This is a genomic window from Corallococcus carmarthensis (assembly GCF_003611695.1).
GTDB classification, from domain to species: Bacteria; Myxococcota; Myxococcia; order Myxococcales; family Myxococcaceae; genus Corallococcus; species Corallococcus carmarthensis.
The window spans coordinates 1-41,216 of the sequence record NZ_RAWE01000072.1; the positions used below are offsets into that span (position 1 = coordinate 1).

The 41,216-nt window shown below is 70.5% G+C and carries 33 protein-coding genes and 1 tRNA gene; 20 read left to right on the plus strand and 14 right to left on the minus strand.

The features are described 5' to 3' along the window. Positions 1–120 precede the first annotated feature (120 nt). From D7X32_RS20275 to D7X32_RS20320, 10 genes are all read left to right on the plus strand, one after another. Entirely contained in the window at positions 121–1,389 is a 1,269-nt protein-coding gene (locus D7X32_RS20275) for a hypothetical protein (protein ID WP_120604214.1), read from the plus strand. A 137-nt stretch (positions 1,390–1,526) separates the two neighbouring features. Further along, positions 1,527–3,671 carry a glycogen debranching protein GlgX gene (gene glgX, locus D7X32_RS20280; protein WP_120604215.1) on the plus strand — a complete coding sequence of 715 codons (2,145 nt, stop codon included), beginning with the start codon at positions 1,527–1,529 and terminating at the stop codon, positions 3,669–3,671. A 35-nt stretch (positions 3,672–3,706) separates the two neighbouring features. Continuing rightward, a complete protein-coding gene (locus D7X32_RS20285) occupies positions 3,707–4,372 on the plus strand; it encodes a class I SAM-dependent methyltransferase (protein ID WP_120604216.1) in 666 nt (221 codons plus the stop codon). Positions 4,373–4,606: 234 nt separating this feature from the next. Next, positions 4,607–4,676: transfer RNA gene (locus tag D7X32_RS20290), tRNA-Leu, on the plus strand. Between the two features lie 268 nt (positions 4,677–4,944). Beyond that, entirely contained in the window at positions 4,945–6,069 is a 1,125-nt protein-coding gene (locus D7X32_RS20295) for a slipin family protein (protein ID WP_120604217.1), read from the plus strand. A gap of 126 nt (positions 6,070–6,195) precedes the next feature. Further along, entirely contained in the window at positions 6,196–7,491 is a 1,296-nt protein-coding gene (locus D7X32_RS20300) for an ATP-binding protein (protein ID WP_120604218.1), read from the plus strand. Further along, on the plus strand, positions 7,488–8,297 hold the full coding sequence (locus tag D7X32_RS20305; RefSeq protein ID WP_120604219.1) for an HNH endonuclease family protein: 810 nt from the start codon (positions 7,488–7,490) through the stop codon (positions 8,295–8,297). Before D7X32_RS20300 ends, D7X32_RS20305 begins: the two co-directional genes overlap by 4 nt. Before the next feature lie 145 nt (positions 8,298–8,442). Then, positions 8,443–10,956, plus strand: a complete 2,514-nt coding sequence (locus D7X32_RS20310; RefSeq protein ID WP_120604220.1) for a VIT domain-containing protein — start codon at positions 8,443–8,445, stop codon at positions 10,954–10,956. Positions 10,957–11,056: 100 nt separating this feature from the next. Continuing rightward, positions 11,057–12,874, plus strand: a complete 1,818-nt coding sequence (locus tag D7X32_RS20315; RefSeq protein WP_120604221.1) for an acyl-CoA dehydrogenase — start codon at positions 11,057–11,059, stop codon at positions 12,872–12,874. 78 nt (positions 12,875–12,952) lie between these two features. Then, on the plus strand, positions 12,953–14,623 hold the full coding sequence (locus tag D7X32_RS20320) for a ligand-binding sensor domain-containing protein (protein WP_120604222.1): 1,671 nt from the start codon (positions 12,953–12,955) through the stop codon (positions 14,621–14,623). 6 nt (positions 14,624–14,629) lie between these two features. Here D7X32_RS20320 and D7X32_RS20325 read toward each other — a convergent pair whose 3' ends face one another. Next, the gene (locus D7X32_RS20325; protein WP_120604223.1) at positions 14,630–15,721 is read right to left on the minus strand and encodes a putative NPN-dependent ornithine cyclodeaminase; all 1,092 of its coding nucleotides are present in this window, start codon (positions 15,719–15,721) and stop codon (positions 14,630–14,632) included. Between the two features lie 233 nt (positions 15,722–15,954). Here D7X32_RS20325 and D7X32_RS20330 point away from each other — a divergent pair, with 233 nt between their 5' ends. From D7X32_RS20330 to D7X32_RS20340, 3 genes are all read left to right on the plus strand, one after another. Continuing rightward, complete coding sequence (locus tag D7X32_RS20330; RefSeq protein ID WP_120604224.1) at positions 15,955–16,272, plus strand: hypothetical protein; 318 nt, start codon at positions 15,955–15,957, stop codon at positions 16,270–16,272. A 238-nt stretch (positions 16,273–16,510) separates the two neighbouring features. Beyond that, positions 16,511–17,206, plus strand: a complete 696-nt coding sequence (locus D7X32_RS20335) for a C40 family peptidase (protein ID WP_120604243.1) — start codon at positions 16,511–16,513, stop codon at positions 17,204–17,206. Positions 17,207–17,449: 243 nt separating this feature from the next. Further along, a complete protein-coding gene (locus D7X32_RS20340; protein WP_120604225.1) occupies positions 17,450–17,833 on the plus strand; it encodes a response regulator in 384 nt (127 codons plus the stop codon). Here D7X32_RS20340 and D7X32_RS20345 read toward each other — a convergent pair. Together D7X32_RS20345 and D7X32_RS20350 are read right to left on the minus strand one after the other, a co-directional pair. Further along, a complete protein-coding gene (locus tag D7X32_RS20345) occupies positions 17,827–19,740 on the minus strand; it encodes a sensor histidine kinase (RefSeq protein ID WP_244239098.1) in 1,914 nt (637 codons plus the stop codon). The two genes, D7X32_RS20340 and D7X32_RS20345, sit on opposite strands and share 7 nt — an antisense overlap. 105 nt (positions 19,741–19,845) lie before the next feature. Continuing rightward, complete coding sequence (locus D7X32_RS20350; protein WP_147450196.1) at positions 19,846–20,106, minus strand: hypothetical protein; 261 nt, start codon at positions 20,104–20,106, stop codon at positions 19,846–19,848. A 190-nt stretch (positions 20,107–20,296) separates the two neighbouring features. Between D7X32_RS20350 and D7X32_RS20355 the strand changes: the two genes are divergently transcribed. After that, on the plus strand, positions 20,297–20,983 hold the full coding sequence (locus D7X32_RS20355; RefSeq protein ID WP_120604227.1) for a response regulator: 687 nt from the start codon (positions 20,297–20,299) through the stop codon (positions 20,981–20,983). A gap of 7 nt (positions 20,984–20,990) precedes the next feature. Here the strand turns inward: D7X32_RS20355 and D7X32_RS20360 are convergent, their stop codons facing one another. Genes D7X32_RS20360 through D7X32_RS20370 form a run of 3 tightly spaced genes read right to left on the minus strand, consistent with a single transcriptional unit; the run spans position 20,991 to position 26,181 of the window. After that, positions 20,991–23,897 (minus strand): bpX6 domain-containing protein, encoded by a 2,907-nt coding sequence (locus tag D7X32_RS20360; RefSeq protein WP_120604228.1) that lies wholly within the window; start codon positions 23,895–23,897, stop codon positions 20,991–20,993. A 17-nt stretch (positions 23,898–23,914) separates the two neighbouring features. Then, a complete protein-coding gene (locus tag D7X32_RS20365) occupies positions 23,915–25,720 on the minus strand; it encodes an LpqB family beta-propeller domain-containing protein (RefSeq protein WP_120604229.1) in 1,806 nt (601 codons plus the stop codon). Next, positions 25,717–26,181 carry a bpX5 domain-containing protein gene (locus D7X32_RS20370; RefSeq protein ID WP_120604230.1) on the minus strand — a complete coding sequence of 155 codons (465 nt, stop codon included), beginning with the start codon at positions 26,179–26,181 and terminating at the stop codon, positions 25,717–25,719. Before D7X32_RS20370 ends, D7X32_RS20365 begins: the two co-directional genes overlap by 4 nt. 107 nt (positions 26,182–26,288) lie before the next feature. On the opposite strand from D7X32_RS20370, the gene D7X32_RS20375 reads away from it, so the two are divergent. Next, the gene (locus D7X32_RS20375; protein ID WP_120604244.1) at positions 26,289–26,759 is read left to right on the plus strand and encodes an SRPBCC family protein; all 471 of its coding nucleotides are present in this window, start codon (positions 26,289–26,291) and stop codon (positions 26,757–26,759) included. Here the strand turns inward: D7X32_RS20375 and D7X32_RS20380 are convergent. The 3 genes from D7X32_RS20380 to D7X32_RS20390 form a co-directional block, all read right to left on the minus strand. Beyond that, positions 26,751–27,506, minus strand: a complete 756-nt coding sequence (locus D7X32_RS20380) for a hypothetical protein (protein ID WP_120604231.1) — start codon at positions 27,504–27,506, stop codon at positions 26,751–26,753. The two genes, D7X32_RS20375 and D7X32_RS20380, sit on opposite strands and share 9 nt — an antisense overlap. A 19-nt stretch (positions 27,507–27,525) precedes the next feature. Continuing rightward, the gene (locus D7X32_RS20385) at positions 27,526–28,122 is read right to left on the minus strand and encodes a globin family protein (RefSeq protein ID WP_120604232.1); all 597 of its coding nucleotides are present in this window, start codon (positions 28,120–28,122) and stop codon (positions 27,526–27,528) included. Positions 28,123–28,253: 131 nt separating this feature from the next. Then, on the minus strand, positions 28,254–29,405 hold the full coding sequence (locus D7X32_RS20390; RefSeq protein ID WP_120604233.1) for an AAA family ATPase: 1,152 nt from the start codon (positions 29,403–29,405) through the stop codon (positions 28,254–28,256). A 45-nt stretch (positions 29,406–29,450) separates the two neighbouring features. Between D7X32_RS20390 and D7X32_RS20395 the strand changes: the two genes are divergently transcribed. The 3 genes from D7X32_RS20395 to D7X32_RS20405 all read left to right on the plus strand — a co-directional run bounded on the left by D7X32_RS20395 (position 29,451) and on the right by D7X32_RS20405 (position 31,582). Beyond that, positions 29,451–30,071, plus strand: a complete 621-nt coding sequence (locus D7X32_RS20395) for a hypothetical protein (RefSeq protein WP_120604234.1) — start codon at positions 29,451–29,453, stop codon at positions 30,069–30,071. 24 nt (positions 30,072–30,095) lie between these two features. Then, entirely contained in the window at positions 30,096–30,806 is a 711-nt protein-coding gene (locus tag D7X32_RS20400) for a YqiA/YcfP family alpha/beta fold hydrolase (protein WP_120604235.1), read from the plus strand. Between the two features lie 62 nt (positions 30,807–30,868). Next, a complete protein-coding gene (locus tag D7X32_RS20405; RefSeq protein ID WP_120604236.1) occupies positions 30,869–31,582 on the plus strand; it encodes an esterase family protein in 714 nt (237 codons plus the stop codon). A gap of 136 nt (positions 31,583–31,718) precedes the next feature. Here the strand turns inward: D7X32_RS20405 and D7X32_RS20410 are convergent, their stop codons facing one another. The 5 genes from D7X32_RS20410 to D7X32_RS20430 all read right to left on the minus strand — a co-directional run bounded on the left by D7X32_RS20410 (position 31,719) and on the right by D7X32_RS20430 (position 39,307). Beyond that, the gene (locus D7X32_RS20410) at positions 31,719–32,357 is read right to left on the minus strand and encodes a LysM peptidoglycan-binding domain-containing protein (RefSeq protein ID WP_244239099.1); all 639 of its coding nucleotides are present in this window, start codon (positions 32,355–32,357) and stop codon (positions 31,719–31,721) included. Between the two features lie 108 nt (positions 32,358–32,465). Further along, complete coding sequence (locus D7X32_RS20415; protein WP_120604238.1) at positions 32,466–33,869, minus strand: MATE family efflux transporter; 1,404 nt, start codon at positions 33,867–33,869, stop codon at positions 32,466–32,468. Positions 33,870–33,947: 78 nt separating this feature from the next. Next, positions 33,948–36,089, minus strand: coding sequence for a beta-propeller domain-containing protein (locus D7X32_RS20420; RefSeq protein WP_120604239.1), 2,142 nt, complete (start codon positions 36,087–36,089; stop codon positions 33,948–33,950). A 125-nt stretch (positions 36,090–36,214) separates the two neighbouring features. Next, positions 36,215–37,387, minus strand: a complete 1,173-nt coding sequence (locus D7X32_RS20425) for a TIGR02266 family protein (RefSeq protein WP_120604240.1) — start codon at positions 37,385–37,387, stop codon at positions 36,215–36,217. 93 nt (positions 37,388–37,480) lie between these two features. Continuing rightward, a complete protein-coding gene (locus D7X32_RS20430; RefSeq protein ID WP_120604245.1) occupies positions 37,481–39,307 on the minus strand; it encodes an Hsp70 family protein in 1,827 nt (608 codons plus the stop codon). A 245-nt stretch (positions 39,308–39,552) separates the two neighbouring features. Between D7X32_RS20430 and atpH the strand changes: the two genes are divergently transcribed. Both atpH and D7X32_RS20440 read left to right on the plus strand, forming a co-directional pair. Next, entirely contained in the window at positions 39,553–40,095 is a 543-nt protein-coding gene (gene atpH / locus D7X32_RS20435) for an ATP synthase F1 subunit delta (protein WP_120604241.1), read from the plus strand. A gap of 160 nt (positions 40,096–40,255) precedes the next feature. Then, on the plus strand, positions 40,256–41,216 hold a 961-nt coding region (locus D7X32_RS20440; protein WP_147450197.1), incomplete at its 3' end, for a PAS domain-containing protein.

Below are 41,216 nucleotides of genomic sequence, written 5' to 3' on the forward strand. Positions count from 1 at the left end.
CTCCCCCGCCCGCATGCCCCCCGGCCCCCGGAATGCGTTTCTCTTGGATGACAGGGAGCGGCCGGGGGCTTATCCAAAGAGGTCCAGGCATCGCGCACCCGAACCGAGAGCGTCCAACGCATGAAGCTGTTGCTGGCAGGCCGACGAGGAGCAAGCGACCCGCTGTTCGCCCCCACGGAGGCGTCCCTGCCCTGGCTCCAGCGCGTGGAGGCCTGGGTGCGGCAGGTGGCCGAAGGGGTGCTGGAGGGCAGCCGCATCGAGGACGGCCCCCAGGGCGCTCCCGTACTGCGCCTGCGCCTGCACCCGGCCGCCGCGGAGGTGTCGCTGCTCGCGGCGACCCAGGAGCGCATCGTCGTGTCCGCGGACACCAGCGCCGCGGGCCCCGGCTACCACCGCTACCTGGTGGAGCTGCTCAAGGCCCTGGGCGACCTGCACGGCATCAACTGGGCCCCACCCGACGAGGACGTGGGCGTGGGCGACGCCGCGGGCTACTTCCACACCGGCGACGCGAGCCGGGTGGAGGAGCATTTCCTGGGATGGCTCCAGCACTCCGTGGGACAGGTGCTGCGCATGCGCAGCCTGGGCAGCTCCGGCTTCGCGCTGTCCATGCGCTTCGGCCACACGTTCCAGCACCCCGGCGCGCTGCTCACGCCCATGGGGCCCCGCGACGAGCGCTGGCTGCGCACCGTGGCCGAGGATCCGCGGCAGGGCACGGACGTGTTCCCCTGGTGGAACCCCGGTGTGGACGCGCGCGAGCGCTTCACGCGCGCCCTGTCCCGCCTGTGGACGGACGTCGTCTGGCGCTCGCCGCTGCTTGAGGAAGAGCGCCAGCGCCTGCGCGACGTGGCCCGGCTGCTGGAGCAGGCGTGGCGCGAGGACCCCACGCTCCCCTACCCGTGGCGCGAGTGGCAGGAGGTGCTCGGCTATCTGGGCAAGGGGGGAACGGTGGCGGAAGAGGTCCACCGCCGCGCCCTGGAGTCGCCCGGCGTCGGGCCATCGATTGGCTACCGGCGGGGCTCCATGCAGGTGGCGCTCCCGGAGGGCTGGGAGATCCGCATCCCCGGCTCGCTGGCCGAGACGCGCCTGGGTGACGGCAGCTGGGTGGCTCGCGACCATCGCCGCAGCGTGCGCGTGCTGCCACTGGAGGACTCCGTGGAGGAGCACCTGGCGCCCACCAGCCCGGAGCGCCATGCCCTGGAGCTGGAGCACCACGGCGCTCGTGTCAGCGGCCGTGCGTCCCTGCACATGGGCCCCGGCGAGTGCCGGCTGACGGCGTTATGTCGCTCTGGAAACCGCCGCGCGCTGTGCGTGGTCAGTTTCGATGATCCGGACGAGCGGGACTGGGCCCTGGGGACCTGGCGCTCGCTGGACCACGCCGTCGCCGCCTGACATCGCAGGTCGTTTCAGGACCTACCACTTGTCAAATCGCTGTCCGGTGGACAGTCAGCGGGCCCGTGCGTCTTGCCGCACCGCAGGGTCGCACCCACATTGCGCCGGCACCTTCCCCACGGAATCGAGTGAGACGCATGAGCAGCAAGCGGGAGATCTGGCCGGGCAAGCCCTGGCCGCGTGGCGCGACCTTCGACGGGTCGGGAACCAACTTCGCGGTCTACTCCCAGGTGGCCACGCGCGTGGAGGTGTGTCTCTTCGACCGGGCGGACCCGACGAAGGAGGTCGAGCGCTTCGACCTGCCGATGAGCACTGAGTTCGTCTGGCACGGCTACGTGCCGGACCTGGAGCCCGGGACGCTGTACGGCCTGCGCGTGCACGGGCCGTATGAGCCGGAGAAGGGGCACCGCTGCAACCCGCACAAGCTGCTGGTGGACCCCTACGCCAAGGCGCTGCACGGCGAGGTGGACTGGAAGCAGCCGGTGTTCGGCTACCCCCTGGATCATCCGAAGAAGGACCTGATGCGCGACGAGCGCGACAGCGCGGCCGGCATGCCCAAGGGCGTGGTGGTGAGCGACTTCTTCGACTGGGGCAATGACCGGCGCCTGGACATCCCGTGGCGCAAGACGGTCATCTACGAGGCCCACGTGCGCGGCCTCACCATGCGCCACCCGGGCGTGCCGGAGCACCAGCGCGGCACGTACGCGGGCCTGGGTTCGCCGGCCATCATCGAGCATTTGCAGAAGCTGGGTGTCACGTCGGTGGAGCTGTTGCCGGTGCAGGAGTTCGCGGACGACTCGTTCCTCAACGACAAGGGCCTGTCGAACTTCTGGGGCTACAGCACGCTGAACTACTTCGCGCCCGAGCAGCGCTACGCCAGCCGCAAGACGCCGGGCGGCGCGGTGGCGGAATTCAAGTCGATGGTGAAGTCGCTGCACGCGGCGGGCATCGAGGTGATTCTCGACGTGGTCTACAACCACACGTGCGAGGGCAACCACCTGGGGCCCACGCTGTCGTTCAAGGGCATCGACAACGCGTCGTACTACTGGACCATGCCGGAGGCGCGGCACTACCTGGACTTCACCGGGTGCGGCAACAGCCTCAACGCCTCCAACCCGCAGACGGCGCGCTTCATCGTGGACTCGCTGCGCTACTGGGTGGAGGAGATGCACGTGGACGGGTTCCGCTTCGACCTGGCCACGGTGCTGGGCCGCACGGGCAAGGGCGGCTACGACCCGAACGCCCCCATCTTCCAGATCATCAACCAGGACCCCGTGCTGGGCCGCGTGAAGCTCATCGCGGAGCCGTGGGACGTGGGGCTCGGCGGCTACCAGGTGGGCGGCTTCCCGTCGCCGTGGCACGAGTGGAATGGCAAGTACCGGGACGCGCTGCGCAAGTACTGGAAGGGCGACGAGAACCAGGCCGCGGAGGTGGGCTACCGGCTCACGGGCAGCGCGGACCTGTTCGCGGCGGCGCGCCGGCGTCCTCAGGCGTCCATCAACTTCGTCACCGCGCACGACGGCTTCACGCTGCACGACCTGGTCACGTACAGCAGCAAGCACAACGAGGCCAACGGCGAGCACAACCGCGACGGCGCGGATGACAACCAGGCGTGGAACTGCGGCGTGGAGGGAGAGACGGACAACAAGGACATCATCTCCCTGCGCGAGCGCCAGAAGCGCAACCTGATGGCGTCGCTGTTCCTGTCCACCGGCGTGCCCATGATTGTCGCGGGCGACGAGATGGGCCGGACGCAGAACGGCAACAACAACGCCTACTGCCAGGACAACGAGCTGTCGTGGGTGGACTGGAACCTGGACAAGACGCGCCAGGACCTCCTGGAGTTCACGCGCAAGCTCATCCAGTTCCGCCACGGGCAGCCGGTGCTGCAGCGCCGCCGCTTCTTCCAGGGCGAGCACCTGTGGGAGTCCGAGCACAAGGACCTGGCGTGGTTCAAGCCGGACGGCACGGAGATGGGGCCGGAGGACTGGCAGAAGCCCTTCGTGCGCTCGCTGGCGTTCCTGCTGGGCGGCGACGCCATCCCCACGCCGGACGAGCGCGGCCAGCGCGTGAACGGCGACTCGCTGCTGGTGCTGCTCAACGCGCACCACGACACGGTGGCCTTCACGGTGCCGCCGCCGGGTGAGGGCGGCGCGTGGCGGCTGGAGCTGTACACGGCGGACGACAAGCGCGGCAACGAGGAGATGAAGCCCGGCAAGTTCGAGATGGCCGGGCGGTCGCTGGCGGTGTTCCGCAAGCCGGGGAACAACAACACGCCGTGATAACGTGCCGGCGCTTTTGAGCAGGAGCGCACGGCATGGCGGGTGAGGGAGACGACGGCAGGCGCGGTGAGGCCGCCGTCGCGCGGGTGTACGGGGAGATCGCCTCCTCCTACGAGGTGCTCTACCCGTCCCTGCATCGCTACGGCGACCGCGTGGAGCGCTTCCTCGCGGGCGTGGTGAAGCCGGGCCTGCGTGTGCTGGACGTGGGCTGCGGCCCGGCGCTGCACACGCGCGGGCTGGACGCGGCCGTGGACGTGGTGGGCCTGGACGTGGCGCCGGAGATGCTGGAGCTGGCGAAGCGTGCTCGGCCATCGGGTACGTGGCGCGTGCACAGCTACCTGGATCCGGTGCCGGAGGACCTGGGCCTCTTCGACGTGGCGCTGGCCATCGGCTGCCTGGACTTCTGTGACGACCTGCCGCGCGTGCTGGGGCACCTGGGCCGGGCGCTGAAGCCGGGCGGACGGATGTTGTTCACGGTGCTGGAGCGCAGGCCCGGGCTGGAGGCGCACGAGGCGGCCACGCGAGCGGTGCGCACGGCGGACACGGACGTGACGCTGCACCTGTGGAGCGCGGTGGAGACAGCGCGCGCGGTGGACCTCGCGGGAATGCGCACGGACTTCTACCTGCACGCGCCCGGCTGGGAGCTGCTCGCGGAGGAGCGCGTGATGTGGTTCGGCTGGTGGTACGTGAAGCGCGTCTGAGGCGCCGTCAGGATTTCCGCACGCCCGCGTCTGCTGGCCCCGTCGGCAAGCTTCAGGGGGCGCACGGGGTTGTCCCGAGGCATCCGGATCCACGCGGTGGCGCTTTGCGCCGGGGCATGGAATTCGGACGTTCCTCACGGCCATTACCTCCGGGTGTTCCTGCCACCATCGAAGGCCGTACCGGTCGCGCGCCACCGTGAGGCGCGCATCGAGGCCCTTGGCTGGGCATCCACACGAACTAGCTCAACGGTAGAGCACGAGACTCAAGATCTCGCATTCGAAGGTTCGACTCCTTCGTTCGCCGGGACCCCGTCGTTTCCGCTGGTGCCAACGCGAGTCCACCGCGTCCTCCTCCCCTCTCCGCACACTGGCCGGCCGCCAGGGCCTCCGGAGGCTTCCGTGCTGTTCGCGGAACGCTCCGGTCGCCGTCCGTGGCCGGTATCCGGTGTGGATGTTCGGGAGGCTGAACGCGGATCCGGACGGTCTGTTCGCGCGACGCGCCCGTGGGGCGGCGGGGTCCTTTTCTCCAGCAGCCGGGCTGCACTCTTTTCTTGTCGTCGAGGTGACGTGTCATGGGCATCGGTCGGGTGGAAGTGGCGCAGAACGAGCGGCTGTTCGTGGTGGTGAACGGGCGGGCGGAGCAGTACCTGGGGCCGGGCCGGCACTGGGTGGTGCGTCCGTTCCAGCACGTCCGCTTCGAGCGCGTGCCGCTGGAGCCACCCGTCACCCGCCTGGACGAGGCGAAGCTCGCGTTGGTGCCGGAGAAGGACCTCCAGGTGCTGGAGCTGGGCGCGGACGAGCGCGCGGTGGTCTTCCATCACGGCCAGCCGGTGCGGTGGCTGGGGCGGGGACAGCACCAGGTGTGGACGGCGCAGCGGCTGCCCGGTCGTACCGGTCGGCCCGAGACGCCGACCGTGCGGGTGGAGCGCGTGGACGTGTCCGGGGTGGCGACGAATTCCCCGCGGGACGAGGTGCGCGCGCTGATTCCGGCCAGTGACTACGTGGAGGCCACGGCCACGGAGGGCACGGTGGCGCTGCGCTACGTGGACGGCGTGCTGGACGCGGTGCTGCCGCCGGGCCGGCACGCGGCGTGGACGGTCGCGCAGAAGGTGCAGTTCGCGGTCATCGACCTGCGCGAGAAGCTGCTCCACGTCACCGGCCAGGAGGTGATGACGAAGGACCGCGTGTCACTGCGGCTCAACCTGTCCGCGGCGTACCGGGTGGTGGACGCGCGCCGGCTGGCGGTGGTGGCGCGGGCGCCGGATGAAATCCTCTACCTGGCGATGCAGCTCGCGGCGCGCGAGGCCGTGTCCACGCGCACGCTGGACGAACTGCTCGCGGCGCGCGAGGCGGTGTCCGAGGAGCTGAACGCGCAGGTGAAGTCCGGGGCGGAGGGCGTGGGTCTGGAGCTGCTGCGCTTCGGCATCAAGGACGTGGTGCTGCCGAAGGAGATGAAGGACCTGCTCAACCGGGTCATCCAGGCGCAGAAGGAGGCGGAGGCGAACGTCATCCTGCGGCGCGAGGAGACGGCGGCGACGCGCTCCATGGCGCAGACGGCGAAGGTGCTCGCGGAGAACCCGCTGCTCGTGCGTCTCAAGGAGCTGGAGGCGTACAAGGACCTGGCCGCGAAGGTGGGTCAGGTGCACCTGGTGCTGGGTGAGGGCGCGGTGCCCACGCTCCAGCTCAAGGGGGGCTGAGCCTGCTGTGACTGTTGGGGCCCTCGGACCGGAAGCACGGTCCGGGGGCCTTCGTGCGTTCAGCGGGTTTCGTAGCGACGTGGCTACCGGTTGACCCCTCCCCCTGTTTCGGGCGAGCTAGGGCGCATGTACGTGAAAGAGGTCCACCTCTCCAACATCCGGTCCATCGAGTCGCTGGTTTGGGCACTGCCGGATCATCCGGGGCCCGGGTGGCACGTCATCATCGGTGACAACGGTGCCGGTAAGAGTTCGTTCCTGCGGTCCATCGCGCTCGCGCTGGTAGGACCAGATGAAGCCAAAGCTCTGCGCCAAGACTGGAACGAGTGGCTGCGAGGGAATGAGCTGAATGGGTCCATCCGGCTCCAGCTTGCTCCAACACCGGACTACGATCTCATTGTGGGAATACCGGAGACTCCTAACGCTCCGTACTTCCTCGATCTGAGGTTCTCGCGCAGCTTGACCGAGGTCCGGCCGCTTCATTCCTCCTCGGCGACCTCAGCTCCCGAGCATTCCGTTTGGGGAAATGGCTCGGGCTGGTTCAGCGCTTCATACGGTCCGTTCCGACGGTTCACGGGTGGCGACTTGGAGCAGGAGAAGCTGTTCCATCTGAATCCAAAGCTGGCCCGGCACTTGTCCGTATTCGGCGAGTCCGTCGCACTCTCGGAAAGCCTCGAGTGGCTCAAGCTTCTCCAATTCAAGAAGCTGGAGAATGACTCTGAGGGAAACCTTCTTGAGCCATTGAAGCAGTTCATCAACCAGCCCGACTTCCTACCCAACGAAGCCCGACTTGAATCCATCTCGTCCAAGGGGGTCCGGTTCGTCGACGGCAATGGTTGCGCGGTTCCCGTCGAGAATCTGAGCGACGGCTACCGCTCCATCCTGAGCATGACCTTCGAACTGATCCGCCAGCTCGCGCGCACCTATGGTGGCAACGAGCTGTTTGCCCCCGGGGACGCAACGACCATCGTTGTTCCTGGTGTGGTACTGATTGACGAGATCGACGCGCACCTGCACCCGATGTGGCAGCGCCGTGTGGGACGGTGGTTCCGCGAACACTTCCCCAACATCCAGTTCATCGTCACGACCCACAGTCCCCTTATCTGCCAAGCCGCGACCGTGGGCAGCGTGTTCCGTCTCCCCAGGCCAGGGAGTGACGAAGAAGCGGAAATGATCACCGGAGTCGCGCTCGATCGATTGCTCTACGGCAACGTCCTGGACGCGTACAGCACCGGGGTTTTTGGCGACGTGGTTCTGCGCTCGGACGAAGGAATGGAGAAGCTCGAGCGGCTGGCAACGCTCAATCAGAAGGAACTCGCGCAGGGACTTTCGTCCGAGGAGCAGGCGGAACAGCAACAACTGCGCGCCCAACTTCCCACTGCGTCGAGCCCTCTTTCGTCCAGCACGGAGGTGCCGCAGCCTTGATTCGCCTCCCGAATTTTCCTCTGCCAGAGCCCGCCAATTCGCAACTCGCCGGATACCAGCACGAAATCGATTCGCTCCCCGACTACGAGACGCGCGTCAAGCGCGCAAAGGAGCGATTCAGCAGGCTGAACAGGATAGGCGACCCGACCTTCGATATCGTCAAGGCGACCCTGTCGAAGATGTGCGTGGGAGCGCAACGCTGCGCCTACTGCGAGGACTCACTGGCCGACGAGGTGGAGCACATCCGGCCCAAGGCGCTGTATCCGGAACTGGCCTTCGCCTGGATGAACTACCTGTATGCCTGCGGCCCTTGCAACAGCCCGAAGAGCAGCAACTTCGCGGTTTTTGCCTCAGAGACTGGTGTCCCTACGGACGTGAGCCGTCGTCGCGGCGCGCCTATACTTCCACCCGTCTCGGGTACTCCAGTACTGCTCGATCCTCGCGTAGAGGATCCGATGAACTTCATGAAGCTAGATCTCCTGGGAACCTTTCTGTTCAAGGTCACTTCGGAACCTGGCACCGTGGAATACCAGCGCGCGAAGTACACCATCGATCTTCTCAGGCTCAACAGGCGCGAAGCACTCCAGACTGCACGCCGCAGCGCCTTCGGGGACTTTCACGCTCATCTCACAAGGTATGCCCAAGAGCGTGCCCGCGGCCACGCTCCCGAACACCTCCAGCACCTCGCACAGGACATCCAGACACGGCAGCACGCCACGGTCTGGCGGGAGATGAAGCGCCAGCACCTGCTCATCCCGGAGCTGAAGCGACTGTTCGAAGCGGCTCCCGAAGCCCTCAACTGGTAGTGCCGGACCCTGTGGCCCTGTAGCCACGGGCCCGCGCCTGGACTGTCTCCCGGCGCCCCCACTCCTAGCGTTTCCAGAGGGAAACCTGCGTTGGCCCGGGGGCTGCAATGTCCCCGGGCACACCCTGAAACCAAGGTTCCCGACCATGCGAGTCCTGCTCGCCACGCTCTTCGTCTGCCTTCTGTCCGCCCCGGCCTCCGCACAACCCTGTCCTCCCGCCGCGTCGCCCACCGCTGGCGTGGCCCAGGGCACCCTTGTGGCGCGCTTCCGTGCGCAGCCGCAGCAGGCGGACTCCACGGCGTGCCCGGACATGGAGCCGCGCACCTTCAGCCTCAAGCACACGGAGGTGGACGCGGAGGTCAGCGGCTTCCTCGCGTCCGTCACCGTGACGCAGGTGTTCGAGAACCCCTACGCCTCGCCGCTCGAAGCGCTCTACGTCTTCCCGCTGCCGGAGATGGCCGCCGTGGACGGCATGGAGATGCACCTGGGCGAGCGCGTCATCCAGGGCGTCATCCAGACCCGCGAGCAGGCCCGCGACACCTACGAGCGCGCCAAGGCCGAGGGCAAGACGGCCGCGCTGCTCGACCAGGAACGCCCCAACATCTTCACCCAGTCCGTCGCCAACATCCTCCCCGGCGAAACCATTCGCGTGCGCATCCACTACGTGGAGCGCCTCACCTACGACGCCGGCACCTACCGCTTCAGCTTCCCCATGGTCGTCGGGCCCCGCTACATCGGCGGCACCCCGCTGCCCACGCGCCAGGGTGAAGGCGAGGAGCCGGACACCACCACCGTCCCCGACGCGAGCCGCATCACGCCCCCGGTGCTCACCGACACGCGCAGCGGCCATGACATCCAGCTCACCGTGCGCATGGACGCGGGCCTCCCGGTCCACTCGCTGCGCTCCACCACCCACCGCGTGGACGTGACCCGCAACGGCCAGTCCCGCGCCACGGTGAGCCTGGGCCGCGACGACCGCATCCCCAACAAGGACTTCGTCCTGGAGTACGTCGTCGCCGACGCGCTCATCCGCCCCGCCGTCCTCATGCACCGCGACCCCGGCGCGGACCACGGCTACTTCCTGGTGATGCTCAACCCGCAGCTGTCCCCCACCGAGAAGGAGATCGTCCCTCGCGAGCTCTACATGGTGCTGGACACGTCCTGCTCGCAGTCCGGCCTCGCGATTGAAAAGTCCAAGGCCATCACCAAGGAGGTCCTCAACCACCTGATGCCGGAGGACACCTTCCAGGTCCTCAACTTCGACACGCAGGTGACCAAGTTCGCCCCCACCGCCGTCCCCGCCACGCCGGAGAACATCCAGAACGCCCTGCCCTACGTGGCCAACTTCTGGGGCGGTGGCGGCACCGACGTGAACATCGCCGCCCGCGAAGCCATGCTGCCCGCGAACGACCCGGCCCGCCTGCGCATGGTGCTCTTCATGACGGACGGCCTCATCGGCGCGGACGAACAGGTGCTCGCCACGCTCCAGGAGAACCTGCGTGAAGAGACGCGCATCTTCTCCGCCGGCGTGGGCTCCAGCACGAACCGCTACCTCATCACCAAGATGGGCGAACTCGGCCGCGGCGCCTCCACCCTCGTCAACCTCAACCGCCCGGAGGAAGACGTCGCCCGCGAATTCGAGCAGCGCATGCGCGGCCCCGTCCTCACCTCGCTCGTGGTGGACACCGACGGCCTGCCCGTCAGCGACGTGTACCCGAAGTCCGTGCCGGACCTCTTCGCCGGCCAGCCGCTGTTCCTCGTGGGCAAGTTCACCGGCACCGGCGACGGCGTCCTCCGCATCTCCGGCCGCGTGCGCGGCGAGGTCCGCCGCTTCGACGTGCCCGTGCACTTCCCCGAAGCCGCCCCGGAGCACGACTCGCTCAAGAGCCTCTGGGCCCGCCAGCGCATCGAGGAGCTGACCGTGGAGGGCTACCGCGGCGAGACGCCCGAAGTCGTGCAGGGCATCACCGACACCGCGCTCCAGTACCACCTCATGAGCCGCTACACGTCCTTCGTCGCGGTGGAGCAGGTGGCCCGCACGGCCCCCAACGGCGAGACGGTGCGCGAGATGGTCCCCGTGCAGCTCCCCGACGGCATGGTCGCGGGCGCGCTCAGCCGCGAGGAGATTCCGCCCGGTGACCCCATCATCTCCGTGCGCGCCCCGCGCAACGCCCGCCGCGTCACCGCCTACTTCCCCTTCGGCCTGGTGAAGCCGCTCACGTTCGACACGCTCACCCGTTCGTGGCGCGGCCGCTTCCTGGTGCCGCTGGGCATCGAGGATGGCTACTACACCGTGTTCATCATCGCGGAGCTGGCGGACGGCCGCGTGGAGCGCAGCGAGGTGCGCTACCGCCTGGACTCCAAGGGCAATGACTTCGACGTCGTCCTCTCCCAGAAGGAAGTGGCCCCCGGTGACACGCTGACGCTGGACGTGGACGCGGTGGAGGCCACGCAGGAGGTCAGCGTGTACGGCGACCTCTTTGGCGACGACCAGCAGTTGCTCGACACGCAGGACCCCCTGCGCTTCACGAAGGCGCTGGTCATCCCCGAGGGCACGCCGGCCGGCACGTATGAGCTGGTGTTCGTGGCCCGCGACGCGGCAGGCAACCGCTTCGAGCGCCGGGAGACGCTGCGCGTCATCCACGCTCGGCGTGACTGACCCGCGAATCAATCTCGGGTACCCTGACGGTCCGTTTCCGGCCCCGCGCCTTCACCGGCGCGGGGCTGTTTCTTTCGCACCGGCCGCGAGGAGTCTTCCGATGTCGTCGTCGTCCCTGCACTACACGCCCAACCTCCGCGATATTGAGTTCAACCTCTTCGAGTTCCTGGACATCGGGCGCACGTCGTTGGGCAAGGGCCCCTTCGGGGACCTGGACGAGACGGCGGCCCGGCAGACGCTGGAGACCTTCGCCCAGCTGTGCACGCAGGAGCTGGCGAAGAGCTTCGACGAGTCCGAGCACAACCCGCCCCAGCTGGTGAACGGCGAGGTGAAGCTCCCCCCCGGCCTCAAGGCCGCGATGGGCGCGTACTACGACGCGGGCATGCACCTCTTGGAGACGCCCACGCACCTGGGCGGCCTGGGCGCGCCGCCGTCGCTGGGCTGGGCCGCGTTCGAGCTGCTGCTGGGCTCCAACCCCTCGCTGGCGTTCTTCACGCTGGGCAACCTGCTCGCGCGCGTCATCGACAAGCTGGGCACGGAGTCGCAGAAGAAGCGCTTCCTGCCGCACATCCTGGACAAGCGCTGGAGCGGCTCCATGGTGCTGACGGAGCCGGACGCGGGCAGCGACGTGGGCGCCGCGCGCACCAAGGCCCGTCAGGTGGACGGCGACATCTGGGAGATTGAAGGCGTCAAGCGCTTCATCACCAACGGCGAGTCGGACATCGCGGAGAACATCATCCACATGGTGCTCGCGCGTCCGGACGGCGCGGCGCCGGGCACCAAGGGCCTGTCTCTGTTCGTGGTGCCCAAGTTCTGGGTGAACGAGGACGGCAGCCTGGGCGAGCACAACAACGTCGTCTGCACCAAGCTGGAGAAGAAGATGGGCCTGAAGGGGTCCGTCACGTGCGAGCTGACGTTCGGCGACAGCAAGCCCACGCGCGGCCTGCTGCTGGGCGAGGTGCACGACGGCATCCGGCAGATGTTCCACATCATCGAGAACGCGCGTATGGCGGTGGGCCTCAAGTCCATGGCCGCGCTGTCCGCGGGCTACTACCGCGCGCTGTCGTTCGCGAAGGACCGCGTGCAGGGCAGCGACCTGGCGAAGGCGCGCGACAAGGCGGCGCCGCGCGTGAACATCCTCCAGCACCCGGACGTGCGCCGCATGCTGATGGCGCAGAAGGCGCACGCGGAGGGCCTGCGCGCGCTGGCCCTGTTCACCGCGTCCGTGCAGGACCAGGTGGAGTTGCAGGGCGGCCACCGCTCCACGGCGGCGGGCGAGGCGGACGTGCTCAACGACATGCTGCTGCCGCTGGTGAAGGGGTACGGCTCGGAGAAGGCCTACGAGCTGCTGTCCCTGTCGCTCCAGGTGCACGGCGGTTCGGGCTTCCTGACGGACTACCCGGTGGAGCAGTACATCCGGGACCAGAAGATCGACTCGCTCTACGAGGGCACCACGCACATCCAGGCGTTGGACCTGCTGATGCGCAAGGTGGCGCGCGACGGCGGCGCGACGCTGTCAGGGCTGCTGGGACGCATCCGCGAGACGGTGGAAGGCAATGAGGGCGGCCCGGAGCTGAAGACCGAGCGCGCCGCGCTGGCGGAGGCGCTGGGGCACCTGGAGACGCTGCTCGGCACGCTGATGGGCAAGCTGGGCGAGTCCGTCTACCACGTGGGCTTCCAGGGCAACCGCGTGCTGTTCGCCGTGGCCGAGGTGGTCATCGGCTGGCTGCTGGTGCGCCACGCGGCCGTCGCGCTGGAGCGGATGAAGACGAACCCCGGCGACAAGGCGTTCTACAGCGGCAAGGTGGCCAGCGCCCGGTGGTACTGCCACGAGGTCCTGCCCGGCATCGCGCACGCGGCGCGCATGGTGGAGAACGGCAACCTGGACCTGATGGACCTGGCGGAAGAGTCGTTCTAGGCCCGCTGGCCCCGGGCCACGGGTGTGGCTCCGGGGAGACACACCGCGCTGGCCCGGAGTTCGCAGTGGGGGTGGAGCATGATGCTCTCCACCCTCACCGCGCTGGCCCTGGCCGCCACCGTCACCAACACCGAGACCGTGCACGACCTGGAGCCGTTCGGCGGCCATGTCGTCGCGTGCACCGAAGGCGGCCTGGAGCTGTTCACGTCCTCGGGCCGTCCGGTGCGCGTGCTCACGGTGGAGGACGGGCTTCCGAGTCACTACTGCCGCGCGCTGGAATCCACGGGCGACCGGCTCTTCGTCGCGACGGATGAAGGGCTGGTGTCACTGGACACGGGCTTTCATGTGACGCCCGTGCTGGACGTGCGCTGGCAGGCGCTGCCTCCCGCCGAGGACGCGAGCACCCCGGACTACGTGAGCCGGCTGGAGTCGCTGGCCACGGTGCTGCCTCCGGGCGCCACGTACACGGCGTTCTCGCCCCGCTTCGCGGGCACGGCGGAGGGGCGCCTGTTCGAGCTGGGCACCGAGCGCGCGTGGTCACTGCCCGGACCGGTGCGCTTCATCTCCGACACGCTCGACGGCGTGGACGTGGGTACCACCGAGGGCGCGTTCTCCATCAATTCACACGGCCGGCTCTCCGCGCTGCGCGACGTGCCCACCGGACCGCTGTCGTTCGCCGTCACGGAGCAGGGCGTGCGCATCGTGGGGAGTCACGGTGAGGTTCACGCGTGGGAGACGGAGTCCGTGCCACTCCAGGCCGTGAGCGTTCCCAAGGACGCCACCGTCTTGCGCGATGGCTGGGCGGGCACGCGGACCTCCGGCGTGTTCCTCCAGGACAAGAAAGGCTGGCGCCGTGTCACCGCCACCGGGCAGATCTGCGGCAATCACATCACCGCGCTGGCCCGGCATCAGGGACGGCTCGTCGTGGGCACGTTCGACCGGGGCGTCTGCATCCAGCGCGAGGACGGCCGGTGGCAGACGGTCCGCGCGCCTTCGCTCCCCAGCGACCAGGTGCTGGGCATCACCAGCGACGGACCGAACCTCTACGTCGCGACCACGTATGGCCTGGGATTCCATGACGGGAAGACGTGGACGCCCATCGCATACGGGTCTCGCAACCCCGTGGCCCTGGGGAAGCTGTCCGTGCTCAACGTGTCGCGGATGGATGACGGCATCGCGCTGGTGGATGGCCGGGGCATGTCCCTGGTCACTCCCGGGACGTCTCCCCTGTCCCTCGTGAAGCGATTGCCGCTGCCGAAGGAGTGGAGCAAGCACCCTTCCGTCGGTGAAGCCTCGGGCCGCTTCCTGTGGATGGGCAGTGAGGACCGGGGTCTGCTGCGCTGGGATGGCGCGAAGTGGCAGCGCTTCCACGACGGCCGCGACCTCACCGACAACTGGATCACCGCGCTGTCCACCGACGCGCAGGGACGCGCCGTCGCGGGCACCTGCCAGGACGGCTTCAGCTACTTCGACGGCGCGAAGTGGACCCGCGTGCGCGCCGCGTCCGGCCTGCCCTCCTCCGCCATCGTCTCCACCGCGCTCGTGCCCGGCGGGGCGCTGGTGGGCACGCTGCTCGGCGCGTCGTACTTCGACGCGGGCACCGGGCAGGTGCATGCGCTGCCGAAGCTCGCGGATCCGCGCGTCTACGCCGTGCTCCCGGAGGGCGACTCCGCCCTCTTCGGCACCGAGGGCGGCTTGTCGAGCGCGGCCTGGAAGCCCCTGACCGCTCCCGCGCTCAGCCGGCGCTGAGGTGTCTCAGGCCGGCTTCGGCGCCGCCAGCTCGCGCTCCACGTACAGCCGCAGGATGTGCATGAAGTCCTGCGCGTTGGTCACCACGCCGAACGCCTGGTGCGTGCCCCGGTCCTTCAGCTTGCTCACCACGAACTCGGACGAATCCACGCAGATGGTGGGCAGCTCCCGCAGGCTGCCGTCCTTCTCCGTCACGAACGCCGGCAGCATGTTCCCCGTCGCGATGGCGTGCAGCGCCGTGGCGACGAGCACCGCCATCGTCGCCTTCACCGAGTGCCGGCGCATCGCGTCCTGCGCCGCCAGGTTGTCCGTCACCACGTCCGGCAACGGCCCGTCATCCCGGATGGATCCCGTCAGCACGAACGGCACCCCGTGCTTCACGCACGCGTGCATGATGCCGTTGGTGATGATGCCCGCCTCCACCGCCTTCGCGATGGAGCCCGCCTGCCGCACCTTGTTGATGGCGCGCATGTGCAGCCCGTGCCCGCCCGACGTCGCCTCGCCCGCGCCGCTCATCCCCAGCGTCGTGCCGTAGATGGACGCCTCGATGTCGTGCACCGCCACCGCGTTGCCCGCGAGCAGCGCCCCCACGAAGCCGTTCTCCACGAACCACGTCATGTCCGCCCGCGCCCGCGAGTGCACCAGCGCCGGCCCCGTCACCCAGATGGGATAGCCGCCCCGCTCGCGCTCCTCCACCAAGAGCCGCGCCATGTGCCCGTAGTCGATGGGCTTCTCGCGCGAGACCTCGCTCGTCATGAACTTGAACTCGCCATCCCCGCCCTCCGCCAGGTAGGCCATGTTCACGTAGACGCCTTCACTGCCGTCCTCCGCCTTGCCCACCACCACGCGCTCGCCCGCGCGCACCCGGCGGCCCTCGCGCACCCAGAGCTCGCCCTGCGCGTCCAGCACCAGCGCGCCGTCCATGCGCGGCTCGCGCGGCATCCGCCACCGCCCGTCCACCCGCACGTACGTGGGCAGGTTCGTCGTCGTGAAGAAGCCCTCCGGCAGCACGCCGTCCGCCGGCGCCGGAGTGAAGCGCGCGTCCGGGTAGGGGGTGAACCGCGCCGCCGTGAAGTCGGGATGAGCAATGGTCGTCACCCCGCCACCATGCGCGGGCCTTCCCACCCGTTCAAGCGTGCCGCACGCCTCCATCCCCTCGGAATGTTTCCCCTTTCATAAGGGCCACCCACCTGGACGCACCCCGTCAAGACATGGCCCCGCAACCGCCGCGCGAAACCCGGGTTCAACCCTTCATGGAAGACGCGGGGGCCAACCCCCGCGCGCAAACGACGCGCTGGCACCAACGCCCGCGCACATCAGGAGGACTCACCATGGTGAAGCGCAACGGACTGGGAATGCTCGCGGCGGTGCTGGGCCTGACGGTGGCGCTGCCGGCCGTGGCCGCGGAGGCCGACAAGCGACAGGTGAACCAGCAGCAGCGCATCAACCAGGGCGTGAAGAGCGGCGAGCTCACGGGCCGCGAGGCCGTGCGCCTGGAGCGCCAGCACCGCGCGGTCCAGCGTGAAATCCGCCAGGACCGCCGGGACGACGGCCACCTGGACGCCGCCGAGCGCGCCCGCATCGACGCGAAGCAGGACGCCCTCAGCCGCCGCATCGCCCGCCAGAAGCACGACGGCCAGAGCCGCTAAATCCCCGTAAATTGCGCACCGCGACAGGACCTCCCCGGGCGGCCCACCGGGTGTCCTGTCGCCGGTGCGCGACCTTTTCAGGTCCAGATTCCGCTCCGGGTGCGCGACTTCGCCCACATGTGCGCGCCTGGAGTGAAAAGTAGATGGGGACGCAACCCCGGTTCTTGAATGCCGAGAATGGAAACAATCGCAGCCGGTGACCGAGGTCGGGTCACTGCTCCCACTCTCGGAGCCCCCCATGAGCTACCGCATCCAATCTGGCGACACCCTCTCTGGTCTGGCCAAGCGCTACGGCACCTCCGTGGACGCGCTGATGAAGGCCAACCCGGAGATCCAGAACAAGGACCTCATCTACGCCGGCCGCAGCCTGAACATCCCCGGCTCGCGTGACAGCTTCGAGCCCGGCACCCAGGGCGTGCGCGGCGGCGGTTCCAGCGGCTCCAGCAGCGGCAACGTGACGGCGCCTCCGGGCGGCGCGGGCCCGGGCACGCGGGGCCCCGGTGGCAGCCCGTTCGACATCGCGGTGTCGCACCTGGGCAAGAACGCCGGCTCGCTGAAGCTCGAGGGCAGCGGCGTGGGCGCGGACATGGAGGACTGGGTCCCCAACAACGTCAACTGCGCCAACTTCGTCTCCGCGTGCCTGGAGCAGGCCGGGCAGATCAAGGACAGCCAGCACAGCGCGTCCGTGATGACGCTCCAGGCGAACCTGGACCGCGACCCGAACTTCAAGCGCGTGGACCTGAAGGACGCCAAGCCCGGCGACGTCGTCTCCATGAAGGTGGGCAGCGGCCAGCACGTGGTGATGTTCGCGGGCTGGAAGGACGGCAAGGCCCAGTTCATCGGCTCCAACAACGTGAACTCGGACGGCTCGCAGCGCATCAGCTACTCGTCGATGAACTACCCCATCATGTCCGTGCACCAGTACCGGGGCTGAACAGACCTGTAGCCGCGGGTCTCCTGATGGGGCTTTCGCCTTCCGCGCTCCGGCGCCTGGAAGGGGGAGGCCCCATCCGCTTTTCGCGGGGTTGGCTCCGGGGTCCGCCTGGACGCCTGCCCTCCAAGGCACCCGGACTGGCGCCGGCCGCACATTGCACGTGGCCTACCGTCCAGGGTTGGACGTTCCCTGGACACGGGGTCTTTGCGGCCGGGGCCAGACGGGAGGAGGCTCCCCGGAGCCATGCGAAGCCTCATCCTCCTCGTGGAAGACCATGTCGACAGCCGTGAGATGCTGGAGGAGTTCCTCACGCTGGAAGGGTTCGCCGTGGAGGTCGCCGGCAACGGGCTGCACGCCTGGGAACGCCTCAGGCGCGGCCCCACACCGGACGTGATGCTGCTGGACCTGATGATGCCGGTGATGAGCGGCTGGGAGCTCATGGAGCGCGTGCAGAAGGAGCCGCGCCTCAAGAACCTGCCCGTCATCGTCGTGTCGGGCGCGGGCGCCACCCGCCCCGTGCCCCAGGGCATCCGGGCGTCCATCCCCAAGCCGCTGGATTTGGACGACCTGATGCGCGCGCTGGAGCCGTTCCGCTCCGCGCAGTCGCAATTAGCCGCCGCCTACTGAGCCTGCGCCGCGGGCTGCGCCGGTTCGCGCGGCAGGAGCACGCGGAAGACGGTGCCTTCGGACGCGCGCGAGCGCACCTCGATGCGGCCCCCGTGGCCCTTCACCACCTGTTCGACGATGTAGAGCCCCAGCCCCAGGCCGCCGTGCGTGTTGCTGCCCGCGCCGCGCCGGAAGGGGTCGAACAGGCGCGGCAGCATGTCCGGCGGGATGGGGTCTCCGCCGTTCTGCACCTCCAGCACCACGTGCGCGTCCGCGTCCGTCAGCGAGAAGCGCACGGTGGAGTCCGGCGGGCTGTACTGGAGCGCGTTGCCGCCCAGGTTGCTCACCACCTGCAGCAGCCGGTCCGCGTCCCAGGAGCCGTCGTAGCGGCCCGGGCCCACGTTCAGCGTGAGCGAGCGCTCCGGCCACGCCGCCTCCAGCTCCTCCACCGCCTGGCGCACCACCATGCGCACGTCGCCGGGCACCCGTTCGATGGGGATGCCGCCGCCCAGCCGGCTGCGGGTGAAGTCGAGCAGCTCTGAAATCATCCGCGCCATGCGCTCGCCAGAGCGCGCGATGCGGGACACCGCCTTGCGGTCGCGCTCCTGGAGCGCGTCGCCGTGCAGCAGCCTGGTGACGGACAGCTGGATGGCGTTGAGGGGGTTGCGCAGGTCGTGGCTGACGATGGCGATGAGCCGCTCGCCGAACTGGGCCGCTTCGCGCGCCGCCTCTTCCGCGCGACGGCGCTCGGTGACGTCCACCAGCGTGACGACGCCCGCGACGATGTGGTCATCCCGGTCGCGCACGGGCGCGCTGGAGCCCAGGAGGTGCGCGGTGGTGCCGTCCGGCCGGCGCACCTGGAGCGGCTCCGCCTGACGCGTCTCCCCGGTGCGCAGCGCGCGGGCCATGGGCCACGCGTCGTCCGCCAGCGGCTCGTTGTCCGCGTTGAACATCTGATGCGACGACTCGTAGTCCGCCAGGCTGGACGAGGGCCGGAAGGGATGGCCCAACAGCGACTCCAGCGCGCGGTTGCCCAAGAGCAGCCTGCCGCTGGGCGCCTCCGCGATGAGCACGCCCGCGGGGAGCTGGTCCAACACCGCCGCAAGCCGCGCGCGCTCCGCCTCGATGGTGGCCAGCAGGCGCTGCCGCTCCGCTTCCGCCTGACGGCGCTGCGTGATGTCCAGCACCGTGGCGGCGCGGCCCACGCGGCGGCCCGTCGCGTCCCTCAAGGAAGTCACGTGCACGAACGCGGGGAAGCGGCTGCCGTCGCGGCGCAGGTGCAGCGCTTCGTATTCGTGGAACGGCTTGGAGCTGGCCGCGGCCATGTGCCGGGGCAGCGCGCCGCGCGACTCGGGCGCCACCAGGTCCTCCAGCTTCAAGCCCTTCAGCGTTTCAGTGGGCTGCCCGTGCATGCGCGCGAGCGCGGGGTTCGCCGCCACGAACGAGCTGTCGTCCGCGCCCATCACCGCCACGCCCACGCCCAGGTGCGTGAAGATGTCCTCCCAGCGCTGGGGCCCTGGTACGTCCGAGGTGCCCTGTTCGCGCGCCGCTTCCGCCGCCTCGCGCGACGCGAGCAGCCGGGCCTGGACATGGGCCTCCAGCGCCGCGGCCTCCACCGCGTCCACCGCGTCGTGGAAGCGCTCCACCTGCTCAGCGTCCTGACCGCCCTGCTCGCGCCACAGCCGCAGCACCATGTCGCGCAGGCGCCGGAAGTTCGTCGTCGTGGGGTGCCCGTCGGAGCCCTGCACCAGCAGCGACAGCTCGCGCGCCAGGGCGTCGGAGACGCGCGCGTCCGGGTTCGCCATCCGGGCCGCCACCGCGGACAGCCCGTGGGCGAAGGTGTCACCGGAGCCTGGGGCTTCGTGGAGCCATGCGTCCTGGAGGACGTCGCGGGACTGGAAGAGGAAGTCGGCGAGGGGCAGGGACACGGTGCGCGGACTCGGGGGCGAAGGGCCTTGGGGGCAGCCGGGAAGAGGAGGTCCCTCCGACTTAGGCGCCCGCTTCGGATGCGACAAGGACCGTCTGGCGACGTGTCAGGAGGAAGGCGAACGGACCAGACCCAGCGGCCGCAGGGCGGTCAACCGCAGCAGCCCCGCGCCCGGCTCCACCCGGTAGCGGACCTGGAAGCCGCAGGCGAGCACCGCCGCCCCCTCCCGCCCCGACGGCATCACCGGCAGCGACGGCATCCGGCTGGCGAGCGCCCCCAGCTCCTCCTGGAGCCGCTCGCGCACCGCGGGCGTACACGCCGTGAGCGTGCGCACCACCGGAGGTTCCAGCTGGCAGCGGTAGGCCATGAACGCCGCCAAAGGTGCGCATCTACAGCGTACCTGCAAGATGACAGTGCAGCGGTGAGGCTGGCTGTCGGGTGCTGGGCGTCTGGGGGGAACAGTCCCCGGGGTGCACTGTCGGACGCGCGACTCTGGGACTCCCACTAGACCCGGGGTCCACTTCAAGAAACCAAGGAAAAGAGAGTCAAATGGAGGGATGGCCCTCGGCGTCCATCACCTGATGCTCGTCGAGGACGATCGGACGTGGCGGGAAGGCGTGGGCCGGGCCGCGAGCGAAGCGGGCTTCCTGGTGTCGTCCGTGTCGGACGGCGCGGAGGCGCTGCACTGGCTGCGTCATCATCCGCGCGCGCAGCATCCGGACCTCATCCTGCTGGACGTGGTGTTGCCGCGGTTGGATGGATGGGAGGTGTACGGCCAGTTGCGCACGGACGCGCGGCTGCGGCACCTGGTGGTGATGATGATGTCCTCCGGGAGCGGCACGCCGGACGTGCCGCTGCACGGCGTGGTGGGCTTCCTGCACAAGCCGCCCCAGCCGGAGGCGCTGGTTCGGGAGCTGGCCGCGCGGCTGCGCGAACTGCCCGGGCGTCCGCCCGAACCGCCGCGCATGCCGTACGCGCTGCGGCTGACGGACGAATCGCTCTATGCATTGCATGCCCTGCCCGCCCCGGTCCGTCACGCGGTGCGCGTGCACCTGCTCCGCGCCGCGGAGCTGTCCGCCACGGAGCTGCCGTTGGCGTCGTCGTGGCTGATGGCGCTGCACAGCGAGCAGCCCTCGCTGCTGGTGACGGTGGAGGGCGTGCGCGTGGTGCTGGTGGTGGACGACGCCGCCTGCGCGCTGACGGCGACCATCGTCATCGTGCCCAGCCACCTGCGCCGCGCCTGACGAAGGCTCACACCACCGGCACGCGGTGGACTTCACCCGAGTGCAGGTCCAGCCACACCACGCGGCCGAACAGGTCGTGGACGACGCACCAGTCCTCCGTGAGGCGCACGACCTGGGGCGGGGTGCCGGAGAACTCCACCGTGGCGCGCGCGTGGCCGGCGAGGCCGCGCAGGACGGACGTGTGCAGCTCGCGCTTCTGGAAGCGCGCCACGCTCCAGGCCTGCGCGAGCACCACGCCCGCGCGCTCCTCGTCCTGCCGGGACGGGAGGTGGAAGCGCCGCGCGGCGATGGGGGCCAGATAGGGCCAGGGTCCGGACTCCATGTCCTTGGGGAGCACGATGCGCTCGGCCATCGCCTCGCCGTCGGGCGTGAGCGCGAGGGCTCCCGGCGCCCCCCGCAGGTCCGGCATGTTCGCGCGCCCGCGCAGGGTGGGGCCGCCCGCCAGGCTGTAGATCCAGCGCTCCAGGTGTTCGAAGTCCTGGCCCGGGGTGAGGTGCATGACGAGGAAGGACAGGTGTTGCGCGTCCGCGGCCAGCTTCAGCACGGTGCCGCCCACCTGGGTCACGCGCCACAAGGAGCGCGGCTCGGCGGCGAGCGTGTCCACCATGCTCACGGTGTCGCGCGCGGCGATGAACCACCGTTCCCCGTCGTAGGTGGGAGCCCACGCGTCCAGCTCCGTGTCGCACCAGCGCGTGGCGCGCCGCTCCACCAGGTCCAACCGCGACAGGCGCCACAGGTCGCCCCGGCGCGCCAGCGCGAGCGCGCGGTTCCCCTGCTCGGACACGACGAGTGAGTACGACGGCACGTCGAAGTTCGCGAGCGTGCGGCCGTCCGGGCCCACCAGCCGCGCGCCCGCTTCCCCCAGCGCGAGCAGCACGCGCTGTCCCGGCAGCACCACGGCGTCATGCACGGCGTGGGCGCCCGCGTCGTTCCGGTCCATCCACACGCGCACCGGCGGCAGGTCGTTCGCTTCGGCCCAGGGGCGCCGTTGGGAGGCCTGCGGCGTCGGAAGGTCCGTGCGCAGCGCGGCCATCGCAGGGTCCTTCAGGGCGCGCAGCTGCTGGAGGAGCTTGGAATGGGGAGGGAAGATGTCCGCCGCTTCGTCGCGCATCAGCGCGCGCGTCACCGGGACGAGGAGCGCGCTCCGGGCATCGGAAGCGTCCTCGCGCAGCAGCTCCATGGCGAAGGCCAGGCGTTCCGGGGCGCGTGCGGGGGCGTCGTCCGACAGCAGGGTCTGGACGTCCTCGCGCGCGGCGCCAAAGCCGTCCGGGAACCCGAGCGCCAGACGTGCCAGGAGCTTCGCGCCGCTCGCGCCGCCGGCCTGGATGCCCCGGTCCACCCAGGCCCGTGCGATGTGGCGCGCGGAGCTGACGGGCCACACGGCGTCCACCGCGCGCGACCAGTCTCCGGCCTCCGCGAGCGACTCCGCCCACAGCAGGCGCAGGGCCTGGGCTTCAGCGGGATGGGTCTTCTCCAGGCGCAGCACCGCGTCCGCGAACACGCCCGAGCGCCGTGCGATGGACACCGCGCGCTCCACGTCCTTCGCGAGGAACCACTGGCGCACCACGAGGCTCGCGGGGAGGCCGCGGCCCTCGGCGAGCTCCGCCGCGAGCTGGAAGCGGCCGTGGCGTTCCAGGAAGGACACGGCCTCTTCGATGGCGCCCAGCAGCTCCGCGAGGACGAAGGCGGCCTCGTCGATGCGGCCTTCGCGCTCCAGGCGGCGGAAGGTCTCGCGGTAGCGCTCGCGCAAGGCCTCGAACACGGCGGGGCCACCGCCGAACGATTGCGCGGCACCGCTCCGGCCCTGCGGCTGGATGCGCAGCTCCTCGCGCGGTCCGGGGACTCCCAGCGCGAGCCGTGCGCGTTCGTCCAGGTCCTTGGTCAGGGGGATGGCGTGGCGCAGGGCTTCGTCGAGCTTGCCCTCATCGAAGAGTTCGAAGAGGCGGCGGAGGTAGTCGCCCTTGCGCTGCCCGACGAGCCGGCCCAGGAGCGTGTTCTGGAGCATCCACGCCTTCAGCTGCTCGAGCGCACCGGGGCCTTCCGGTTCGGCGGGACGTGTGCCAGCACCGGGTTCGGGCAGTGAGGCCTGTCGTGAAGCCGTGGCGCTGTCGCGTCCGCGCATCCCGGCGAGCAGCCGCGCGAACCAGCCAGGCCGCCCCCCGGTGCCCGGCGTGGTCACGGAGCTCGAACCGAAGAGGCGCTGCCACAAGCTGGGGCTCGATGCGTGCGAATCCGATGCGCCTCCCGTCTCCGCGCGGAAGGCCTTGCGCAGGCGTGAGAACAATCCCTCACGGCGCACGGTCAGCGTTGCTTCACCGGGCTTCTGGGAGAAGGCCCGTCGCAGCCTCGCGAAGAAACCCTCGCGCACCACCGGGACCTCCCGCCCCTCCATGCGCGCCAGCATGCGCTCCGCTTCGGGTGCGAGCGTGGGCACCTTCGGTCCGAACGACTCCCGCGTGGGCGGAGGCAGGGGCTCCAGTGCAACCTTGATGGGTGGAGGTGGCGCGCCCAATCCCTTCACTCGCACGCGCCGCCACTCCGACACGTCCAGCCACGCTCCCGGATCCACCTGGCGCAGCTCTCCGGGCACGTACATCCGCGCGACGCCCGCGTGCACCAGCACGATGGCTCCATCTGGCGGCGCCAATCGCTCGCGTTCTTTCGCGCTCAGCGGTGCGCTGGTGAGCACGCCGGCCTCCAGCACCAGGGGCAACCCGGGCGCGGCATCCACCGCGCTCTTGCGAGGCGCCGCCAGTTTCAGCAGATGGCCTCCCGCCAGCGCCCAGACCGTGGCGCCGGGGCACCATGCCGCCAACACGCGGCGGCGCGCTTCAGCCTCTCCCAGCGTTTCAGGATGGAACCAGTACGCCGCAGCCACCACGGTGCCCCGGTGCACGTGGGCACGGGGACGCATGACTCCAGACGCGCGGCTCACGGCGTGGCCTCCGGGACGGAGCGGTACAGCACCGCCTGCTCCATCAGGTCCCACAGCACGAACTCTCCCGCCTGCGTCAGCCATCCGAACACCGGCTGCCCGTGGCTCGCCGCGGCCTGCACCACGGGGCCGCTGGCCGTCACCAGCACCCGTGGCGACTGGTTCGAGAAGAAGTGGAAGGTGCGTTGATCCGGGCCCAGCGCGACCAGTCCCGGCGGCGAAGGAGCGGGAGGCTTCACCACGCCCACCACGCGGTAGCCCTCGGGCACGGGGAGTACCGACACGCCCGTGTCCAGGAACAGCCTCCAATCCAACTCCCTGTCACGCACCGCGAGCAGCCCCGCGTCAGGATGCGCTCCCGACGGCGAGTAACCGAAATACGCGTCACCGTGACGCGCGTTGAGCGGGACGGCATGGGCCGGCCCTTCGCTCAGCACCCGCAGCCGCGAGATGACCGCCCCTCCGCTCTGGGGCCGCAGCACGCAGACCGGGCGCGACTTCACCTCGGCTATCGCGGAGACCTGTTCGTTCTCCAGGACCAGTGCCGACGTCCCCTCCGAGGACGGAGGCGCCAGCAAGAAGAGCCGGTCCTTTCCGTCCTTCATCCACAGGTATTCCTGCCCACGCGGATCCACCCAGCTCACGACGCTCAGCGGGAGCGCGCCGGGCGCGGGATCCGGCCGCACGGAGTCATCCGTCACGTGGTAGCGCGCCTTCCGGAAGCCCTCCGGGGTACGCACCTGCCCGTGCATCACGTAGGTGTCCCCGTGGCGCGCAAGAACCAGCAGGCCACCCGAGTAGCGCCATCCCGCCGCGACCACGCGGTGCCCGGGATGCACCTGGACGCGCCGGGGCTTGGGCACGGTCGCGCGCGGTGAATGCGGCACCGCCATGGCCTCGACGGCGCCATCCGCGGAGAACAGCAGCACGCGCCGGCCATCCCCGGAGAAGGAGAACTTCACGATGCGCCGGTCCGCCTTGCGCGGCATCCATCCGGAAGACCCCTGATGCGAGCTGAACGGATTGCGCAGCAGCCGCAGGCAGTCCTCCGGCGGAGGAAGCTCCAGCACCACCGAGCGCGGAACACGGGCCGCGGGCCGCACGTCCACGGTGAGCCGGTGCGCGCCGGGCTCCATCGGTTCGGAGACCTCCACGCGGGACATCCCCTCCGAGCCCTCCAGACGGCCCAGGCGCGAGGAGCCCACGAGCCACACGTCCTCGGGCGCTCTTGAAAGCTCCAGGGCCTCGCGCCACGCGGACAGGTGCCGCGACGACGCGGGGGTGGTGGACCGGGCTTCCAGCCACGCGAGGAGCGACGTGCCGCCCAGCCCCGTATGGGTGGCGCGAGCGGGTTCGGTCTGGAGCGCGCCCCAGGTGAACGCCGCGCCCACGGCCTCTGCACGGCGCGCGAGCACGACCAGCAGCGCGAGGTGCGCGATGCGCGGCAGGCCCAGTTGATCCGGTCCCACGTCCAGCAGCACCACGGTGCGCCGGGCCCCCTGCGGTTGCCGGAACGCGGGCTTGAGGAACGACAGCTCACCGAAGGCCGCGCGGCGCACCAGTTCGTCCGGTGCCTCCAGGGCCCAGAGCCATTCACTCACGAGCAGCCGGTCGAACGTCCCCCGGCGCGACAGTCCGTCATAGCCCTGCGGTTCACCCCCCTCGGCCTCACCGCGAGGCCGCAGCGTCCCGAGCGCCGCCGACAACCGCGCCACGTGCGGCCCCAGCTGCCGCGCCAGGTCCTCCGGAAAGAGGGACAGTTGCGTCGCCCAGGGCCGCAGCGCGGGAGGCAGCGCGGTCACGAAGCGGCCTCGGCGCCATTCGCCGCGGGCAACCACGCCACCAACGAAGACCGGTCGACAGGCTGCGCCCCGCCCACGGACACGAGCACGCCCGACGCAGGCAGCACCGCGAGCGGCGCATCCCCCTCCCCCGCGAGCAGCGCGCGCTCCAGCAGCGAAGGCGCCACGTCCGGCTCCAGGGCACAGGGCAAGAGCAACGCGGGAGCCAGCGGGTCACGCCCCAGGTACACCGCGCCATCCACCCACGGCAGCGAAGTGGAAGCCCCCAGCAGCACGAGCACGTCCGGCCCCGCGACACCGGTCCACGATGCCAGCGTCGCGTCCTCTGTTCGGAGAGCGCGGTGTCCCAGCGCGAGCGCCACGGGACCCACGCCCGCCACGGCCACGGGCTCCAGGGGCAGGACCCGGGGACGCCAGCGCACGGGAAGCCCCGCGACAACAGGTTCCGGTGGCGGCCTCATGACATCCCACGCCCATTGCTCACCCCGCCACTCTAGAACGCCTCCCCTGGAGGACGTGAGCAACTCCCGCTGTACAGCGCACGGAGCCATTGCCCATGCTTCCACGCATGAGCACGACCCGGATCCGCTCCCACGTGAAGGCCCCCCGCTCGCGCGTCTACCAGGCCCTGATTGACGCCCGAGCGGTCGCGGCGTGGATGGTGCCCGACGGCATGACCAGCCACGTGCACGCGTTCGAGCCCCGCGAGGGCGGCGCGTTCCGCATCTCGCTCACCTACGACGCGCCCACGGAAGCCGGCAAGACGACCGCGCATACCGACACGCATCACGGCCGCTTCGTGAAGCTCGTGCCGGACGAACAGGTCGTCGAAACCACCGAGTTCGAGACTCCCGACCCCGCGCTGCGCGGAGAGATGATCATCACCTTCACGCTCACGGACGCGGAGGACGGCGGCACCGACCTCCTCGCCGTGCACGAGGGGCTCCCGCCCGGCGTGCCGCCCTACGACAATGAACTCGGCTGGCGGATGTCCCTGGCGAAGCTCGCGAAGTACGTCGAGCACTCCGGCTCAGCGTGACGGAAGCTCCCGCGCCGCGACCTTCGGCAGGGCGCGGTACTCCTCCGTCAGCACGAACCCGTCCCCCATGTTGGTGACGCGGGTGAGCGCGTAGAAGTCCTGGAAGCGGTACTCCGCGCTCGCCTGCCGCAACAGTCCCTGTCGCAGCTCCTCCACGCTGCCGTCCCCGGCCTGCATCATGGGCGGGCCCGCCAGCGTCGCGAGCGTCACGTTCGCCGCGCGGAACGTCGCGCTGACGGGGGCGGGGTCCACCGCACGGCTCACGGCAATCAAAGACACCAGCCGGCCATCCGCGCCGAACGTCACCCACATGTTCCGGATGGAGGCCTCGCGCTTCAAGCCCGGGAACAGCGCCGCCGGCACCTCTTCACAATCCAGGTCCCCCTGGCTGCGCGGCACCGAGCACTTCACGCCATGCGCCTCCGCCCACGCGAGCAGCGAGTCGCGCGTGGTCTGCTCCAAATCAAACCCCAGCGCGGGCCGGGCCAGCGCTGGGCTCTCTCCCCGGTAGGTGGCCGCGAAACGCTCTCTCGCGGCCTCCTTCTGCTCGGGGCTCTGCTTCACGTCGTACCCCAGCGGGCACCCCGCCGCGGACGCGGCCTGCGGCATGGACATTCCCATCCACTTCAGGAGCGGGCGGCCAGACGGCGTATGGGCGAAGCCCATCACCGCCGTGAACAGCCCGGCCACTCCCACGGTGGAAACCAGCACGCGGCGCACGCCACGCGGCAGAACGATGCGAGTCATGGTGCCCTCGAGGGAGTGACTACTTGCCGACGATGGACGCCTTGAACGCGGCGTCCGTCACGATGGGAGCGAAGCAGGAGGACACGTCCGCGGACGTCACGCCGTTGTCCGTGAGCGCCGGCACCACCATGTTCGCGATGAAGTAGTCGTACTGGGAATTCGTGATGGCCATGCCCACGTGCGCCGCCACCATGTTCTGCGGGCCCGTGTACGTCTTGCCATCCGTGTACGTGATGGATTCCGGACCGCCATAGGCATACACGAGGAACGCCGCCAGCTTGCCCTCGAAGGTGGCCGCGTCGTCCGCGTACGCCGGGCCCTTGCTCGCGTCACCGATATGGGTGAAGGACTCGCCCAGGTTCGTCGTGCCCTTGGGGCCATTCAGCTCCGCCAGCGTCTTCGCGACGATGGCCTTGTTCACCGCGACGAACGCGTTCGCGCCGAACGTGTCCCACGCGTTCTTGTTGCTGCTCGTGCAGCGCAGCGACGTGCCCGGGCCCGTGCCCGTGGGCATGTAGCCCGTGCCCGCGTCCGGCATGTTGTTGTCATCATCGTCTCCGCAGCCCGCCAGCAGGGCCGCCGAGGCAATCGCCAACGCGGCGAAGGTGTTTCGCATGAGGTGTCCTCCCGAGGATGGAATGCCCACGGCACGCCGCACCGAGGGCGGCCGTCCCGCTGGCAACCACCCATACGGACTCCCGCATGCGTTGGATTCCGCCGGAATTCAGGAAGGACTTCCGGACCGCGTCACGCCGCGCGAGTGCTCACGTCCTCCAGCACCGCCGCCACCGCGCCGCGCAACGCACGCAGCGTCTCCGGCAACGCTTCCGGCGCGAAGCCCGCGTCCATCTCGCGCGCCACGCCCTCCAGCTTGAGCCGCCACGCGGCCAGCGCGGCCGCATCCGCGGGCCGCGACTCCAGCAGCGCATGTCCCGCCTGCGCGATGCGCTGCGCCCGAGCCAGCGGCCCCGCGCTCGCCTCCAGCGCCGCGGCCGGCAGCGCCGTGTTCTCCGACGCGGACAGCACGTCGCGCAGGACGTCGCGCGCCAGCGCCTGCGCCTCCTTCGTGGGCACCGCGTAGACGAGCGGCCACAGGTCCGCCACGCCCGGCGTCGTGCGCCCCGCCAGCGCCGCCGCGGACGCGACCAGCCGCTGCACCTTCACCGCCCGCCGGTCCGACAGGGCGATGCCCGCGGCCCGCAGCGTCCGCAGTGCCTGCGCCAGGTGCGGCCGCACCGGCCCCAGGTCCGCGCGCCGCGCCGCCTGGGAAACCACGTCCAGGGACTGGAGCGACGCCACGCGCGGCGCCGCATCCGCCCACAGCGACGCGCCCCCTTCCAGCAGCTCCTCCAGCCGGGGGTCCGGCACCGGCTCCACGAAGATGCGCGCGAGGAAGCGGTCCGCGAACGCGGCCAGCGCGTCGTCCTCCGGCAGCGCGTTGGACGCGCCCACGCATACCCGCAGCGGACACTGCATGCGCGTGTGGCCGCGCCGGAAGGTGCGCTCGTTGAGCAGGCCCAGCAGCGTGTTGAGGATGGCGGTGGAGCCCAGGAACACCTCGTCCAGGAAGGCCACCTCCGCCTCCGGCAACATGCCCGCCGTCTCCGTCTCCACCAGCCCCTCGCGCAGCTTGCGCAGGTCCACCGGCCCGAAGATTTCGGACGGCTCCGTGAAGCGACCCAGCAGGTATTCGAAGTAGGAACCGCCCAGGCCGCGTGACGTCCTGCGCACCGCCTCGCTCTTCGCCGTGCCCGGCGGGCCCACGACAAGCAGGTGCTCGCCCGCCACCGCCGACAACGCCACCAGCTCCACCATCGCCTCGCGCTCGACCAGCCCCCGGCTTGCGTCGGTGAGCGCGTCGCGGACCTCGGCCGCCGCGACCTCGAAAGATACGGACATGCCCCGGAGCCTAGCCTCGCCCCCGGTCCGGCATACAGTGCGGCCATGGATACGAAGTGGAAGTGGCTGGCGCTGGCGGGCGTGCTGGGCGCGGGGCCAGCGGTCGCGGACGGCTGGCACGGCTATGCCTCCGTGGGCGCGGGCATCACCCTGGATCATTTCAGCGAATGGCGCGCCAAGGGCCCCGCCCTCCAGGCGTGGCTCGCCGTGGAGACGCCCCCCGGCCTGTCCCTGGGCGCCGTCTTCGAGACGACCCAGACCTGGGGCCAGCAGTTCGCGGAGGCCCAGAACCCCTCCGAGATGAGCCGCGTGCAGCTGGACTACACGGCCGTGGGGTTGGAGGCCCGCCTGCGCTTCCTGGGCGACAAGCCGGTGACGCCGTGGGTGGGCGCGCGGCTGGCGAAGAGCTGGTCGCAGCCCTTCACCCCCAACAGCCTGGGCCAGCTGCGCCGCGAGGACTTCGACGTCACCAGCATGGCGTTCCGCGTGGGCCTGGACGGATGGATTTCCGACCGGTGGGGCATCTCCATCGCCACCGCGCTCCAGTTCTGCGACGTGAAGTTCACGAAGGACACGGACGACACCAGCGCCAGCGCGGGAGTCAGCGTGAACATGTGCGCCAAGCCGCTCCAGAGCATCGTCGCCGGGCCCGTGCTGCGCTTCTGACGGGCGCGGGTACAGTGCGCGCCCATGAACGCGCCGCCCCCCACCTCCGGTCCCCGCTGGCTCTACCTGCACGGCTTCGCCTCCGGCCCCGCCTCCGCCAAGGGCGTCTGGCTGGACGCGCACTGGGCGAAGCAGGGCATCCCGCTGGAGCGCCTCAACCTGCGCGTGCCGTCGCTGGAACACCTGGGCCTGCACGCCATGCTGGACACCGTGCGGGACGCGCTGGGCGCTCCCAATGACCGCGCCGTCGTCATCGGCTCCAGCCTGGGCGGGCTCGTCGCCGCGCGCACCGCGGAGCAGGACTCGCGTGTGAGCGCGCTGGTGCTGCTGGCCCCCGCCTTCCACTTCGTGGAGCAGCTCCAGCGCCGCATGGGCCCCCACGCATGGGCGGAGTGGAAGCGCACGGGCTTCCTGGAGACGGACGACCACGCGGAGAAGCGCCGCGCGCGCGTGCACCACGGCATCGTGGAGGAGGCCCAGGCCATGGACGCGAAGCGGGGCTTCTGGCCCGACGTGCGCGTGCCCACCCTCGTCATCCACGGCCGCAAGGACGACACCTGCGACGTGCGCTATTCGCGCGAGTGGGCCCAGGGCAAGCGCCACGTCCGGCTGGTGGAGGTGGACGACGGCCACGAGCTGACCGCCTCGCTGGAGCTCATCGCCAGGGAGGCGGATGCCTTCCTGACCCCGTGGCGGGGTGTGGAGCAACCCCGGCAGGTGTTCACTGGCGGCTGACCGGAGGGGGCCCGTACGGCGGTCGTATTCGCGTCCTGAACGCGCCGGTTAAGGTGGCGGCCATGAACCGCGAATACCACCGCTGGCACAGCCCGCGGCTGAACCGGGACATGGAAGTGCTGCTGTACGGGCACTCGGGCGAGCCCGTCATCCTGGTGCCCACGAGCAAGGGCCGCTTCTACCAGCCCGAGGACTTCGGCCTCATCGGCGCCATCGCGGACGGCATCGCCGCGGGCCGCTACGTCGTGGTGTGCGTGGACTCGGTGGATGAAGAGTCCTGGTACAACAAGGACGTCGCCCCCGCCGTGCGCGTGGCCCGCCATGCCCAGTGGGAGGACTACCTGGTGCACGAGGTGGTTCCGCTCGTCCGGGGCCGCGCCGCCGGAGGCCGCCTCACGCTCGCCGGGTGCAGCCTGGGCGGCTTCCACACGTACAACGTGGGCCTGCGCCACCCGGACGTCTTCCAGCGCCTCATCTCCATGGGCGGCAAGTTCGAGACGGAGGACTTCCTCGACGGCCACCACGACGAACAGGTGTACTTCCACACCGCGCCGCAGTGGCTGCCCAACCTGCACGACCCGGGACGCCTGTCCTCCCTGCGCCGCGTGGAGATGACCCTGGCCGTGGGAGAGCATGACTTCTGCCGCCCCTCCAACGAGAACCTCTCCAAGGTCCTCTGGCAGAAGGACATCCGCAACGACCTGTCCATCTGGAACGGCGGCACCCACGACTGGCCCGTGTGGCGGCAGATGATCCGCCAGTACCTGCCGGCCTGAAGCCGCTCCAAGGACGCCGCTTCCCACAAGGGGGCGGCGTCTTCGCTTCGAGGGAGCGCCAGACTCCGGACACGACAAAGCCCCCGGTCGGAAGGACCCGGAGGCTCGTGCGAGGCTCCACCGTCGTGGCGGAGGCTCAGTCGATGGGCATGAAGATCTTGAGGCCCGTGCGGCCGTTGTTCGTCGTGTTGCGCTCGATGAAGTCGCTGGCGGACGAGTGGCCGTCACCGCTGGTGATGGCCGTGTGGCCGTAGATGCTGCCCGCGGCCGACGAGGTCTTCTCCCACGTGAGGATGAGGCCCGGAATCTTCAGCGCCTCCTCCAGGGACATGTCCACCTGCTTGAACTTGTCGCGCGGCAGGTTGTTGTCGATCTGGTTGCCGTTGCCCGACACGCCGATGCCCATGGCGTTGCGGATGGCCCGGCTCACGCCCGTGGCGCACAGGCCCTGGCTGTTGTAGCCGCCCATGCCCATCGCCGCCGCGCGGCCCGCGTCCGCCAGCCGGCGCATCGTGGCGCTCGCGTTGCTGGGACCCGCGCCCGTCGGACCGCCCACGTCCACGCCACCCGTGTTGCCACCCCCGCGCACACCCTGACGGCCACCACCCGCGTCGAAGCTGTCACGCCCCGAGTGGCCGATGCGCAGCGTCCGGCCGGAGTAGATGAGGTTGGGGTTCGCGATGTTGTTGTCGCGCGCCAGCTTCGCAACGGAGGTGCCGAAACGAGCGGCCAGGCCAGAGAGGGTGTCGCCAGGGCGGATGCGGTAGTTGGACATGTAAGCTCCTGCCCCCATTGTCGGGGCTTCCCGATCCAGGTTGCGCCCGTTTCCTAGATTCTTGGACTTTCTGCCCGGGCTGGAAATCTACACCCAATCCGCTCCAACTCAGCCTTCCAGGGGCCGGAGGGTGCCGGCGCTGACGCGCCAGAAGCGCCACAGCACGGCGGCGGCCACGGTGATGAGGCCCGCGCACAGGCCCCACCAGATGCCCAGCACGCCCATGCCCAGGTGGAAGCCCAGGAGCAGGGTCAGGGGCAGGCCCACGGCGTAGTGGCCCACGATGTTGGCCACGAAGGTGAAGCGCGTCTGGCCGGCGCCGCGCAGCACGCCCGCGCCCACGCCCTGCACGCCGTCGAAGACCTGGAAGATGGCGCCCACCATCAGGAGGGGCAGCAGCAGCGGCAGCACCTCCGGAGGCGCCCCGGCCAGCTTCGCCAGGCCCAGGGGGAAGAGCGCGAACACGAGCCCGCTCAGGGACATGGCCACCGCGCCGGTGGCGAAGGCCATCAGCCCGCTCCTGCGGGCCTGAGGCGTGTCGTGCGCGCCCACGGCCCAGCCCACCCGCACGCTGCCCGCGTTGCCGATGCCCAGCGCCATGGTGAAGGTGAGGCTGGCGTAGGAGAGGGCAATCTGGTGCGCGCCCACGCTCACCGGCCCCAGCTTCGCGGCCAGCACGCCCGCCAGCGCGAAGACGCCCACCTCCGCCGCGATGTGCAGGCCAATGGGCAGCCCCACCCGGAAGGCCCGCAGCTGGTCCGCCTTCACCGGCTTGCGCGACGGCGTGCCCGGCACGGGGATGAGCTGCACCGCCCGAGCGACGATGAGCACCTCCATCGCCGTGCACAGGAGCGTGGACAGCGCCGCGCCCGCCGCGCCCATGGCCGGCACGTGGGTGAGCGGCCCCGCCCACGCGGGCAGCGACTGGCCGCCGAAGACGAACAGCGGCACCAGCGCCAGGTTGACCACGTTGGCCAGCACGGCGGACACCACCAGCGGCCGGGGCATCCCGATGGCCTGCAGGTACGCGCGCACCGTGAGGAAGATGAGCATCAGGGGCAGGCTGGGCGCGCGGAAGTGCAGGAAGGCGCGCACCTGGACGATCTGCTCCTCCGCCACGCCCACCCACGGCAGGCCCGACGGCACGGTGATGAGCACCGCCCACAGCACCACGCCCACGAACGCGGACAGCCAGATGCCCTGCCAGAGCACGTCCCGGGCGCGGCGCGGGTGGCCGGCGCCAATCGCCTGGGACACCAGGGGGTCCACGCCCATCATCAGCCCCATCCCGAAGCTGCTGACGGCGAAGAAGAGGGCGTGGCTCAACCCCACCGCGGCCAGGGCCGACGTGCCGGCCCGGCCAACGATGAAGGTGTCCGTCACGCCCATCAGGGACTGCCCCGCCTGCGCGATGCACAGGGGGACCGCCAGCGCCAGCAGGGCGCGCAGCTCCCCCCGGATGCCGCGGGCCGGGGGGGACGATACGGAAGGTTCGACGGCTTCGGGCGGCATGGCGGGGCCTATAGGGAAGGGATCGCGCTGGCGCAAGCGACGCAATCCCTTCTTCCGCCTGACCGCCCTCCCGCCCTGTCAGGGCAGGCTGACGGGGAACGGCACCGTGACGAGCGGCGTCTGGAGGCTGGTCACCTTCGACACGCGCAGGCCCGCGTCGCTGATGGCGTAGACGTAGTCATCCGCCATCACGCTGCGGCGCACGTCCGACGTGTAGTAGTAGCTCCACTGCGGATACCCGGAGGTCTTGAACAGGTCCGACATGGGCACCGCGCCCACCGGGGAGATGCCCGCCGTCAGGTCCACGCGGAACACGCGCAGCTCCGTGCGGAAGCTGGACCAGTAGTCCTCGTAGGACGAATAGGACCGCGTGTAATCCGTGAACGGGATGGCCACCAGCCCCTTGGCCGCGAAGTAGTTGAAGGCCTTGTGCTCGTAGAGGGCCTCGCTCCAGCCGTAGGCCTCGCCCACCAGCTGCGTGGAGACCTCCTTCGGGTTCGCCAGGTCGCCGACGTCGAAGAGGGACAGCTTCAGCTGGCTCGTGCCGCAGCAGCCGCCGTTCGGCTCCGTGTGGATGCCCAGCGTCAGCAGGTGGTGGTCGCCCACCGGGTGCATGTACGTGGAGAAGCCGGGCACCTTCAGCTCGCCCACCTTGCGCGGGTGCGCGGGGTCGCTCAGGTCGAAGGTGAAGAGCGGATCCACCTGGAGGAAGGTGACGACGTAGCCGCGCGGGCCCGCGAAGCGCGCGCTGAAGATGCGCTCGCCTTCCGCCAGGTCCTCGCTGCGGCCCAGCTCCGCCATGTACCCGTTCTTCACGCCCAGCGTCGTCACGCGGCTGGCCGTCGTGGTGCGGCCCCACCACCAGTCCTCGTGGTCCGGCTCCGGGATGCGCGTCGTCACCGTGGTGGCCAGGCGCAGCACGCCTTCGTACTCATCCAGCGCGAACTGGTTGATGGGCGTGCCCTCCACCGTGCCGGAGCCCACGTACACCGCGCGGCCCGGCTGACGCAGGTCGAACTTGTGCAGGTAGGTGAAGTCCTTCTGCCCGGGCTGCGGCCACCACCAGTAATGCGAGTGCGCCAGGTACAACGACTCCTTGGACGCGTACACCGTGCCCGGCTCCGCCACCAGGCTGGTGCGCCCCGGCGCCGCGGTGCGCGCGTCCAGGTCCACCGAGGCCACCGTCACGAAGCCCAGCGCGGACGGCGCGTTGCTCCGGTAGAAGTCACCACAGGACGTGGGCAGCGACGTCGTCACGCCCTGCGCGTCCACGTGCCGGCCCTCGGGCAGCCACTTGTCCAGCGTGTTCGCGCGGATGCTCTTCTCGTTGCTTTCGATGAGCGCGTCGATGGTCTTGGTGAGCTTGTCCTCGTCCTTGTAGAGGTCCTCCGAGTAGTCCACCCAGAACTTCACGCCCTCCGGCCAGCGGAACGCATCCGCCAGCACCAGCCGCACGCTGCTGTCCACGCGGCGCGCCTGGTTGAAGAGGCCGGGCAGGTAGAGCTGATCCACCACCGTGGGGTGCGCCACGTCCGACACGTCCACCGTGGTCACCTTGGTGCTGTCGGCGTTGTAGTAGCCACAGCCGAAGCCGTAGCAGGCGATGTCCGCCACGGGGACCATTCCGCCGTTCGCGCCCGAGCCGGCCTTCGCCGGGGTGCCCGGCAGGGACAGCGCCACCTGCGAGATGATGACCAGCCGGTTGTGCTCGTCGAGCAGCATCTCCCGGGGCCAGCCTTCCACCTCCATCGTCGCCGCCAGCGTGAGCTGCTCCGCGGGCCACGAGCGGTGCGCGTACAGCCGGTTGCCCGACAGCACGAAGATGCGCGTGCCGTCGTTCTGCACGAAGTCCGACTCGTGCACGCCCTCCACCTGGTTGTTGGTGCCGGTGGAGTCATTGGGCGCCTGGCTGCCGCCGCCCGACGTCACGTCGCCGCCCGCCGCGTCCTCCGCGGGCATGGGCCCGAAGACGACGCCCCCGCGCCCACCCCGGCCAAAGCGTTCCCAATAACCGGGCTTCTGCTGCTCCAGGCTCGCGCGCATCTGCTTCGACGCGGTGTCCTCGATGTACCGCTCCAGCCCGGCGCAGTCGTTGAAGGTCTCCAGCTTCAGCGACTGCTGCACGGGTTCGTTGCCCAGCCCGTCCGGGGTCTTGCCCCCGTCACCACAGCCCACCGCCAGGAGCGTGAGCCCCACCGTTCCGAAAAGACGTAGACGCATGCGCAATCCTCCCTCGAAAGCCTCGCGGGGCGCAGCGCTTTGCCACGCGCATGCCAGGGGGGAATCCCGTGTCCACCGGCTGCGATTGCGGGGGGTTACGACGTACGCGGGGGCACCCGCCGCTCTCAGAAACCTGAGGCGCGCGCGGTGCCCGCGGTGGGAAAACCGAGGGTCTGGGGCACGAAACGCACGAAGCGCTGCTGCAGCTGCGCGTCCATGCCCTCCAGGCGCAGCCCCATGCCCGTCTGCGAGCGGAACGCGCTGCCCATCCCGGGCGGGTTGCACCACGCCACCACCGCCTGCGCCTCGCAGGGCGTGCGCTGGCCGGCCATCACCAGCCGCAGCGACAGCCGCGAGCCCTCGCGCGCGGGCGTGAGGGTGCGCACGAAGAGCCCCTGGGGGCTGGCGTCATGGCTGAAGCCGCTGAGCGTGGGGCCGCCCGGCGTGTTGAACTCCACCACGGTGAAGAAGGGCACCCGCTCCGCGGCCCTCAAGGGGACCGTGCCCGGCGACAGGCGCGCCATCACCTTCGCCAGCAGCTCGTCCGCGCCCAGCTGCCGCTTGAGCAGCAGCGGCGCGCCGCTCAGCTCCTCCGCGCGCGCCAGCACGTCCGGCGCCTCCTCCACCCGCGACATCAGGACCAGCGGCTTGCGCGGGAACTGCTCGCGAAGACGCGTGGCCAGCGACAGCGCCTCGCGCGGCAGCCGCGACACGTCCACCACGAAGCCGTCCAGCCGCTCACCCTGGGCCACGGCCTGCGTCGCCGCGTCGTCCAGGTCCTTGGCGTAGAAGACGTGCAGCCCCTCGTGCTCCAGCGCTCCGCCCAGGAAGGTGTGCAGGAAGCGGCCGCCCTCCACCAGCAGCACGCCCTTCCCCCGGGGCGGGCCCGTCCAGGCGCGCTCGCGCGACAGGCGCACCGCGGCCACCTTCGCCGCCAGCGCCTCCTGGCTCACCGGCTTGGGCAGGAAGTCGTCCGCGCCCGCGCGCCCGCAGTGCATCACCTCGTGCGGTTCGTCCGCGGCGGTGAACATCACCACCGGCACGTTGCGCCCGGCCGGGTGTGCCTTCACCAGACGGCACGCCTCGTCCCCCTGGAGCTTCTCCAGGTGCAGGTCCATCAGGATGAGCGCCGGCACCCGCTGGGCGAGCTCCGTCAGGCACGCATCCGCCCCCTCCAGCCCCACCGCGTCGCAGCCCATGCGCGACAGATGCAGCCGCATCACGTCCCGCGCCGTCCGCGAGTCATCCACCACGAAGACCAGGTCTCTCGGGCGGGGAGAAAAGCCGGGGGTCGTCATGACTCCCGGAGATAAGCGGACTCCGTGAAAGGCACCACGGACCCGGCGCCACAACGTGCGCTGGTGGACGCCTTTTCCGCGTTACGCGGGGTGTCAGCCACGGGGCTCGGCGCGGCCGGACAGCAACTTGGTGAGTTGGCGGGCAATCAAGGCGCACTGCGCGGCGTCGCCGGCGGCCAGCGCGTCCTTGCCGCCCACCAGCAGCTGCTGCACGGTGCCCACGGCCGACTCGGCCTCCGGGCTGGGGTTCTCCCGGGCGCTCTGCTGGAGCAGGCGGGCGAGCTTCTCCCCGCGCTCCAGCAGCTTGCGGAAGGTCTCCTCCGCCTTGCGCGCGTCCACCACGCCCTGCGCCTGGGCGTAGTTGGACTGCTCCTGGCCCAGCTTCTCCGCCTCGCCCTGGGGCAGGCCCGCGCGGGCCTCCAGGCGCACCAGCTCCATGTTGCCGGAGGTCAGGTCGGTGGCCTTCACCGCGAGGGTGCCTTCACCGGACAGCTCGAAGACGACCTCCAGCGGCGTCTCTCCGCGCGCGGCGACGTGCAGGTTCTTGAGGACCACCTCGCCCAGCTTGTGGTTCTCGTCCTGGAACTCGCTCTCCCCTTGGTACACGGGGATGCGCGCCTCGGCCTGGCCGGAGGTGCCCGGGAAGAAGATGTCGCGCGCCACCACCGGCACGCCCGTGTTCTTGGGGATGAGCCGCTTCACCCGGCCGCCCATCACGCCCACGCCCAGGCTCTGGCTGGCCACGTCCAGGAGCAGCGCCTGTCCGGCCTGCCGGATGAGCTCGTCCGCCTGCACCGCGGCGCCCAGCGCCACGGCCTCGTCCGGGTGCACGTCCGTGGAGGGCGCGCGGCCGAAGAAGTCCGCCACCAGCCGGCGCACCAGCGGCACGCGGGTCATGCCGCCCACCAGCAGCACCACGTCCACCGAGCGCGGATCCATCCGCGCCTCCGCCATCACGTTCTTGCAGACCTCCAGGCACCGGCGCGACAGCGGGTCCGACAGCGTCTCGAAGAAGCTGCGCGTGAGCGCGGTGTTGATCTCCGTGAAGCGCTTCACGCCCGCGGTGTGGTCGCCCAGGCCGGACACGGAGATGGTGGCCTCCTCGGAGTCGGTCAGCTCGCGCTTGGCCGCCTCCGCCGCCACCTTCAGCCGCCGCAGCGACTGCGCGTCCTTGGAGACCGCGTCCTGGAAGTCGTCCTCCACCTGCGCCAGCAGCCACTGGACGATGCGCTGGTCGAAGTCCTCGCCGCCCAGCGCGTGGTCGCCGCCGGTGGCCTTCACCTCGAAGACGCCCGCCTTCACGTCCAGGATGGACACGTCGAAGGTGCCGCCGCCCAGGTCGAACACCAGCGCGCTGCCCTCGAAGCCGCGCGACAGGCCGTACGCCAGCGCCGCCGCGGTGGGCTCGTTGACCAGCCGCACCACCTCCAACCCCGCGATGGCCGCCGCTTCCCGCGTGGCCTGGCGCTGGTTGTCGTCGAAGTTCGCGGGGACGGTGATGACGCACTTGCGCACGTCGCGTCCGAAGTGCGCCTGCGCGTCCAGGCGCAGCTCGCCCAGGATGAAGGCGGACACCTGCGTCGCGGGCAGCACGCGGCCGGACAGCTTCACGCGCACGTCGCCCGTGGGGCCGGCCACCAATGGATACGGCACCACCGCCTTCGCCTGCTGCACCAGCTCCGGCGTGTAGCGGCGTCCCAGGAAGCGCTTGGTGGCCCACACCACCGCGTCCGGGTGCTCCTCCGCCAGGGCCTGGGCCGCCTGCCCCACCAGGCGGTCGCCCGCCCGGGTGAGGCCCACCACCGAGGGCGTGAGGCGTCCTCCCGCACGCGAGGGGATGAGGCGCGGACGGCCGTCTTCCACGGTCGCGACGACGCTGTTGGTGGTGCCCAGGTCGATGCCGATGACAGGTTCTTGCATGGCGAGGGGTGGGCCCACGCTACGGGTAAGGGCCCGCTTCCGCCAAGTCCTCTTCCACCCGGCCCGTCCGCTGCCGGGCGCTGGCCTGCCTTCGGGGGCCCGTGGGCGGCCACCAGCGCACATCCGGGCGCGCTCCCCTGCCCCCTGTCTCCAGACCTCGGGGGGCGCCGGCCGGCCACGGCGATCCAGGCGCCGCGCCGGCGTCATTGCCGCCAGGAACGCCCCATGCTAAGGGCGCCAGCGTCATGGTGAACGTCTCCATCGCCCGCCGCTACGCCCGCGCCATCCTCGACGTCGCAGCGGAAGGCAACCGCACCGACGCCGTCGCCGAACAGCTCAACGCCTTCGCCGACGTCGTCGGCCAGAGCCCCGAGCTTTCGGACGTGCTGCTCAACCCCGCCTACAGCCGTGCCCAGCGCAGCAGCGTGGTGGAGGCCGTCCTCAAGGCGCTGCCCGTCACCGCGGAGCCCGCGCTGGCCAACGCGCTGCGCCTGCTGGTGGACCGCAACCGCCTGGGCTACCTGCCCGACATCGCCCGGCTCTACCGCGACATGGCGGATGCCCGCGCGGGCCGCGTCCGGGGCCAGGTCACCAGCGCCGCGCCGCTGTCGCCCGACGCCGTCACCCGCCTCCAGCAGTCGCTCCAGCAGCTCACCCAGCGCAACGTCGTGCTGGAGACCCGCGTGGACCCGGCGCTGCTCGGCGGTGTCTCCGCCCAGGTCGGCGGCACCCTCTACGACGGCACCCTGCGCACCCAGCTGGAAGAGATGCGCCGCCAGCTGAAGTAGCCGTCCCGCCTCGCCCGCAGACACCCCCGGTGCGGCCGACGTGCCGGGTTGTCCGGGTTGCCCCGTAGTCCTAGTCAAACCTGTATTTCCCGTCGGCTCTGGGAATAGGTATACTTCTCACTAACGCGGACAAGCCCGCGTTTTCCGAGACGACCCGCCCATGCCGCAGCCTGTGTTCCAACGGCTTCCCGGAGCCCTTCCGTCCCCGGGGGTTCCCGAGGAGACCCTGCCCTTCCTGGGTGCGTTGCTCAACGCGCCGGGTTGGGGGGTGGCGCTGGTGGACGGGGACTCCCGCCTCCTCTGGATGAACGACCTGCTGGCGCAGCTCTGCGGCCGGCCGTCGGCGCTCTGCGTGGGGCGCTATCTGTCGGAGGCGTGGCCGGGCCTGGCGCCGCCGCTGTCGCCGCTGCTCGCGCGGGCGCAGTCCGGTGAGCGCGTGGCGGACGAGCTGGTGTCGGGCCGCTTCGGAGAGGTGGGCACGCTGCGCCACCTCACCGTGAGCGCGATGCCGGCGTCCCCGGGGACAGGCGTGCTGCTGCTCCTCAGGGACACGTCCACGCGCCTGCGCGAGGAGGCGGCGCTGCGCGCGAGCGAGGAGCACATGCGCTCCATCGTGGAGATCTCCTGCGACGGGTACTTCTTCCACGACCGCGGTCAGTTCCTGGAGGTCAGCCCCGGCCTGGGGCGCCTCCTGGGCTATTATGAGACGGCGGAGCTGATCGGCCGGAACATCCTGGACTGCGTGGCGCCGGAGTTCCGCGCCCCTGCCCGCGACGTGATGGACCGCGGCGTGGAGGCCCCGTACGAGCTGGCCGTGCTCCACCGCGACGGCCGCCGCATCCCCGTGGAGGTCATGGGCCGGCCGGCCACCTTCCAGGGCCGCGCGGTGCGCATGGGCGCGGTGTGGGACGTGAGCATCCGCAAGGCCGCCGAGGAGCGCCTGATGCGGATGGAGCACTTCCGCGACCAGTTCCTGGACGCGGCGGGGGACGGCTTCAAGGCCCCACTCCAGTCGCTCCAGTGTGACGTGCTCGCCCTCCAGCACGCTCCGTCGATGCCGGAAGGCCTGACGGAGCGTGCTGGAGGGCGAGCACGTCACACTGGAGCGACTGGAGTGGGGC

Bases quoted from the DNA above. Each gene is read 5' to 3' on its own strand.
- D7X32_RS20340 (WP_120604225.1), top strand. From the start codon at position 17,450: ATGCGAAGCCTCATCCTCCTCGTGGAAGACCATGTCGACAGCCGTGAG.
- D7X32_RS20360 (WP_120604228.1), bottom strand. From the start codon at position 23,897: ATGCGTCCCCGTGCCCACGTGCACCGGGGCACCGTGGTGGCTGCGGCG.
- atpH (WP_120604241.1), top strand. From the start codon at position 39,553: ATGGTGAACGTCTCCATCGCCCGCCGCTACGCCCGCGCCATCCTCGAC.
- D7X32_RS20310 (WP_120604220.1), top strand. From the start codon at position 8,443: ATGCGAGTCCTGCTCGCCACGCTCTTCGTCTGCCTTCTGTCCGCCCCG.
- D7X32_RS20410 (WP_244239099.1), bottom strand. From the start codon at position 32,357: ATGTCCAACTACCGCATCCGCCCTGGCGACACCCTCTCTGGCCTGGCC.
- D7X32_RS20390 (WP_120604233.1), bottom strand. From the start codon at position 29,405: ATGTCCGTATCTTTCGAGGTCGCGGCGGCCGAGGTCCGCGACGCGCTC.
- D7X32_RS20370 (WP_120604230.1), bottom strand. From the start codon at position 26,181: ATGAGGCCGCCACCGGAACCTGTTGTCGCGGGGCTTCCCGTGCGCTGG.
- D7X32_RS20275 (WP_120604214.1), top strand. From the start codon at position 121: ATGAAGCTGTTGCTGGCAGGCCGACGAGGAGCAAGCGACCCGCTGTTC.
- D7X32_RS20425 (WP_120604240.1), bottom strand. From the start codon at position 37,387: ATGACGACCCCCGGCTTTTCTCCCCGCCCGAGAGACCTGGTCTTCGTG.
- D7X32_RS20400 (WP_120604235.1), top strand. From the start codon at position 30,096: ATGAACGCGCCGCCCCCCACCTCCGGTCCCCGCTGGCTCTACCTGCAC.
- D7X32_RS20385 (WP_120604232.1), bottom strand. From the start codon at position 28,122: ATGCGAAACACCTTCGCCGCGTTGGCGATTGCCTCGGCGGCCCTGCTG.
- D7X32_RS20405 (WP_120604236.1), top strand. From the start codon at position 30,869: ATGAACCGCGAATACCACCGCTGGCACAGCCCGCGGCTGAACCGGGAC.
- D7X32_RS20430 (WP_120604245.1), bottom strand. From the start codon at position 39,307: ATGCAAGAACCTGTCATCGGCATCGACCTGGGCACCACCAACAGCGTC.
- D7X32_RS20320 (WP_120604222.1), top strand. From the start codon at position 12,953: ATGATGCTCTCCACCCTCACCGCGCTGGCCCTGGCCGCCACCGTCACC.
- glgX (WP_120604215.1), top strand. From the start codon at position 1,527: ATGAGCAGCAAGCGGGAGATCTGGCCGGGCAAGCCCTGGCCGCGTGGC.
- D7X32_RS20285 (WP_120604216.1), top strand. From the start codon at position 3,707: ATGGCGGGTGAGGGAGACGACGGCAGGCGCGGTGAGGCCGCCGTCGCG.
- D7X32_RS20295 (WP_120604217.1), top strand. From the start codon at position 4,945: ATGGGCATCGGTCGGGTGGAAGTGGCGCAGAACGAGCGGCTGTTCGTG.
- D7X32_RS20330 (WP_120604224.1), top strand. From the start codon at position 15,955: ATGGTGAAGCGCAACGGACTGGGAATGCTCGCGGCGGTGCTGGGCCTG.
- D7X32_RS20420 (WP_120604239.1), bottom strand. From the start codon at position 36,089: ATGCGTCTACGTCTTTTCGGAACGGTGGGGCTCACGCTCCTGGCGGTG.
- D7X32_RS20415 (WP_120604238.1), bottom strand. From the start codon at position 33,869: ATGCCGCCCGAAGCCGTCGAACCTTCCGTATCGTCCCCCCCGGCCCGC.
- D7X32_RS20335 (WP_120604243.1), top strand. From the start codon at position 16,511: ATGAGCTACCGCATCCAATCTGGCGACACCCTCTCTGGTCTGGCCAAG.
- D7X32_RS20350 (WP_147450196.1), bottom strand. From the start codon at position 20,106: ATGGCCTACCGCTGCCAGCTGGAACCTCCGGTGGTGCGCACGCTCACG.
- D7X32_RS20355 (WP_120604227.1), top strand. From the start codon at position 20,297: ATGGCCCTCGGCGTCCATCACCTGATGCTCGTCGAGGACGATCGGACG.
- D7X32_RS20380 (WP_120604231.1), bottom strand. From the start codon at position 27,506: ATGACTCGCATCGTTCTGCCGCGTGGCGTGCGCCGCGTGCTGGTTTCC.
- D7X32_RS20375 (WP_120604244.1), top strand. From the start codon at position 26,289: ATGAGCACGACCCGGATCCGCTCCCACGTGAAGGCCCCCCGCTCGCGC.
- D7X32_RS20300 (WP_120604218.1), top strand. From the start codon at position 6,196: ATGTACGTGAAAGAGGTCCACCTCTCCAACATCCGGTCCATCGAGTCG.
- D7X32_RS20395 (WP_120604234.1), top strand. From the start codon at position 29,451: ATGGATACGAAGTGGAAGTGGCTGGCGCTGGCGGGCGTGCTGGGCGCG.
- D7X32_RS20315 (WP_120604221.1), top strand. From the start codon at position 11,057: ATGTCGTCGTCGTCCCTGCACTACACGCCCAACCTCCGCGATATTGAG.